The organism is Butyrivibrio sp. LB2008, assembly GCF_000621565.1.
Classification (GTDB): domain Bacteria; phylum Bacillota; class Clostridia; order Lachnospirales; family Lachnospiraceae; genus Butyrivibrio.
Genome location: NZ_JHXZ01000019.1, coordinates 57,672 through 99,451, shown reverse-complemented (window position 1 = coordinate 99,451; position 41,780 = coordinate 57,672). Strand labels below are relative to the sequence as shown.

Here is a 41,780-nt window from a genome sequence, read left to right as displayed (position 1 = left end):
AAGGAAGACATGAATTTCAGGCGTTACCTATATAGAGGAAGTGAGAATGTTCTGGCACAGAGTGCGCTCTTGGCAATAGCATTTGACATCAATAAGCTCCATCATAAGATCATGTCCAAGCGGACGGGAACACACCTTTTCGAACTGAAAAAAGCGTCATAAATTTAAAATTTCAAAATGAAATATCTAAAATAGTGCCGGTAAACCAATCGGCTTATTAAAGTACGCTTCATAATGGAGCGTATAAAAAAGCATGCTATAAAAGCCCTAATTATGGGCATGAAGAAGGGGCTTCGCCCAGATGATTAATCATCTAAAGCGACAGCCCCATTTTTTAATCTATTTTACTGTGGATATAATCCCCAGAAAGATTTAATTTTAAAATCTGTAGTGCTAAGGCTGAAATCCTGAAACCAGATATTTCCGCCATCAATGCAGGCTCCTTGGCTGTTAAACCATATTTCATCTACTGACCACTTTTCAAGTGAATCGAATAGTTCTTGTTCATAGTTTGCGCTTTCGGCATATTTTACAAAGTCTTCCTTTGTGTTACATACTTTACCATCGCTATCTGCAACAGGATAATTGATCATGTCGCCAATGGCGTTCCAATCCTTTGCAAGTGTCAGGTCTTTTATCTTTTGAGCATAATCACATACATCTGCATAACTGGCTTCTGTAAATACCGAACAATCAAAATCGGAAGCTTTACTGCCTGAAGAATCATCAGAGCCTTCATCTACTATATTATCAATATCTCCGGTATTGTCAGTCGGTGCTTCGTCGGATTCCGGAATGGCTTCCGGATCTTCACTTATTTCAACCGATTCCGAAGTAACAGGTTCTTCGGGAGTTGCAGGTGTTGATTTGTCACTGCATGCCATACAAAATGTTGATACTGAAAATGCTAAACAAAGTATCAATACTCTTTTTTTCATGAGTAAATCTCCTTTCCTTTAACAATTAAAAATATTAACACAAAAAGTAACAAATGTAAACGTTTTTTAAGTAAATGTACAAATGTGTGTAATATATAGGTGATATCATGGCTATTTTGAACGCGGGAGATGAGAATGACGTATATAAATTCTATAATTGATCAACTTGCACAAAGGCGTAAAAGGCGATGAAAACTGCGGCTGTGAAAAGATAAACGAAACCGTTTTAGTAAATATGTCGGTTTGAGAAAGGTTAAGTTTGTTAATAATTCCATTCACAATTGTAATAAAATATGCTAATGTATTTGTACGAGGCCGTTATAAATATATACATAACCAACAAAGAAAAGAAAAGGAGAGAACAGAAGAGGATGCAAATGAAAAAGATACTTAGATTGGTTGCATCATGCACATTTATTGCATGTCTGACCCTCTATGGCGACATCGGGACAACACCCGTAAATGCAAAAGAGCCTATCCGCGTTGGTTCGCAAGGGGCAAAAACTATTGAGGATGCGATTGAAAATGCGAATGAAGGGGATACAATCATAGTTCCGGCAGGAGTTTACAAGGAACAGATCAGTGTAGAGACTGACGGAATCACTATTATCGGAGAAGACGGAGCGGTACTGGAAGGATCAAAGATAACACCTAAATCAAGTGATGATTCGATGATCTATATATGCGCTTCGGATGTAACAATTGATAACCTTGAAATTAAAGGTTTCACTTTGAATAAACCTTCAGGAAGTGTTTGCCCTAAGGGTATATGTGTAGATGAAGGTTCGGAAAATATTACGATCCAGAATTGTGAAATTCACGATATGGGATGCATGTATTCCAAAAAATCAGATGACTACAACGCGCACGGTATTCTGGTAGACGGAAGTCTTAAGGAACCAACAAAGAACGTTACTATCACAAATTGTGAGGTGTACGGCCTGCGCCTTGGAAACAGTGAAGCGGTTGTAGTAAACGGAAACGTTGAAGGATTTGAGATCTCTGGCAACACAGTGCATGATTGCGATAACATTGGTATTGACGCAATCGGATTTGAGAAGACAACAAAAGATAACAGAGACAGAGCAAGAGCAGGAAAGATCTGCAATAACACAGTTTACAATATTTCCTCTAAAGATAACGTGACATATGATGAAGCTTGCGCAGACGGTATCTATATTGACGGAGGAACAGACATAGACGTATTTGATAACTATGTCGAGAATTGTGACCTTGGAATTGAAATCGCTACAGAGCACAAGGGTGTTATGGTTGAAGATATCAGAGTAAACAACAACGTAGTGATCAACGGCGGTTTGGCAGGAATCAGCATCGGTGGATATGATACAAAGAAGACCGGTGGAGCAAAGAACTGTGTAATAACAAACAATACAATATATAACACGAAGGGTGCATGCTTCCTTGTTCAGTATGCATGTGATTCTTCAAATAAATTTAAGAACAATCTCGTGATCGCAGAAGGCAGCGCAGATCCTTATGAAGAGGCATTTAAAGATAAGAGCCGCGGAAACGATGTTTCAGACAATCTTTCTAATATAGAATTTGATGGCGCTAAGAAAGGTGCTAAAAAGATTGATGTTGAATTTACTTCCGCAAATAGGAACGAAGGAACTGCAACAGTTAAGACTTACACGGATATTTCAGGTTACGGATCCACTAATACAGTACTAAAAAATAGATAAATCGTTTAATAAATACCCCCGCTTTTTTCAGCGGGGGTATTTTATGCAAAAATATATGGGGATTCCGATGTTTTAACCATATGAGGATTATGGTAAAATATAAGGCAATGGCTTTACAGGCTATGTAGCGGAGATTCCTATGGTGAGAATATACATATATGCGGCAATCGGAATTGCGATAATAGCGATTGCAGTTTTTATCGTCAGTTACATTAAGAAATACAGGAAGAAGCCACTTCCGATGGACGAAATGGAAGGGCATGATTTTGAGTATTATTGTGCGGATCTGCTCAAGGCCAATGGTTTTTCCGAAGCATCCGTAACAAAAGGAAGCGGAGATTTTGGCGCTGATATTCTTGCTGAGAAGGACGGGATAACTTACGCGGTTCAGTGTAAGTGCTATGACAAACCGATCGGTGTTAAGGCAATTCAGGAAATATATGCAGGCAGAGATTATTACAGCAGGATGGTCGGCGTGGTCATGACCAATCAGTATTTTACGCAACCTGCAGTTGAACTTGCACAGAAACTCAACATTATGTTGTGGGACAGAGGTTACCTCGACAGTATGGATAAGGCATAATGAAGATTGAAATATTTGATGATTTTGATTTAAAGAAAATTGCAGACAGCGGACAGTGCTTTAGATTTAATGAGTGTGGTGACGGTTTTGATGTCACGGCTTTAGCAAGACATCTTTTTATAAGAAAATGCGGAGAGTTCGAATACGAACTGGATTGTGCTCCTGATGAGTACGAGAATTTCTGGAAAGATTATTTTGACCTTGATCTTGATTATAGAAAGATACGAGGCAGGATAGACAAGGATAAAGACAATTATCTGTACTGCGCCGCAGAATTTGGTAAAGGCATCAGGATTTTAAGGCAGGATCCGTGGGAGATGCTGATATCTTTTATCATATCGCAGAGAAAAAATATCCCGGCGATAAAGGCTTCAATAGAAAAGCTTTGTGCCGCGGTTTCGAGAAATATAGGAACAGACAGGGAAGGAAGACCGATTTATGCTTTTCCGACGCCGCAGGAACTGGCAGAACTGTCTGATGAAAAACTTTCTTCCTGTAGCCTTGGTTACAGGGATAAATATGTGAAGCAGGCTGCGCTTGATGTTGCAAGCGGCGCGGTCTCGCTTGATGATTGGGGAAACGCCTCGGATGAGGAACTTATGACCGGACTATTGGGGTTGTTCGGTGTTGGGGTTAAGGTGGCAAACTGTGAGATTTTATTTGGGTATCACAGACTTGATGCCTTTCCGAAGGATGTTTGGATCAACAGAGTGCTTGAGCTTAAGTATCCAAACGGCTTTAGTTTTGATAAATATGCTCCTTACAATGGAATAATGCAGCAGTATCTGTTCTATTATTCCAGAAATAACGGGCTTATTTAATAAAGGGTTACAAATACAATAAAAGGAGAAGGAGTTATGAGTGACGCAAAAAAGGCAATTGCCGAAGGCAGTACATTTCTGGGAATAGAGTTCGGCTCTACCAGAATCAAGGCAGTTCTTACGGACAAAGAGTACAATTCTCTTGCATCGGGTTCGTTTAGCTGGGAGAACAAACTGGTTGACGGAATCTGGACGTATGGACTTGATGACATCAAAGAAGGTGTGAGAGCTTGCTACAAAGGTCTTAAAGAGGACGTAAAGAACAAATACGGCGAGGACCTTACCACAGTGGGAGCAATGGGTGTTTCCGCTATGATGCACGGATATATGGCTTTCGATAAGGATGGAAAGCTCCTTGTTCCTTTCAGAACGTGGAGAAATACCATTACGGAAGAAGCTTCGGACAAGCTTACAGAAGCTCTGGGATTCCACATTCCGCAGAGATGGAGCATTGCACATCTGTATCAGGCAATTCTTAATAAAGAAGAGCATGTGGGAAAAATTGATTTCTTTACAACATTGGCAGGTTATATCCATCTTTTGCTTACAGGTGAAAAAGTTCTGGGTATCGGCGATGCTTCGGGAATGTTCCCAATAGATTCCAAGACTTGTGATTACAACGCAGGAATGCTCGATACTTTTGATAATCTTTCTGAGGTAAAGAGTGCCGGAATAAAGATCCGCGATATTTTGCCCAAGGTGCTTTGTGCTGGCGAGCGTGCAGGAGTGCTTACCAAAGAGGGAGCTCTTTTCCTCGATCCCGAAGGAACTCTTAAAGAGGGCGTGTCTGTATGTCCTCCCGAAGGAGATGCGGGAACCGGTATGGTTGCTACTAATTCTGTTGCTAAGAGAACAGGAAATATTTCTGCAGGAACATCTGTATTTTCAATGGTTGTTCTCGAACACGATCTTTCCAAGGCATATCCTGAGCTTGATATAGTAACAACACCTTCGGGTGAGCAGGTTGCGATGGTTCATTGTAACAACTGTACTTCAGATCTGAACGCATGGGTATCACTTTTCAGAGAGTTTGCAAAAACATTCGGACAGGATATCAGCGATGACGAGCTCTACGGAGGGCTCTATAAAAAAGCTATGGAAGGAGATCCCGATTGCGGCGGACTTCTTGCATACAACTATTTTTCGGGAGAGAGCATTACGGGATTCAATGAAGGAAGACCTCTTTTCGTAAGAAAACCCGATGATGCATTCAATCTTTCGAACTTTATGAGGACACACCTCTATACAGCGCTTGGAGCGCTTAAGCTTGGAAATGATATTCTTATCAAAGAGGAGAAAGTAAAAGTTGATTTCTTCTTTGGGCAGGGAGGATTTTTCAAGGTAAGAGGAGCCGGAGACAAGGTTATGGCTGCGGCACTCGGAACAACAATAAAGCTTATGGAAACTGCGGGAGAAGGCGGCCCTTGGGGACAGGCTATTCTTGCGGGATACATGATGCAGAAAGAGGAAGGCGAGAGCCTTGAGAAGTACCTTAGTGATAAGGTGTTTACAAATGTGAGCGTGGAAACATGCGAGCCTGAGGAGAAGGACGTCAAAGGATTTGATGAGTTTATCAAGAACTATTCGGCGGGACTTGCTGTTGAGAAGGCAGCTGTCGAGTCACTCAGATAAAACATTTGGCAAAAAACATGATTATAAAATGATTACGGGGTACAGATATGTTAGAAGAACTTAAAAAGAAAGTATATGAAGCAAATATGCTTCTTCCTAAGTATGGACTTGTCTTGTTCACATGGGGAAACGTCAGTGAGATCGACAGGGAAAAAGGACTTTTTGTAATAAAGCCGAGCGGAGTTGAGTATGACAAGATGACACCGGACGATATGGTGGTAATGGATCTTGACGGAAACAAGGTTGAGGGAGATCTTTCTCCTTCTTCCGATACGCCCACACATCTTGAGCTCTATAAGGCGTTCAAGGAAATCGGTGGCGTTGTTCACACTCATTCATCCTATGCAACGAGCTGGGCACAGGCAGGAAGAGGAATTCCCTGCTACGGGACTACACATGCGGATTATTTCTACGGGGAGATCCCTTGTGTAAGAGCGCTTACAAAAGCTGAGATAGAGTCTGAATATGAGAAAAATACAGGACTTGCGATCGCGGCAGAGTTTAAGCGTCTTAATATAGATCCAATGGCGGTTCCTGGTACTTTGTGCCAGAACCATGGTGTCTTTACATGGGGAAAAGATGCGGCAGAAGCGGTTCACAATGCAGCCGTTGAAGAAGAAGTTGCAAAGATGGCGTTCAGGAGCGAGGTTCTTAATCCGGAGATCAGCGTGATTTCGTCAGACCTTCAAGATAAGCATTATTTTAGAAAACATGGCGCAAATGCCTATTATGGGCAGAAAAAGTGATAATGATAAAACTTAGACAAAGTGCGTGGTAGACGAAACAATGTGGCATGTGATACATTGAAAATGCAGTTTGTCTTTGAATATTACGGAAAGGAAATAATTCAATATGGCTATGACCAATCAGGAACTACAAAAGACGGCTAATGAAGTAAGAAAAAGCATAATAACGGCACTTCATGCAGCCGGAGCAGGACATCCGGGCGGATCTTTATCTTCAACAGATATTTTCACATATCTGTATTTTGAGGAGATGAATGTTGATCCCAAAAATGTTGCGGATCCCGACAGAGATCGTTTTGTTCTTTCAAAGGGACATTGCGCACCGGGACTTTATTCAGTAATGGCAGAGAAAGGTTATTTCCCTAAAGAGGAACTGACAACGCTTCGTAAGCTTGGTTCCAGACTTCAGGGACATCCAAGTATGCAGTATCTTCCGGGACTTGATATGTCCAGCGGATCACTCGGACAGGGAATCTCAGCAGCTTGTGGAATGGCACTTTCTGCAAAGCTCGATAAAAAAGATTTCAGAGTATATACGCTTCTTGGTGACGGAGAGCTTCAGGAAGGTCAGGTATGGGAAGCAGCTATGTTTGCAGGCTTCCGCAAACTTGATAATCTTGTTGTTATTGTTGATAACAACGGTCTTCAGATTGACGGACCTGTAGATAAGGTATGTTCACCTTATCCTATCGATAAGAAATTTGAAGCGTTCAATTTCCATGTTATTAATATAGACGGACATAACTTTGATGAGATCAAGGCAGCTTTCGAAGAGGCTAAGAATACAAAGGGTATGCCCACAGCGATCATAGCGCACACTGTTAAGGGCAAAGGTGTTTCCTTCATGGAGAACCAGGCAGGATGGCACGGAAAAGCTCCTAACGACGACGAGTACAAACAGGCTATGGAAGAATTGGAAAGGATAGGTGCGGCACTATGAGCGAAGTAAAGAAGATTGCAACAAGAGAAAGCTACGGTAATGCTCTTGCGGAGCTTGGTGATGAGTTCCCCAACCTCGTTGTTTTGGACGCGGATCTGGCAGCATCAACCAAGACAGCTGTTTTTCAGAAAAAATTTCCTGAGAGACATATAGATTGTGGTATTGCAGAGTGTAACATGATGGGAATCGCAGCAGGACTTGCGACAACAGGAAAGATTCCTTTTGTAAGTTCTTTTGCCATGTTCGCTGCAGGACGTGCATTTGAACAGGTACGTAACTCAGTTGGATATCCTCATCTTAATGTAAAGATTGGTGGAACACATGCCGGAATCACAGTAGGTGAAGACGGTGCCAGCCATCAGTGTAATGAGGATTTCGCTCTTATGAGCGTTATTCCAGGAATGGTTGTTATGTGCCCCGCAGATGATATTGAAGCAAAGGCATGCGTTCGCGCTGCTCTTGAGCACGAAGGACCTGTTTACATCAGATTCGGACGTGCTGCATGCAGTATCATTAACGACAGACCCGATTACAAGTTTGAAATCGGTAAAGGATCTGTGATCAAAGAAGGTACAGATGTAACTATCATTGCAACAGGTATCTGCGTTGATTCAGCAATCGGTGCAGCTGAGAAGCTTGCTGCTGACGGAATTTCAGCAGAGGTTATCAATATTTGTACTATCAAACCTCTTGATAAAGAGCTTGTTATCGCTTCAGCAAAGAAGACCGGCAAGGTTGTAACTGTTGAGGAGCACTCTGTTATCGGCGGACTTGGAAGCGCAGTAAGTGATGCTCTTTCAGAGAGCGCACCTACTCCTGTTAAGAAGCTTGGAATGCAGGATAAGTACGGTGAGTCCGGTACAGCAGGTGAGCTTGTTCATAAGTATGGTCTTGATGCAGATGGAGTATATGCTTCAGTAAAGGAATTTCTTAAATAATGAATATATTGAGTTCTTCAATTCTGTCAGCTGATTTTGCTCGACTGGGATCGCAGATCGAAGAAGTCGATAAGGCTGGCACCCACTACATACATATTGATGTCATGGATGGAATGTTTGTTCCTTCTATTTCGTACGGAATGCCGATAGTTAAGAGCATAAGGGGAATAACCGATAAGCTTTTTGATGTGCATTTGATGATAGTGGACCCGATACGTTACATAAAAAACTTTGTAGACGTGGGGGCAGACTCCGTGACCTTTCATCAGGAAGCTACAGATGATCCTATGGCGGTTATAGATGAGATACATAAATATGGCAAAAAAGCCGGTATAGCAATTAAACCGGCAACACCCATAGATGCGATCGTACCTTATTTGGAAAAGGTTGAGATGGTGCTCGTCATGACTGTTGAGCCGGGATTTGGCGGACAACAGTTGATACCGGAAAGCCTTGATAAGGTAAGGGAGCTGAGAAAGCTTATTGATAAGAAAGGGATTGATGTCGATATTCAGGTAGACGGAGGCATTTACATCGATAATGTAGAGGAAATATTGGAGGCTGGTGCGAATGTGATAGTATCCGGTTCAGGTATTTTTAAAGGCAATATTTCTGAAAACGTGAAGACATTCAGGAAGATATTATCGGAATAACAACCTACGCATTGACAAAAAAACATAAATAAAATACAATTTTTGTATAAGCTGCAAGTGGCTCATGTGCATAGCGCATGAGCCATTTTTTCCAAGATATACCATTTTTATGGGTGTTTTACTGGAGGGGCTATGAGGAGATTTACTTCGTCTGTCGTTGCTTTTTTGTTATGCATTGCTGTTTCAGTGGGATGCGGTTGTTCTTCTTCCTCCCAAAAAGTCGAGAAATCAGTTCCGAAACTTACAATTGGGTTTGTGAGATCTGTTGATGAAGAGGAAATAATAACTGCCACCGAACCACTCAAGGATCTTTTAAAAACTGAGATGATGAAGCAGGGCTACTATGTGAGAGAAGTCGAAATAGTAGTTGGAAATAAATACGAAGCAATTGGCCGAAAACTTGCTACCGGAAGTATAGAAATAGGATTTATTCCGGGAGCTACATATGTACTGTATGAAGGATATTGCGATATTATCCTGACAGCGCTTAGGAAGGGACTATCCATTGAAAGTTCCGAGCCGAGAGTGTGGAATGAGAACGCACCGACAAGTTCTGTAGATAAGACGGTAACTTTTTATCGTGCTCTCATTTTGGCGGGACCGTCGGATCTGGGTAAAGCCCTGGCGGCTAAGGTGAATGATGGTGAGGCTCTTACATGGGAAGAGTTGAATTCACTTAAATGGGGAGTGATGAACTCAACTTCGCCGGCCGGATATTTATATCCGTCTCTTTGGTTAAAAGAGAAATATGACAAGCGAATCAACAATCTTTCGCATGTAACAGAAGTAGATACCTACAGTACTGCATTTAAAGGACTGTCATCGGGCACTTTTGATGTAATATGCATTTACGCGGATGCAAGGCGCGATTTCGAGGGCAGATGGAAATCTGAATTCGGAAGGGACGACAGCATCTGGAGCGAGACGAATGTTATCGGCGTTACAAGCGGAATTTACAATGACACTGTGTGCGTGAGCAGAACATCAACTATAATGGATGAAGGATTGAAAGAAGCCATCAAGCAGGCTTTCATAAATATTGGCGATAGTGATGAAGGTAAAAAGATCATGTCTTTCTATAAACATGTCGGCTATGTTGAGGCCGATCCGGAAGATTATGAGCCAATGAGAGCTGCGCGAGAGATTAACAATATTAAATAATATAGGTGTTAGGTATATGACTTATGACGCCACAGACACAAAGGTAACAAGTGTCTGTGGCGTTAATTGACATTTGGGGGGCGAAAAGGCATACTATATTTGTTAAATTATAAAGGGGTAGAAGGCGGAGAATGTACAAGAGACTTGAAAGAAATGATCCGTGTTGGTGCGGAAGCGGTAAGAAATATAAGACATGTCATGCATCATTTGATGATAAGATTATTCAGCTTGAGCATAGCGGTTTTAGAGTACCGTCAAGAGAGCTGATAAAAACACCAAAAGATATTGAAGGAATAAAGAAGAGCGCGGTTATAAACATGGCAGTGCTCGATGAAATCGGTGAGAAGATTCATGCGGGAATGTCAACTCAGGAGATAGATGACATTGTTTATAATACAACCACGAAGATGGGAGGAATACCTGCAGATCTTAATTATGAAGGATTCCCCAAAAGCGTATGCACTTCGATAAATGAAGAAGTGTGTCATGGAATCCCTTCTGAAGATATTATTTTACAGGATGGAGACATCATAAACGTCGATTGTTCAACAATTCTTGACGGATATTACTCCGATTCTTCGCGAATGTTTTGCATAGGAAATGTTTCTCCGGAAAAGAAGAGACTTGTTGATGTTACTAAAGAGTGCCTTGAAGAGGGACTTAAAGCGGTGAAACCATGGACCCCCATCGGTGATATGGGACATGCAGTGCATCAGCATGCGCTTAAAAACGGATATACAGTTGTAAAAGAGATAGGCGGACACGGTTGCGGTAATGACTTCCATGAAGAGCCTTTTGTAAGTTTTGTCAGCAAACCCGGAACCGGAATGATCATGGTTCCCGGAATGGTATTTACTATTGAGCCTATGGTAAATATGGGAACTGATGAAATCTTTTGCGATGATGATAACGGTTGGACAGTTTACACGGCAGATATGAAACCTTCGGCACAGTGGGAAGTTGAGCTTGTTGTGACCGAGACGGGTTATGAACTGCTTTGTTGGTGATAAATTTTAGTTAGAAGGGACGAACAGTAAATGCAGAATAAAGGTAAATATTATATAACTACAGCGATAGCATACACATCAGGAAAGCCTCATATCGGAAACAGTTATGAGATTGTCCTTGCAGATGCTATTGCAAGATATAAGAGAAGAGATGGATACGATGTTCATTTTCAGACAGGATCTGATGAGCACGGCCAGAAGATAGAGACAAGAGCAATCGAGGCAGGATGCAGCTCACCCAAGGAGTTTGTTGACGGAGTTTCAGATACTATCAAGGGACTTTGGAATCTCATGGATACATCTTATGACAGATTCATCCGTACAACAGACGAGGATCATGTTAAGCAGGTCCAGAAGATCTTTAAGAGATTCTACGATCAGGGAGATATCTACAAGGGATCTTACAAGGGAATGTACTGTACAGAGTGTGAGGCGTTCTATACCGAGGGACAGCTTGTTGACGGTAAGTGTCCTGAATGTGGAGGCGATGTACATCCCGCAGAGGAGGAAGCATATTTCTTCAAGATGAGCAAATATGCCGACAGACTTATTGAGCATATCAATTCACATCCGGAATTTATACAGCCTGTTTCCAGAAAGAATGAGATGATGAACAACTTCCTTCTTCCCGGACTTCAGGATCTGTGCGTATCAAGAACATCATTTAAGTGGGGAATTCCTGTAGATTTCGATGATAAGCACGTTGTATATGTTTGGCTTGATGCACTTTCAAACTATATAACAGGTATCGGATATGACGCAGAGGGCAATAGCTCTGAAGAGTACAAGAAATGGTGGCCTGCGGACCTTCACCTTATCGGTAAAGATATTATCCGTTTCCATACAATTTATTGGCCTATTTTCCTTATGGCACTCGGCGAGCCTCTTCCTAAGCAGATTTTTGGTCATCCATGGCTTTTGCAGGGCGGCGAGAAGATGAGTAAGTCCAAAGGAAACGTTATCTATGCGGATGACCTTGTAAGCTTGTTTGGCGTAGATCCTGTAAGATATTTTGTTCTTCATGAGATGCCTTTTGAAAATGACGGTGTTATTACATGGGATCTTTTGGTTGAGAGATTTAACTCAGATCTTGCAAATACTCTCGGTAATCTTGTAAATCGTACTATCGCCATGAGCAACAAGTACCTTGGCGGAGTTATCGAAGACAAGGGTGTAAAAGAGGCTGTTGATGATGATCTCAAGGCTGTTGTAACAGGCTGCTACGACAAAGTAGAAGCAAAGATGGATGAGCTTAGAGTTGCAGATGCTCTTACAGAGATCTTTACACTCTTTAAGAGATGCAACAAGTATATAGATGAGACTGAGCCATGGGTTCTTGGAAAGGATGAGAGCAAGAAAGACAGACTTTCAACTGTTCTGTACAATCTTGTTGAATCGATTTCAATAGGAGCGGCTCTTCTTGACCCTTATATGCCCGAGACTGCCGCTAAGATCAAAGAGCAGATCGGTGCTGCAGACAGAGAATTTGATACACTTAACAAGTTCGGTCTGTACAAGAACGGAACAAAGGTTTCAGAAAATCCTGAAATGCTCTTTGCCCGCAAAGATCTCAAGGATGTGCTTGAGAAGGCTGCGGAGATTACAAAGAAACAGAAAGCAGAGTATGAAGCAGCACAGAAAAAGGCTGCAGAGAATCTTGCAAAGGCAGGACTTGCACCTCTTCCTGCAAAGACAGAAGAGTCTGAAAGTGCTGTTATAGATATTCCCGCAAAGGATGAGATCACTTATGAGCAGTTTGGAGCTATGCAGTTCCAGGTTGGAGAGATCATCAAGTGTGAAGCTGTTGCAAAATCAAAGAAGCTTCTTTGTTCACAGGTAAAGATCGGAAGCCAGGTAAAACAGATTGTTTCCGGAATAAGAAAGTACTACACACCTGAGGAGATGGTAGGCAAGAAGGTAATGGTTCTTGTGAACCTCAAGCCCGCAAAACTTGCAGGAGTTGTTTCCGAAGGAATGCTTCTTTGTGCAGAGGATGCAGAAGGCAATCTTGCACTTATGACACCTGAAAAAACAATGCCTTCAGGAGCTGAAATCTGTTGATAATTTAATGGCAATTCGTGGTATCATATAGATAGGATATAGGTGTTTTGAAAACGAAAATACGTACATATTTTATGTTGAGTGTAATGAGCTTTTGATACTTATATCTTTCCAAAAACCAAACATGTTGGGAGGGATTTCTTATGGTACGCAAAGAGGAACTGACTTACAAATCACGTGACAGGCAGACCATGCTTAATGCAGTAAGATGGATTCCCGATGGGCAGCCGATTGCAATTCTCCAGGTTATTCACGGGATGCAGGAGTATACCGACCGCTATGATGAGTATGCGCGTTTTATGGCAGAGAACGGCATAATGGTCATAGGAAATGATAATCTTGGACATGGTAAGTCGGTAAATCCGCCAAGCAGTACCTATGGATATTTTTGCAAGAACGATCCCGCGACGGTTTTGGTGCGCGATGCGCACAGGTTAAAGAAGATGACTCAGGAAGAGTTTCCCGGAGTGCCGGTTTTCATCCTGGGACACAGCTTTGGTTCTTTTATAGCAAGAGAATATATTACACGATACGGAACCGGAATAAAGGGTGCCATAATTCAGGGTACGGCGTACACTACCAGAGGTACGCTGGGAGCCATGAATTTCTGGATCTCACTTCTTCAGTTTTTCTTCGGTGATAAGCATCGCTCGAAGATGATAAATGACATGGCTTTTAAGGGCTATCTCAAGAAGATAGAGAAACCGAGAACTCCTTATGACTGGTTGTCACATAACACGGAGAGTATAGATAAGTATATTGCCGATCCCGCTTGTAACTTTGTTTTCACATTGAACGGGTTCAAGACAATGGCTGAGCTCCTAAAGAGAATACAGGATGAGGACAGGATGGAAGATATTCCAAAGAGTCTTCCGGTGCTCATAACGGGCGGAAGCGAGGATCCTGTAAGCTCATACGGAGATGCACTCAAGAGACTCTGTGATATATACAGACTCCAATTACAGATGAAGAATGTTGATATAAAGATTTATGACGGTTATCGTCATGAACTTCAACAGGAGACAGGAAGAGAAAAAGTATTTGCAGATCAGTTGGACTGGATCAAGAAAGTGATAAGCGGTGAAAATTGATACATCAAAAGTAGTCGTTAGATGTGCATATAATTCTGATTGGGACGGGGCAATGAAACTTGCGTGGAGAACATTCGCCAGGTTTGATGCCCCTGACTATTCGGAAGAAGGAATAATAAATTTTCGAAACTTTGTGAGAGATGATACTCTGCGCAAAATGTTTGTCGCGGGGCACTATCAGCTTTTTGTCGCAGTATGTGACGGAAAGTATCTTGGAATGATCTCACTTAGGGAAAAGATACATATATCGCTTTTGTTTGTTGATGGGGACTACCATTGCAATGGAATTGGTAGGGCCCTTATTAAATTTGTTGCTGAGTATGTGTTGACTGAAGAGGGCGTAGACAGGCTCACAGTTAATTCATCACCGTATGCGATTGATTTTTATCACAGGCTTGGGTTTAGAGATACACATAAAGAGACGGTCGCCGACGGAATAAAATTCACACCGATGGAATTGAGGTTATGACAAATGAGAAATTTTTTTAGTATGGACAGTCCCTTTGTGGCGGGGCTCACAAAACTTGCCGACATTATGTGGCTCAATGTATTGACACTTATTTTTGCGATTCCGCTGATCGCAGATGTGATCTTTGTTATGGGACCGGCGGTTTCTCCTCTTATGACGGAGGGCGGTCAGTTTAGCTATGATATTTTTGTGGCTGCCGTAATGTGGACATGGATAATCGGAATTCCCTGTTCGGCAATATTGGGGCCTGCATGTACTGCCATGCACTTTGTCTTACTTAAGATGGTAAGAGAAGAAGACAGCTATGTGACAAAGACATTCTTTAAGTCATTCAAGGATAACTTCAAGCAGGGAATCGTCCTTCAGGTTATCAAGTTTGTTGTGGGCGGAATGCTCATTCTTGACTTCCTTATTCTCAGAAGCAGAGGCGGATTCTACAGATATGTTGTTGTAGGAATGTTTGCAATCTTGTATATAGTGGGACTCTACATCTTTCCTCTTTTATCAAAGTTTGTGAATACCAATGTGAAGACAATCAAGAATGCATTTATTCTGGCGATAGTCGCACTTCCGAGATCAATAGCGATGGCTGTGGTTTCATTGATTCCGCTTGTTTTGGCATATTTCTTCGATCTTAAGATAGTTCCTGTTTATGTACTTGTGGGAATAGCCGGACCTTCATATCTTTCAGCAGTTCTTTATAATCCTACGTTCAAGAAGTTTGAGCCTAAGGAAGAGGTGCTTTCTGAGGAAGAAGAGATGAATGCGGCTATCGGTAAGCTGGACGAGATGAATGAAAAAGATTCAGAGGATGAAACTAACTGATTGGCAAGTTGCATATAGAGATTTGAAATTATTCGTCAACATTACGGAATTGGAAAAGAATTTTTATTTCAATTAGCACATTTGCTAATGAATAATAAAATATTTGTGGAATAAGTGAATAGTCAATAAAGTGAGTCAAAGTTATACTAAGTTCTATCATAAGCTATGTAATGAATTAGGAGGAATTTAAGGTTATGGCAAGTTTATCACTTGAGAATGTTTGCAAAGTATATCCCAACAAGTTTGAAGCTGTTAAGAACTTCAACCTTCAGATTGAGGATAAAGAATTTATTATTTTCGTAGGACCTTCAGGATGCGGAAAGTCAACAACTCTTCGTATGATTGCAGGACTTGAGGATATCACATCAGGTACTCTTAAGATCGGTGACAGAGTAGTTAATGATGTAGAGCCCAAGGACAGAGATATTGCGATGGTATTCCAGAACTACGCTCTGTATCCTCACATGACAGTATATGATAACATGGCATTCGGACTTAAGCTCAGAAAGGTTCCGAAGCCTGAAATAGATAAGATGGTTAAAGAGGCAGCTAAGATCCTCGACCTTGACAAGCTTCTTGATCGTAAGCCTAAGGCTCTTTCCGGTGGACAGAGACAGCGTGTTGCTATGGGACGTGCTATCGTTCGTAATCCTAAGGTATTCCTTATGGACGAGCCTCTTTCAAACCTTGATGCTAAGCTTCGTGTACAGATGAGAACAGAGATCGCTAAGCTTCACCAGAGACTTGGCACAACAATCATCTACGTTACACATGACCAGACAGAGGCTATGACTCTTGGAACAAGAATCGTAGTTATGAAGGACGGTCTTATTCAGCAGGTTGATACACCTCAGAACCTCTATGAGAAGCCCGCTAACCTCTTCGTTGCAGGATTCATGGGATCACCTCAGATGAACTTCATCGATGCAGAGGTTGTTGTATCAGGCGACAAGGCTAGCCTCAGAGTAGCAGATCAGCTCATCGAGCTTCCTCCTGCAAAGGCTAAGAAGGTTATCGAGGGTGGTTACGCTGGAAAGACTGTAACATTCGGTATCCGTCCTGAGGATGTTGATGATTCAGAAGTTGTTGTAAGCACATCAAAGGCTGTATTCGAGTCAACAATCAACGTATACGAGCTTCTCGGTGCAGAAGTTTACCTTTACTTTGATCTTGATCAGTTCCCTATTACTGCAAGAGTTGATTCTCGTACAACAGCAAGACCCGGCGATAAGGTTAAATTCGCATTTGATGTTGAGAAGATTCACATCTTCGACAAAGAGACAGAAGAGACTATCACAAACTAATATTGTGATTGAATTATTAAGGAGTCATGCGACGCATGGCTCCTTATTTGTTTGATAGGAAATTCCTGTGATATACTTAATATAGGTTCTTTTGAAAGGAGAAAGCATGATTTCAACACAGACCATAAAAGGAAGTATAAGCGAACTCGGAGCTATAACCAAAGTAGAATTATGTGTTATGGATCTGGGGGGAGAAGTTGTCGCTGCTACAAGCGAGATAGGTTTTTCCGATGTTTCCATAATAACAAGTTTCGCTTCGTCTCCGGTTGATTCACAGGTAATAGGTGATATTCATCTGTTTAAAGTTTTGGACGATGGAGAGCCTTTATACATTTTGCTTTCAAAAGGCGACAATGAGCAGGCGTATATGGTGGGAAAGATTGCGGTGAGTCAGCTTCAGGCGCTTGTTCTTGCGTACAAGGAAAGGTTTGACAGAAATAATTTTTTCCAGAATCTGCTTCTTGATAATATGCTCATGATCGACGTATATAACAGGGCAAGAAAACTCAAGATAGAGGTAACTGCGCCAAGGACGATAATGCTGGTTGAAACAGGACGTACAAAAGATAGCAGTGCCAGAGAACTTTTGACGAGTATGTTTGCGCCGAGCTCGGGAGATTATGTCACTGCGGTCGATGAGAACAGCATTATCATTGTAAAGTCGCTTGGTAAAGGCGAGAATTATGATGATATAAACAGAATCGCCACAACTATCGTAGATATGATGAGCACAGAAGCACTTTTGAACGTAAGAGTGTCTTACGGAACAATAGTTGAAGAAATAAGAGATCTCAGCAAGTCCTTTAAGGAAGCCAAGATGGCACTTGAAGTCGGAAGGATATTCAACGCTGAGTGCAGGGCAAACGGGTATAATACGCTCGGAATAGGAAGACTTATCTATCAGCTTCCGGAGAGCCTTTGCAAGATGTTTATAGATGAGATTTTTGAAGACAGAGAGATTCCGAGTAATCTTGATGAAGAGACTTTGAATACCATCGCGAAGTTTTTTGAGAATAATCTTAATGTATCCGAGACATCGAGACAGCTCTTTGTACATAGAAATACTCTTGTTTACAGGCTCGAGAAACTTGAAAAGAGTTGCGGACTTGATGTTAGGAAATTTGATGATGCGCTCACTTTCAAGATTGCGCTGATGGTACTTAATTACATGAAATATCTTAGGGATAGGGAATAAAAGAAGAGCGATCCTGTGAGGGATACATGCACGTTTGCTCCCGGCACTGCGCAGGCGACCTTACAACACATGAAAGGTTCTGCTTAGTGCTGCTTCGTTCCCGACCTGACACGGTTCGCAGATTTTCATTGCATAAGACCCACGCGTACACGGAAGGACTGCTACATGCACCCTTCACAAGACCGCTTTGATTACTATACTTTTTTTTGACCGTAATGTCAATTTGTTATTGTTGTATTAGATCCTTAAGGGTATAGCTGTCGATGTATTTATTTACGACTTCATCAAGCCCTTTCCAGAAATTTACTGAATTACACGTGTCGGTTCGCGGGCATGTTACCCCGTTTTCATAAGCGACACATTCGACAGGAGTGAGAGTCCCTTCGACAGTTCGGAGAACATTGCCGACATTATATTCCTCAGGGCTATGAGCAAGACGGTAACCGCCGTTACTTCCGCGCATGCTGTTCAGGTAACCAGCTTTGTTCAAGGTGGCAACAATCTGTTCCAGATATTTGATGGGGATGTTTTGTCTCTGGGAAATGTCTTTTAGCGCAATGAAATTGTCATTGCCGAAGCTGGCGAGATCAATCATTACCCTCAAGGCATATCTTCCCTTAGTGGATATTCGCATAAAAAACCTCTTTATACAGATAAATTGATATAATATAATAATTCGTATATCATATGATAACAGAATTACTACCATTTTGCTAGGAAAGAAGCAGATCTATGAAAATGCAGCCAAAGTCCAAAGGGGTGGATAAAGAAAAATGCACTGAGGACGAGCTTAAAGATATTAAATATATGAGAGCAGCCATTAACCAGGCTAAGAAAGCTTACGCTCTCGGAGAAGTTCCGATAGGATGTGTTATAGTATATGAAGACAAGATAATCGGACGCGGTTATAACAGGCGAAACACTGATAAGACGCCGCTTGCGCATGCTGAGATAACTGCAATACGCAAGGCCGGCAAAGTCATAAAGGATTGGCGACTGGAAGGGTGTAAGTTGTATGTTACTTTGGAACCGTGCCAGATGTGCGCGGGGGCGATAGTACAGGCAAGAATACCGGAAGTTATCATGGCAGCCGAGAATCCTAAGGCCGGATGTGCCGGATCGGTCATGGATATTTTGAACAATCCGGATTTTAATCATCAGGTCGTGGTGAAAAAAGGTGTACTGGAGAGTGAATGCAGTAAACTGCTTAAAGATTTTTTTATAGAGCTGAGAGCAAGAAATAAAGCTGAGAAAGAGCAGAAAGGGAAGCTTTAGTGAAAAGGAAGATAACTGCGCTGGTTATGACAGCAGTAATGACAATAAGTTCGATGGCATGCGGTAGTAGCAAGAAATCTGCATCGGATTTTCAATATCGCAATATAGATATTTCGGGACCTACGGTTACGATTACTTATTTGACCATAGGTGACAAGCCGATAAATGGAATGACTGAGAAGGTATTGGAAAAACTTAATGAGCTTCTTTTGAAAAAAGCAAATGCAAAGCTCGATATTTACTATATTGGATGGAATGATTATCTGGAAAACTACGACAAGACGCTTGATATGGGAAATGTTAATGTGGATCTTGTTGCTGCCGGAAGTGACTGGCTTGATGCATGGCCGAACGCGGTGAAGGGTAATTTTTTGCCGCTTACAGATGATATGCTTAAGACATATTGTCCTCAGACATACAGATATGTTTCCACAACAGACTGGAAGAGCTGTTCATATGACGGAAGAATATATTTCATTCCGGAAAATGAATATACACAGTGGATCAATGATGGTTTTGTATATAGATCTGATATTGCTAAGAATGCGGATATCGGCGAGATACAGGACTGGGATGATCTTACAAGATACTTTAAGTATATAAGGGATAAGAACCCTGAGATGATTCCATGGGATGCAGACGGAAAGGGAGCTGAACAGACTCTCGGATATATTATGTCTGAGACCAAGTACACTCCGATATACGAGCTGGGTGCTTACGGAGTGTGGGGAATTTACAAGGATATTCCCAATCTTATAGTTTCACCTTATTTATCAGGACCGACTCTTGAGAATTATGCCAATCTTATGAAGCAGTGGAATAAGATGGGCGTTTGGAGAGAGGATTTTAAGGATTACAAGGGAGAAAATACGGCGTTTTATAACGGAGACTCCGCAGTTGTACTGGCCAATACAGAGGATTTTTATACCAAGATAAAGCCGAATATGAATATATATCAGCCCGAATCCAATGTTAAATTTTTCTGGTTCGGAAAAAATGAAAATCTCGTAAAAAGAAGTATTCTTCACGGTGCAATAGCGGTTTATTCCAAGTCAAAGAACCCTGAAAGAGCGCTGATGGTATATGACATATTGAGAAACGACCGTGAATGTTATAATCTGATCCGCTACGGAATAGAAGGCGTGCAGTATCAGATAACTCCCAGAGGAACGCTTGAGAAGCCCAGTGGTTACAATGATGAAAGAGACGGCATAACAACCAACTTCTGGTGGGGAAGAAGAGATGCATATGAGATAAAAGATTCCAGTTATCAGTGGGATGATTACAATGAGCTTCTGTCAGAATATAACAAGATAGCAGTAGATTATCCTTGGGACAGGACGCCGTTTTCGACGACGACTATCAGTCAGAGGATACAGGACGTTACCAAAGTGTGCGACAAGTACATTCCCGAGATCGCGTACGGCAGATACGAGAATACGGCTAAACAGGAGGTTGAGGAATTCAGAAGAGAACTGAAGGAAGCCGGTATAGAGGAAGTAACGAAATATTTGCAGAGTATTTATGAAGCTAAATATATAAATAATTAAAAAATATCATACATATAACAGAAAAATTATGATAAAATAGCGGCTATGTAATTGTATACATGTATGACGCATTAACGCATTGATTTATCAGAGTAGGTAGGAGGAGTAGCAATGGTAACAACACTTGAACATGGATGTTATCTTATAAATGGAAACACAGTAGTACCGGATGATGCTGAAGCTACAGCGGTTCTTGCATCTAACGGAATATCAGAGGATGCAGCTAAGAGTGCAAAAGAGAACACAATAGCATATGGAATTCTCAAAGAGCACAATACTTCCGGAAATATGGAGAAGTTATGCGTTAAGTTTGATAAGCTTACTTCACACGATATAACATATGTCGGAATCATTCAGACAGCAAGGGCATCGGGACTTGAGAAATTCCCTATTCCCTATGTACTTACAAACTGCCACAATTCACTTTGTGCGGTTGGCGGAACAATTAATGAAGATGACCATGTATTCGGTCTTACAGCTGCTCAGAAGTATGGCGGAATCTATGTACCTCCTCATCAGGCGGTTATCCACCAGTTTGCCAGAGAGATGCTTGCAGCAGGCGGAAGCATGATCCTTGGATCTGATTCACATACAAGATACGGTGCTCTCGGAACAATGGCTATCGGAGAGGGCGGACCGGAGCTTGTTAAGCAGCTTCTCGGACAGACATATGATGTAGATATGCCCGGAGTTGTAGCTATTTATCTTGAGGGAGAGCCCAAGAAGGGTGTAGGTCCTCAGGACGTTGCACTTGCAATCATCGGAGAGGTGTTCGGAAGCGGCTATGTAAAGAATAAAGTAATGGAATTCGTTGGCCCCGGTGTAGAGAAGCTCAGTGCAGACTTCAGAATCGGTGTTGATGTAATGACAACAGAGACAACATGTCTTTCATCAATTTGGCAGACAGACGATACAATCAAGGAGTTCTATGAGATTCACGGAAGAGTAGGTGATTACAAAGAACTCAAGCCCGGAAAGGTTGCTTACTATGATGGTCTTGTTAAGGTTGACCTCAGCTCGATCAATCCTATGATCGCTATGCCTTTCCATCCAAGCAATGTATATGAGATCGCAGAAGTTAACCGCAACGCTGCTGATATTCTCGCAGATGTTGAGAAGAGAGCAAAGGTTAGCTTTGGTGACAGTATTGAATATTCACTTCAGGATAAGATCAAGAACGGCAAGTTTATTGTCGAGCAGGGAATAATCGCAGGTTGTGCAGGCGGTGGATTTGAGAACATCTGCGCTGCAGCGGATATTCTTAAAGGTCACTTTATCGGAAATGACAGATTTACACTCAGTGTATATCCTGCTTCAACACCTATCTTTATGGAAGTTGTTAAGAACGGCGCAGCTGCTGCAATTCTTGAGACAGGTGCAATACTTAAGACTGCATTCTGCGGACCTTGCTTCGGTGCAGGTGATACTCCCGCAAATAATGCATTCAGTATTAGACATTCAACAAGAAACTTCCCTAACCGTGAAGGATCTAAGGTTCAGAACGGTCAGGTTGCTTCGGTTGCACTTATGGATGCAAGATCTATTGCCGCAACTGCAGCTAATCAGGGTGTTCTTACACCTGCTACAGAGTTTGACGGAGAACTCAAGAAATACAAGTATCACTTTGACAGTGAGATCTACAAGAACCGTGTATTTGATTCACACGGAGTTGCAGATCCTTCGGTTGAACTTCAGCTCGGACCCAATATCAAGGATTGGCCTAAGATGTCAGAGCTTCCTGAGAACATGGTGCTCAGAGTTGTATCAGAGATCCATGATCCTGTAACAACAACAGATGAGCTCATTCCTTCAGGTGAGACATCATCTTACAGATCAAACCCTCTCGGACTTGCCGAGTTTACATTGTCAAGAAAAGATCCTGCATATGTAGGACTTGCAAAAGAGATGCGCGCAGCACAGGATGCTCTTGTAGAGGGCAAAGATCCTATAGCTGCATGGGGCGAACTTAAGGGCGTAATGGAAGTGATCGGCAAGAAGTTCGACGGAGTAAACAATGACAACGTTGGATTCGGATCGACAATCTTTGCGGTTAAGCCCGGTGACGGATCTGCGAGAGAGCAGGCTGCATCTTGCCAGAAGGTTCTCGGCGGATGGGCAAACATCGCCAATGAATATGCAACAAAGAGATATCGTTCAAACCTTATTAACTGGGGTATGCTTCCTTTTGTTATCAAAGAGGGCGAGCTTCCTTTCAAGAACAAAGACTACATCTTCCTTCCAGGAATCAGAGATGCGGTTAAGAATAAGGACGAAGTTATCAAGGCATATGCTGTTGCAGGCGATGCTATAACAGAGTTTGAATTAAAACTTGGTAATCTTACCGATGACGAAAGACAGATAATTCTTGACGGTTGCCTTATAAACTACAATCGAGTTAAGTAAAAAAGGGACTGGTAATTTATATGTTTTCTGTTATGAGGCGGAAAAACAGAATAACCGCGGCAGTACTGATACTGTCGATTATTGGAAGCGTCGCAGGCTGCGGCGCTTCTTCTGCTGAAAAACAGGAAGATAATACCGAGAAAGTCCAGGCAGGAGCAGAAAAGGAGACAGGCGCCGAATATGCGGTCCCCGAGCAGATTCCAAAAGCTCTTACCGATCAGATCGGTTATAAGACGGATTCTGTGAAAACAGTCATTCTGCATGGCAAAAGACTTCCTAAGACTTTCAGTATAAAAGAGATTGGGACAAAGGAAGAGAAATACACCGGAGATGTGGTAAAGACGGTCTATAATAATGAGACGGAAGAATTTACCGGAATCGGCTATTTTACAGATTTAAAGGAAGATGGGGATTATTATGTCAGTGCGGACATAATAGGAGAATCATATTCTTTTACCATATCGGAAGATGTATATGCAGACCTGTTTAACGAGGCTTGCAAAAAATATTACATCAATAGATGCGGTACCTCGTTGTCAGAGGAATATGCGGGGGAAAATGCACACAGTGCCTGCCATACGACATCTGCTCATATGCAGGAGCATCCTGAGACAGAGATAGATGTTACCGGAGGGTGGCATATGGATGAGCAGGCTGACAGGGATACGACGGTTGGATGCAATGTGGCGGAGAATCTGCTTCTTGCATATGAGATAAATGAGGCTTCATTTACAGATGATGCGGGAATTCCGGAGAGTGGAAACGGGATACCGGATATTCTGGATGAAGTCCGCTATGAAGTTGAGTGGCTGCTTAAAATGCAAGATGCAAAGACCGGAGGAGAGTATGGCGCAGCACTTACGGACAGTACAGGTGGCGGAGATGTGATGACTTATCCGGTATCAGTCACACCTGTATCTATGGAGGCTACCATTAATTTTGCATCTGTTCTTGCAAAGTTTAGTTATATTTATCAGAAGTATGACGGAGAGTTTGCGACAAATTGCCTTAGGGCTGCGGACAGGGCGTGGAGCTGTTTTTTCTATAATCAGAAAGCGCAGGACAATACAGCTGTATTCAAGGCTGCTGCGGAGTTGTACAGAGCAACGGGAAATGCTGCTTATGAAGCGGTTTTGGAGGATTATTACAACAGATCCGATTTCAGTCAGATATTTAATGCGGATGAGAACATTCTGATCGGCGCAGTGACTTATCTTTCGACGAGTCAGAAAGTTGATGTGTCAAGGTGTGAGTCACTCATGAAGCTTCTTATGGAGCGGGCCGAGGGAATTGCACAAAAAGCGGGACAGTCGGCATATCTTGTGACTGATCACGGTGAGAGCGACTTTGGAAGATTGCTGGAAGACATGAGGTGCCTGACCATAACCGACCACATCATATATAATCATGAGTATACGACTATTATTGAGAATCATGCGCATTTTTTGATGGGTGCCAATCCGAAAGCCGTTAATTATGTTTCGGATGAAACGGAGAGAACCTACACGGATGAAGCAACCGTCGGAATACTGAACGATCCTCAGGCAGATGCGCTTTTGGTATTCATGCTTAGTATGCTAGTGTGCTGACACGTTGACAATTTGATAAATTACTTGTGAAATAATTCATGTACTAGTGTGAGCACTAAATATATTTAGAGAGGAACAAAGCATTTTTTGCAATATATATGCAAGCTGTGGGATTTGCATGACCATTTGCATGGTGCTATAGTTAACCAAATGAATGTAAATATTAATGGACTAAATATAAACTACATAGATGAAGGAACGGGGCCTTTACTCGTAATGCTTCACGGATGGGGCTCCAATATAGACCTTTTTGCGGGTGTAATTAATTTTGCCAAAAAAGGTTATCATGTTGTGGCAATGGATATGCCGGGCTTTGGTAAGAGCGATGAACCCAAAGAACCCATGGGCGTAGAAGATTTCATGAATTTCGTGATCGACTTTGTAAAGACTCTTTATCCCGATGACAAAGAGATAATCTTCCTCGGACATTCCATGGGAGGAAGGATAATCATAAAGCTTGCTTCGGGAATAAATGAAGGAAAGCTTTCTCCCGGATTTACGATTCCCAAGATCATACTTACGGATTCAGCGGGAGTTATTCCTGTTAAGACCAAGGCACAGCAAAAGAAATCCAGAAGATACAAGTTCTATAAGAATCTTATTACAAAGAGCGGCCTTTTAAAACTTGATCCAAAGGCGCTCGATAAGCTTCAGAAGAAGTTTGGAAGCGCTGATTATGCTGCGGCTTCTCCTGTAATGAGAAAGAGTCTTGTAATGGCGGTAAACGAGGATATGGTTCCTTACATGCCTTCTGTTACACAGCCGGTTCTCTTGATCTGGGGAGACAAGGACACGGCGACACCGCTGTCAGACGGACAGAAGATGGAAGAGCTTATGCCTGAGGCAGGACTTGCGGTCATAGAGGGAGCGGGGCACTATTCATTTATTGATAACCTCTATGTTTACAACAAGATTCTCGGAAGTTTCCTTGGGTTAAAGAATTAAGGAGAGGGAGAGTAGAAAGTGATACTTATATTATTTACTGTAATATATCTTTGCGCTGCGGTGCTGGGGCTTCGCTATTATACACATATGCTTCAGTTATCGAGCTATCAGTTTCAGGGGTATTTTAGATTTTTAAAGACTACGGTGACTAAATACGGACTTCATGCCGGAGCTGCCGCTGCTATTTTCGGCGCGGGATTCTTTAAGTATGCCGAGGCAGTGGAAGAGACCGATATGAACAAGATCGCGGTTGTGCTCACTGTTCTTTCGTTTGTTTTTCTTGTGCTTATGGCAGTTATGTACATTCCGAGAAAAGCGAAGAAGAAGTTTGTTGTTACACAGAGAGTTCAGAGACTTTTTATTACCTACGCGGTCTTATTTGTACTTGTGGCAGTTATCGCCGCTGTATGTGTGACATTTGGCGCCGATTGGAGTGCGGGTAAGCGTGCTCTTGCAGCATTTTTCGTGGCTGCATATATAGGTTTTTTGCCTCTGGTTGTTGCTCTTGCCAATCTTATCAACAAACCCATAGAGAACAGGATAAATCAGTGGTTTATCGATGATGCCAAGAGAATTCTTAAAGAGCATCAGGGACTTCGCATAATCGGTGTAACGGGAAGTTACGGCAAGACAAGTGTGAAGTACTATCTGACAACACTTCTTTCAGAGAAATACAGAGTTCTGATGACTCCAGAGAGTTACAACACTCCGATGGGAATCGTAAGGACCATACGTGAGAAGATGGTTCCCACTCATGAGATATTCGTATGTGAGATGGGTGCGAGACATCTTCATGACATAAAAGAGATAACGGATATTGTTCATCCCGATGATGGGATACTTACATCAATAGGTTATCAGCATCTTGAGACCTTCCACTCTCTTGAAAATATAGTTAGCACCAAGTATGAACTTCTTGATGCGGTTGAAGAGAAAGAGAAGGCAGAGGGCGCTCAGAAGGGCAAGCACCTTAAGTTTGCAAACGGTGACAATGAGATTATCATGGCAAACATGAAATACAAGGATGCGATAACTTACGGTGTTTCAGAAGGATGCGATTACAGAGTTTCCGATATTTCCGTTACCGGAGCGGGAACAACATTTAATGTGACTACACCTGAGGGCGAGACTTCAGAATTTAGTACGAAGCTCGTCGGAAGACATAACGTTGAGAACATTGCGGGCGCGATAGCCGTTGCGGCAAGCTTTGGAGTTCCTATGAACAAGCTTCGCATGGCGGTCAGAAGAATACAGCCCGTTCCTCACAGACTTGAACTTGTAAGACACGGAGCGGTTGCAATCCTTGATGATGCGTATAACTCCAATCCGAACGGAGCGAAGGTTGCGCTTGAGACACTGGCTCTTTTTGAAAACTCGGTAAAGATACTCGTTACTCCCGGAATGGTAGAACTTGGGGCAAAAGAAGATGAGTACAACGAGGAGTTCGGAAAGCAGGCGGCAGCTGTTTGCGACTATATCATACTTGTCGGCGAGAAGCAGACACATGCAATCAAAAAGGGAGCGCTCGGTGCGGGATTTGCCGAGGACAAGCTCTTTGTAAAGAACAGTCTCACGGAAGCTACACAGCTTATGTACGAGCTTGAAGCGGGAAGAGAAAAAGTAATACTTCTTGAGAACGATCTTCCCGATAACTATACATGATAAAAAAAGAAATAAAATGAAAGAGGGTTATTATGAAGCTAAAAGTTGCGGTTTTATTTGGCGGAAAAAGTACAGAGCATGAGATTTCCATTATCTCTGCAATTCAGGCAATAGGACATATCAATAAGGAAAAATATGATGTAGTGCCTGTCTATATCACAAAGAACAACGATTTCTATGTCGGAGAGGACATCGACAAGATCGAGGAGTACACACATATTACTCAGCTTCTTGCCAAGAGCACACAGGTTGTATGGGTAAAAGAAAATGATAAGGTTAATCTTGTCAGATACCCCATGAAGAAGTTCGGAAACAACGTTATGACTCAGGTTGACGTTGCATTCCCTATCGTTCACGGAACAAACGTGGAAGACGGAACACTTCAGGGATTCCTTGCTACACTTGGACTTCCCGTTGTTGGATGTGATGTTCTTTCATCAGCTGTCGGAATGAACAAGTATGTTATGAAGACAGTTCTTAAGGACAACAATATTCCCGTTCTTGACTGCAAATGCTACACATGGAAGGACTACGAGGATGTTGACTCACTTGTAGAAAAGATTGAGAAGACATTTGAGTATCCCGTTATCATAAAGCCTCTTAACCTTGGTTCAAGTATAGGGATCAAGAAGGCTTCAGACAGAGCATCTCTTCTTGAAGCTCTTGACCTTGGATTTGAGTTCTCCAAGAAGATCCTTGTTGAGCATGCTATTTCCAAGCTTAAAGAGATCAACTGCTCGGTTCTCGGCGACTACGAGTCAGCAGAGGCATCTGAGTGTGAAGAGCCTATCAACTCTGACGAGATTCTCAGTTTCGAAGATAAGTACATCGGCGGTGGATCAAAGGGATCTGCAAAGGGTGCTAAATCAGGCGGAAGCAAGGGAATGGCTTCTCTTAAGAGAAAGATTCCTGCAGACATTTCCGACGAGATGCGCGATAAGATCAGAACAATGGCTGTTGACGCATTCATCGCACTCGGCTGTTCAGGTGTTTCAAGAATCGACTTCATGATTGACATGGAGACTAACGAAGTTTATTTCAACGAGATCAATACTATTCCGGGTTCACTTTCATTCTATCTCTGGGAGCCTCTCGGAATGAAGTATGAGCATCTTTTGGACAATATGATCGAGCTTGCACTCAAGGCTGACAGAGAGAACCACAAAGTGGTTTACTCTTTCGAGACAAACGTACTTGAAGGCGTTAAGCTTGGCGGAGGCTCCAAGGGAAGCAAAGGATAAGGCTTCATGGGGGATTCGCCTAAGGGCACAGCGGCATATATCTGAAAATGCTTGTGTTCGTCTGCGCGCTGATTTTTATCAATTTCAAAAACACAGGAATGCTTCCTTTCGACGTTGCTCAGAGAAGTCAGCATTCCTGTGTTTTTTCAATTTTTTACAGCGGTAGTTTTTCATTCTTTAAGTAAGTATCTTCGATAATTTTCTTTACGTAACCGTCTATATTTCTTTGATCCTCTTTGCTGAGTTCACTGATTACGATAGGTTTGCAATATTCTATAACTACGTGAGTTGCCTTGATGAAAGGTGGATGATTCTCAAATATATCACGTGAGTGATTGATTACCATAGGAACAATGGGGCATCCGGATTTCTGGGCAATCTTGAAGCTTCCTTTGTGGAAATCGAGCATTGGGGCGTCGGTGCTGTTTCTGGTTCCCTCGGGGAAGATGCACATTGAGATGCCGTTTTTAACCTTATCTATAGCTGCAAGAACCATCTCGAGACCTTTTCTGATATCAGATCTGTCGAGGAACAAGCAATCGAGGAAGATCATCCAGTAGCCGAGAACGGGAATCTTTTTGATAACGTCTTTTGAAATATAGCCCGTAGGTCTGGGAACACGTGGATAAGTAACTACGATATCGAAATAACTGCGGTGGTTTCCGACATACAAAACGGAGCGGTCCTTTGGAACATTTTCTTCACCGATAACGGTAACCTTTGTGCCGCTTAGTAGCATGACAACGTTAAATGCGAATCCGACAATCTTGAGAGAAGCTGTTTTTACAGCGTAGGGATTGAACTTCTTGATTATCAAAAGGACAAGCTGTATCGGGATACTCACGATGAGGAATATCACGATAAAAAGAATTACAGCGATAAATCTTATCATAAAATCTAAAACCTCGTTTCTATAAATAATTCTCTTATTCAAAACATATTTTACCATACAATTTAGTCCCATCATAAACTATTTTTGTCGTATAATAGGGCAAAGCGGTAAAGAACAAAACTACAAGGAGAAGCATGATGCTGATTTTAAAGAACGGATATCTTATCGAGCCTGAGTCAGGCTATGAAGGATATAAAGATATACTCATTGAAGGTGATAAAATTGTGGATATTGTGGATAAAGGTTGTGGAAAAGTGGAAAAACTTTCGCATGATTCCGCGAACGAAGTGATAGATGTGGCCGGAAAGATAGTAACGGCGGGGCTTGTGGACGGACATGTTCACTTTAGGGATCCCGGCTTTACATACAAGGAAGATATCGAGACGGGAGCGAGAGCTTCTGCAAGAGGCGGATTCACTTCTGTTGTCATGATGGGAAATACCAATCCTCATATGGATAATGTCGAGACAATAAAATATGTTCTTGAAAAGGGCAAAGAAACAGGGATTAACGTGTACACCTGCGCAAACGTGACCATGAATATGGAGGGAAAAGAGCAGGTTGATATGGAGAAACTCCTCGATGCGGGAGCAGTTCTTTTTACAGATGACGGAAAACCCATAACCGATGAGAAGATAATGGAGGCTGTCTGCAAGAAAGCGGCGGCACTTGATAAGGTCGTAAGTCTTCATGAGGAAGATCCTAAGTTTATAACAGACAACGGAATCAATGCGGGAGCAGTTGCAGAGAAGCTTGGAATCAAGGGCTCGCCCAGAGAAGCAGAGATTTCCATGGTGAAAAGAGATATCGAAATTGCTGAGAGGACAGGCGCAAAGATTACCGTTCAGCACATAAGTGCGGCAGAGTCGGTTGATCTTATCAGACAGGCCAAAAAGAGAGGCGTGAAGGTATACGCTGAGGCAACTCCGCACCACTTCACACTTACAGAGGATGCGGTTCTTAAACACGGAACATTGGCCAAAATGAATCCGCCGCTCAGACTTGAATCTGACAGGCTTGCCATAATCGAGGGCCTTAAAGACGGCACAATAGAGATGATAGCAACAGACCATGCGCCTCATTCCAAGGAAGAGAAAGAGAAGCCGATTAAAGAGGCTCCTAGCGGAATAACCGGGATTGAAACATCTCTTTTGCTCGGAATAAGGGAAATTGTGGATAAAGGGTACATGACACTTCCTGAGTTGCTAAAAAGAATGACAATCTGCCCTGCAAAGATCTACGGATTGGATGCGGGAAGTGTTAAAGTTGGAGGCAAGGCGGACCTTGTAATATTCGACAATAAGACGGAGTGGGTGTTTGATAAGACATATTCAAAGGCGACAAACACACCGTTTTTGGGAGAGAAATTCCCTGCACGTGTTCTTTATACGATATGCTCGGGAAAGATTGTTTATAAAGCATGATAAATGTTTAATAAAAAAGTTTTGAAAGGAGAGCGAAATGAAGAGAAAAGTAGTGGGAATCCTTATGTTATGCGCGGTGTTGACCGGATGTCATGCTATACCGGGCGCGGTTGATGATACGAACGATTCCCAGGTGACTGTAGATGACAGCGAAGAGAGCAGTGATACAGGCGCTGAGGAGAGTGTAACGGAAGATAGCGAGAGTGAAAGCGAGAATGCAGAAGCAGCAGGACAGGAAGGATCGTATGATGATCTTCTTGCTGAGATTAAAGCCGCTGTTGAAAAGGGCGATGTGAGTAGCGTTGATGTTTCTAAAAGCACTTGTATTAAAGCGCCCGAAATGATGGAGGATACTGATGCAAGATATGGCTATCTTATTAAGGACCTTGACGGTGACGGTACGGATGAACTTATTCTTGGTACAACATTTTATATTGTCGATACCGATCTTGAGGCGAGAGGAAGATATAATTCGGTTATCTACGATATCTTTACTTTGAGTGACGGTAAACCCAAGAATGTAGTAAGGTGTGAAGGCTATGATACGTACTATTTCGCAACAGACGGAACCATAGTCAAAGAAGTAGGAGAGACAAATTCGGATACAATAATATCTCTTGCTACCTTCAATAAATTCAACAAGGACAAGCTTGATGTTGCCGAAGGAATCAGATATGATATGGCAGGAGACGATTTGGTCTATTACCGCTCCGACAGTGATCCTTTGGGAGACGGCGCGGAGAAGATCACTTACGATGATTGGAGAGCTATTATTGATAAGCATGGCTATGACTTCGTTAAGTTTACACCGTTTGTAGAGCCGGCTGCACCTACGAAGAAAGCGACAGTTTACGTTAGGACTTATGAGGAAGGGTACATTGACGGTGCGCTCCAGGAAAAGTGGAGAGAGTACGTAAAGTACTATGACGATCACACAGGCTATAATAATGTCGGCGATGATTCTACGGGTGCGTTCTCAAGTTATGACGAGGAAGCTATAGACGATCTTGTAAGGAACGGATTCGTCGAAGAGAAATAATGTATTTTGCAATAAAGATATAAGGAGAGATCTGATGGCTAACAAGATGAAAAAAGAAGCGAAGGTACTAAGCTGCGGCCTTCTTGCAGAAGGCATATACGAGCTGTGGCTTGAGACACCTTTTGCAAAAGATGTTGTTCCGGGGCAGTTTGTGGGAGTATATCCCGCCAATAAGGCAACTCTTTTACCCAGACCTATAAGCGTATGCGAGGTAGATGCCGAGAGGTCGGCGCTAAGACTGGTATACAGAGTTGTCGGAAGCGGAACAGCTGAGTTTTCGCTTTACAGGCCGGATGATTTTATTATGTTACTTGGCCCTCTCGGCAACGGTTTTCCTCTTGATAAGGCAAAAGGAAAAAATGTTGTCGTAATGGGCGGAGGAATTGGAGTACCGCCTCTTATCGAGACAGCCAAAAAGCTTTCGGGAGAAAAAGTCAGCGCTGTAATGGGATACAGAAACAGTGAGACTTTCCTTTCCGAGGAGTTTAAGAAGTATTCGGATATGTACATCGCAACTGAAGACGGAAGCGTTGGAACAAAGGGAAATGTCATAGATGCAATGAGAGAAAACAACATTAAGTGTGATGTTATCTTTGCCTGCGGACCGATGCCGATGCTAAGGGCAATCAAGGCATATGCACAGGAGATTGGCGCTAAGGCATATCTTTCTCTTGAAGAGAGAATGGCGTGCGGAGTAGGCGCGTGCCTTGGATGCATAACCAAGACTAAAGAGATAGATGAGCATTCTCACGTTCATAATGCGAGAATTTGTACAGACGGCCCCGTATTTGATGCTGATGATTTGGAGATGTGATATATGAATACAAAAGTTAAGATAGCAGGCGTAGAATTCAAAAATCCCGTGATGACGGCTTCGGGAACATTCGGTTCGGGAATGGAATACTCGGACTTTGTAGATCTTAATAAACTTGGCGCGGTTGTGACTAAGGGTGTTGCAAATGTGCCGTGGCCGGGAAATCCCGTTCCGAGAGTTGCGGAAGTGTACGGTGGTATGCTCAATGCGATCGGACTTCAGAACCCCGGAATAGATGTTTTTGTTGAAAGAGATCTTGAGTTTTTGAAAAAATATGACACAAAAGTCATAGTAAATGTATGTGGAAAGTCTGTTGAGGACTATCTTGAAGTTGTAGAGAGACTTGGCGATGAAAAGCGCGTTGACATGCTTGAGATAAATGTCTCTTGTCCCAATGTAAAAGAGGGAGCGATCGCCTTCGGACAGAATAAGGATGCTCTCTATGACATAACCGAGAAGATCAAGAAAGTTGCTAAGCAGCCTATCATCATGAAGCTAAGTCCCAATGTCACCAGTATTTCTGAGATGGCTAAGGCTGCTGAGGCTGCAGGAGCAGATGCAATCTCGCTTATCAATACAATCACCGGAATGAAGATTGATATTTATAAGAGAAAGTTTGCACTTGCAAATAGGACCGGAGGAATGTCAGGCCCTGCGATCAAGCCTGTTGCCGTAAGAATGGTATATGAAGCATCTCACGCAGTTGATATCCCTGTTATAGGAATGGGCGGAATCGCAAATGCAGAGGATGCGATTGAGTTCATCATGGCAGGTGCAACAGCAATCGCAGTAGGAGCAATGAATTTCCATGATCCTTATACTACAGAGAAGGTGGTAGAGGGAATCGAAGAGTATATGAAGAAGTACAATGTTGAGGATATAAACGATATTCGCAAGATTGTTTGAGCAAAGAAAAAAGGAAGGGCGCGAAAGCTCTTCCTTTTTGTTACTAGCAACAAATTATTCCGTCGAAGTTTTGCCGGTTAATTCATCAAAGCCTTTCATGACTGCATCAAAGGTGTTTTTGGAAATCTCGGGAAGTTCGCCTCCCCAGGTTTTCTCTGCCTGAGCATATCCCTTTTCAAAAGCAGCTCTCATTTTTTCAAGCTTTTCAGGATCGTTTCCGGCTAGAGTCTGAGCAAAATCGAGGATACGCTCGGAGGTCTGTTTGACGCCCCAATATCCGTCTTCAGCAATGTCAGCCTCTGCCTGTGCTTTGGTCGCTGCATCCACAGTGAAGTCGCCTTTTGCAAGGAACTTCCACATTGAGTCTTCATCGTTGTCAGAATTGGCGATGCCGTAGGCCTTTGCCTGTTTGCCCATCATCTTCTGAACAATGCCCAAAAGTTGCTGTTGGCGCATTGCTACATCTGCCTGCATCTGCTTGATGATCTTGGTCCGGTCCGATTCTTTTGCGGAAGATGTGCTTTTGGCATCACTTTCTTCCGATTTCTCGTACACGGCTGCAGCCTGAGTCTTTTCCTTTACTTCTTCGTCTTTTTTCTTCTCGTCTACTGACGGAGTGACTGAGGAAGCATAGGTTGTTGCGATGTTGTTAGTAACCTCGGTAATTCCGTTTACGCCCATATCGAACTCCTTTTCTGCGACAGGGTACTAAATACCGCGCTGAAACGAAACTATGGTTTACCTAATCTCCATATCGGCATTTTTGGAAAAAACTTTAGCGAAATATCGAAAATTTTTAAATTTTTTATTTTTTCCTTGAGGTTGTTGTTTGGGAGTGAGAAAATGTAGGAAAATAACTACGGAGTGTTGATTGTATGAAGATTGAGAGAAAAGCATACGCAAAGATTAATCTCGGACTTGATGTAACGGGAGTTCGAGAGGACGGTTATCATATCGTTAAGATGATAATGCAGAATGTGGATCTGTATGATACGCTCACATTTGAAGATAATGACAGTGGAGAGATTGTTCTTACCGCGTCTACGGATAAGATCGCAACAGACGGAAGAAATCTTATCTGCAGGGTTGCGAAGCAGCTCAAGGATAAGTTTAATGTGAAAAAAGGTGTTTCCATGCATCTTATTAAGAGAATACCCGTTGCGGCGGGAATGGCCGGCGGAAGTACGGACGGCGCTGCGGCATATATTGCTCTTAATGAGTTATGGGGACTGGGACTTAGTAAAAAAGAGCTTTGTGAGATGGCGGTATCTCTGGGCGCCGATATTCCTTACTGCATAATGGGCGGAACCGTTCTGGCAGAGGGTATCGGAGAGGAGCTTACTCCCATAAAAGATGTGCCTGATTGCCATATAGTAATAGCAAAGCCTGGAATCGATGTTTCGACAGCCTGGGTATACAAAGAGCTTGATAACAAAGAGATAACAGTGCACCCTGATATTGACGGAATCAAGGCTGCAATAGAAGAAGGCAATCTTACTAAGATGTGCTCGCTTATCGGAAACGTTCTTGAGGATGTCACATCCGGGAAATATGAGGAAGTTGGCAGAATTGAAGAGGTCCTTAGAAAAGAGGGTGCTATCGGCGCGTTTATGACGGGAAGCGGTCCTACAGTTTTCGGAATCTTTGATAGCAGAGAGACTGCTGAGGCAGGATATAAGGCTGTAGTAGAAAGTAAGCTTGCTCCGGAAGTATTTGTATCGGCATCGATAAATCCGGCTAAGTTTGAAGAGTGATATATGAAGAAAAAAGTTGAGATAAATGTGGCAGGTATCCACATAAGAGACGGAAATGAAGAAGAACGCATAGACACAAGCTCAAGAGGTGTATATGAGGTCAGGGCCGATGGTTCTGTGATCATTGTATATGATGAAATACAGGACATGGGAGGCCAGAGAATAAAGATATCCAACACGGTCACTGTGCCTACAGATCTTAAGAGTGTTGAAGTTGTGCGGGCGGGAGCCATGAATTCCAAAATGATCTTCGGATCGGAAGAGTATATCATGGATTACAAAACGCCTTACGGATCCATGCAGATGGAAGTTGTCACAAAGAGCCTTGATTTTAAGAATGGAGACAGCGGGATTATCCGTGAGATTTCTGCAGAATATATAATAAAATCGGGGAATGAAGTTCTTTCTGATTCCAAGATGATAATAGAAATTAAGTGATAAGATTCAAAAATAGCTCTCGCCGATCGGATTATGAATCCTTTCGGGAGAGCTTTTGTTTTTAATAAATTATTTAACCATCTTGGCACCGGCTTTTTCCTGAGCTTTCGCAACAAGGTTCTTAAAGAAACCTTTCTTTTTCTCAGGAACAACGATCTTGCCGTGAAGTCCCTTAACTTCAGTTACATATATTCCGCTGACTGTAGCCTTAACTTCTTTTTTTACCGGAACAGAATCAAAGATCTTTTCATCACAGATAAGGCTCATAACTCTGTTGCTGACTCTTACCTTAAGGATGGGAAGTTTGGATCTGCGAAGAAGCTTGGGAGTCTGGTCAATAACTGCCTGAGGAAGACCTGCCTCAGTGATCTTCATTCTTTTTTTGTCAATTATCAGCATGGTCATGGTCTGCTTCATTGCGTCGAGCTGACCCTGCTGCTCTGCCTGTTTCTTCTGAGCTTTTCTGCCGATTATCATTAGTGCGACTATTAATGCAAGCAGAATTACTATTATTACAATTAATACAATTAAACCGGTACTCAATCTGTTATCCTCCGAAAATCAATATACTATATTATAGTAAAAAGTATTGTAGCATTCTTTAAGAAGATAGGCAAATAAAATACTTTAATCATTTGATGAGGTGTGGTAGTATAAGAAATATTGTTTTGATATGAAAATGCAAGTATTATATATTTTTTTAAAGGAGAAAGAATTATGAAAAAGAATCTTTCTGTATTGCTGGTTAGTGTTATGGCAATGGCTACAGTACTGACAGCATGCGGCTCAAAGTCAAAAGATGCAGCATCTGACTCTGCATCTGAGAATTCATCAGCAGACGCTGCTTCCGGAAGTTCCAATGACATAGCATTATTACAGAACTTGGACAAGCTTGAGGTGAAGACTCTTGCGGATATCAATCCTGAGGAGTATGTAACGCTCGGTGAGTACAAGGGAGTAACTGTTGAGGTACCTCCTGCATCTGTTACAGATGAGGATGTGGATGCTTATATCAATCAGCTTATTGAATCAAACCCTGCGAAAATTGAGATTACAGACAGACCAATACAGAATGGTGATATCGCAAATATAGATTACGAAGGAAAATATGCCGATACAGGCGTTGCTTTTGATGGCGGAACAGCACAGGGCTTCGATCTTGAAATCGGTTCAGGCATGTTTATTCCCGGATTTGAAGACGGTCTTGTAGGAGTTAAACTTGGAGAAACAGTAGATCTTGATCTTACATTTCCTGAAGAATACGGCTCAAAAGATCTTGCAGGCAAGAAAGTTGTATTTACCGTAAAGGTCAACAAGATAAGCGAGAAGTCAAAAGAGCTTACAGACGAGTGGGCAGCAGGCCTTGGAATGGAAGGCGTATCAACCGTCGATCAGCTCAAGGAAACATCTAAAAAGAACCTCACAGATGAGGCTGAAGAAACATATAAGACTCAGGTTGAAGCGGCAGTCATCGATAAAGTTACAGAAATTGCCGAGTTTAAAGAACTTCCTCAGGAAATAATCAACCGTTACCTTATTCAGCAGAATAAGCAGCTTGAAAATTATGCTCAGATGTATACTGCATACGGACAGCCTACAACAGCAAGCGACATTGTTCATATCATGATGCAGAATACTGCTCCTGATCAGCAGGATCCCGAAGCATATTTGAAGGACCTTGTAAACGAGATCAGCCAGCAGTTTGTTATGTTTGCTGCAATCGCAAAGAGCGAGAATATATCAGTTTCTGACGAAGATATAGAGAATTATCTCAAAGAAGCGTTTGATGCAGGAAATACAGGATACAGCTCACTTGATGAACTCAAGGGTGACGTTGATTCAGAAGATGTCAGAGAAGGCCTTATGACAGAAAAAGTTGTAGGATTCCTGGTTGATAATGCCAACGTGGTTGCACCTGCTGCAAATTGATCGGTTTTTATTTACATTAGGAAATGGGAGGATGTCATGGAACTTACAGATATAAAGTCACTATTTACAGAACAAGATAAGTATGTTGGACAGAAAGTTACAGTCGGAGGATGGATCAGAAGTATTCGTGATTCAAAGGCAATCGGATTTATCGTATTGAATGACGGAACATTTTTTAAACCTCTTCAGATTGTTTATTCGGATGCACTTTCAAACTTTGCACAGATCAGTAAGCTCAACGTAGGAGCTGCTGTTATCGCAACAGGAACAATCGTTGCAACACCGGGAGCAAAGCAGCCTTTCGAGATGCAGGCTGAGGAAGTTGAGATTGAGGGAACTTCTACATCTGATTATCCTCTTCAGAAGAAGAGACATACTCTTGAGTTCCTTAGAACAATTCCTCATCTTCGTGCAAGAACAAATACTTTTGAGGCAGTTTTCAAGGTTCGTTCAGTTGCTGCATATGCAATTCATTCTTTCTTCCAGGAGAGAAATTTCGTATATGTTCACACTCCTCTTATTACAGGAAGTGACTGTGAAGGTGCCGGAGAGATGTTCCAGGTAACAACTCTCGATCTTAACAACGTTCCCAAGACTGAGGACGGAGCTGTTGATTTTTCAAAGGATTTCTTTGGAAAGCCTGTTAACCTCACTGTTAGCGGACAGCTTAATGTTGAGACTTATGCTTTTGCATTTAAGAACGTATATACATTCGGACCTACATTCCGTGCAGAGAACTCCAACACAACAAGACATGCTGCAGAGTTCTGGATGATCGAGCCTGAGATGTGTTTTGCAGATCTTAAGGATGACTGTGACACAGCAGAAGCTATGCTTAAGTATGTTATCAACTATGTTCTTGAGCATTGTCCCGAAGAGATGGCATTCTTTAACGAGTTCATCGACAAAGGACTTATCGACAGACTTAACAACGTTGTAGGTAACGAGTTTGGTCGTATCACATACACAGAAGCTATTGATATTCTTTCAAAGAACAATGATAAGTTTGATTACAAGGTATCATGGGGATGCGATCTTCAGACAGAGCATGAGAGATATCTCACTGAAGAAGTATTCAAGAAGCCTGTATTTGTAACAGATTATCCTAAGGATATCAAGGCATTCTACATGAAGCTCAATCCCGATGGAAAGACTGTTGCGGCAGCAGATTGTCTTGTTCCCGGAATCGGTGAGATCATCGGCGGAAGCCAGAGAGAAGATGATCTTGAGATCCTCGAGAAGCGTATGGATGAGCTTGGAATGAAGAAGGACGATTATCAGTTCTATCTTGATCTCAGAAAGTACGGAAGTGTAAGACATGCAGGCTTTGGTCTTGGATTTGAGCGCTGCGTAATGTATCTCACAGGTATGGGAAATATCAGAGACGTTGAGTCATTCCCCAGAACTGTAGGAAATTGTGATCTTTAATGTCGTAAGAAACGAGGCATTTCTTAATATCACGTGTTATAATATATAGAGACATGAATAATGAAGGACAAGGAGGATGAAATGAAAAAAGGGTATTCTTTTTCTGCTGTAGCTCTTTCCTTAGTCCTTAGTATGCTGGTGGTGGACCCTGTCTGGGCTACCACCAGTACTGATTTACAGGAAAAGCAAAATAAGCTGGAGCAGGAAGAACAAGCGCTAAAGAATCAGAAAAAAGATCTGGAAAAGCAAAAGAAAGAGAGTCAGAAGAATCTCAACAATGCCAACGGCAAAGTAAACTCAATCGCTGAAGCTCAGGGACAGACAAAGGAAGCAATCGATGAGACATCGAATACGATCGTGGATATGATCGCGGATATAGATCTTATCAAAGAGCAAATTGAGAAAGCAGAAGCGCAGATAGAAGTAAAAAAGGCTGAATATGAGGCTGCCAAGGAAAAAGAAGACACCTTATATGAAGCGATGAAGCAGAGAGTAAAGTATATGTATGAGCAGGGAGAGACATCTTATTTACAGATTCTTTTGACTGCGTCGAATTATTCGGATGTACTTAGCAAGGCACAGTATGCCGAGCAAATTTATGAATATGACAGAAATAAGCTTGAAGAATATATAGAGGCAAAGAAAGCGGCCGATACAGCCAAGAAACAGCTCGAAGAGGAAAAGGCTGAGCTTGAAACAGCCAAGTATGAGCTGGAAGAAGAGCAGAAAGCTATGGAAGAGGTTCTTGCTCAGTATAAGGCCAAGTATTCAGATTATGAGGTAAAGCTTGCCAAAGCAAAGCAGGACGCCGCTATATATACGGCACAGATAAAGAGCCAGCAATCAAGCATGGCGGCTCTTCAGAAGCAGATAGAATCCAAGCAGAATGAGGTTAATGAAACCAAGAAAGCTGCACAGGCTGCACGTGAAGCAGAGGAAGCGGAGAGAAAACGCCAGGCTGAAGAAGCTGCTGAGAAATCAAAATCAGAGAGCGGTGGTGGCGGAGGAGACTCGGGAGAGTCCTCGCAATCAGGTGGTTCAAAAAATTCTTCGCCTCCACCGGCACCTTCGGGAGGCGGATCGGGATCTAATATTGCGAGTTATGCCTGTCAGTTTGTCGGTAATCCATATGTTTCCGGCGGAACAAGTCTTACAAACGGTGCGGATTGTTCGGGATTTGTATTTTCCGTTTACAAGGCGTTTGGAATATCTGTTCCCAGAACATCATGGGAGCAGGGCAATTATGGAAGAGAAGTCTCATATTCCGAGGCACAGCCGGGAGATGTTATCTACTATGGTGGACATGTGGGAATATATATAGGCGGCGGACAGATTGTTCACGCAAGTACGCAGAAGACAGGAATCAAGTACAGTTCGGCGATGTACAGACCAATCATCTGTGTCAGAAGATTTGTGTGATGTGCCAATTGTTAGCCTTTATACCATAGTGTATAATCGTGCATAATTATTGTTGTAAAATTTTTTTCGGGAGGAACCATGACTGCAGAAGAGAAAGTAATAGTTCTTGATTTCGGCGGACAGTACAACCAGCTTGTAGCGCGCCGTGTCAGAGAATGTAACGTCTATTGTGAGATTTATTCATATCGCACTCCGATAGAGCAGATAAAGGCGATGGCGCCTAAGGGAATTATTTTGACGGGAGGCCCCAACTCTTGTTATGAGGACGGAGCACCTACATACACCAAGGAATTGTTCGAGCTTGGTATTCCTGTTTTGGGACTTTGCTACGGAGCACAGCTCATGATGCACGTGCTCGGAGGAAAGGTAGAGAAAGCTCCTGTCAGAGAGTATGGAAAGACACAGACATTTATTGACGGTTCAAAAGACAAGTTATTTGCAGGTGTTGAGGATGACACTATCGTATGGATGAGTCACTTCGACTATATCAGCAAAGTTGCACCGGGCTTTGATATCATTGCACATACAGCAGATTGCCCCGTTGCTGCAGCAGCTTGTGAAGATAAGAAACTGTATGCTATTCAGTTCCACCCCGAAGTATTACATACAGTCAAAGGCAAAGAGATTCTCCACAACTTCGTAAGAAATATCTGCGAGACAGCAGGTACATGGAGAATGGATTCTTTCGTTGAGAATACTATTAAAGATATTAAAGCTAAAGTCGGAGACGGCAAAGTCCTTCTTGCTCTTTCAGGCGGTGTTGATTCATCCGTTCTTGCGGCTCTCCTTGCTAAGGCAATCGGAAAGCAGCTTACATGCGTGTTCGTAGATCACGGACTTCTTCGTAAGAATGAAGGTGACGAGGTTGAAGGCGTATTCGGAGAGAAGGGTAACTTCGACATTAACTTTATCCGTGTGAATGCGGCAGACAGATATTATGCTAAGCTTGCTGGCGTGGAAGAGCCTGAGCGCAAGCGTAAGATTATTGGTGAAGAGTTTATCCGT

Annotated in this window: 38 protein-coding genes and 1 other RNA gene (1 of these 39 only partly in view); 33 read left to right on the top strand and 6 right to left on the bottom strand. The window is 42.4% G+C overall.

Annotation, left to right across the window (positions count from 1 at the left end):
* Window positions 1-344: 344 nt before the first annotated feature.
* The gene (locus T356_RS0107660) at window positions 345-938 is read right to left on the bottom strand and encodes a hypothetical protein (protein ID WP_026513999.1); all 594 of its coding nucleotides are present in this window, start codon (window positions 936-938) and stop codon (window positions 345-347) included.
* 377 nt (window positions 939-1,315) lie between these two features.
* On the opposite strand from T356_RS0107660, the gene T356_RS18755 reads away from it, so the two are divergent.
* From T356_RS18755 to T356_RS0107580, 16 genes are all read left to right on the top strand, one after another.
* Window positions 1,316-2,641 (top strand): right-handed parallel beta-helix repeat-containing protein, encoded by a 1,326-nt coding sequence (locus tag T356_RS18755; protein WP_051563258.1) that lies wholly within the window; start codon window positions 1,316-1,318, stop codon window positions 2,639-2,641.
* Between the two features lie 139 nt (window positions 2,642-2,780).
* Complete coding sequence (locus T356_RS0107650) at window positions 2,781-3,224, top strand: restriction endonuclease (RefSeq protein WP_035780676.1); 444 nt, start codon at window positions 2,781-2,783, stop codon at window positions 3,222-3,224.
* Entirely contained in the window at window positions 3,224-4,045 is an 822-nt protein-coding gene (locus T356_RS0107645; protein WP_242846574.1) for a DNA-3-methyladenine glycosylase family protein, read from the top strand. The genes T356_RS0107650 and T356_RS0107645 overlap by 1 nt, the downstream gene beginning before the upstream one ends.
* A gap of 36 nt (window positions 4,046-4,081) precedes the next feature.
* Entirely contained in the window at window positions 4,082-5,677 is a 1,596-nt protein-coding gene (locus tag T356_RS0107640) for a xylulokinase (protein ID WP_026513996.1), read from the top strand.
* Window positions 5,678-5,724: 47 nt separating this feature from the next.
* On the top strand, window positions 5,725-6,423 hold the full coding sequence (locus tag T356_RS0107635) for an L-ribulose-5-phosphate 4-epimerase (protein ID WP_026513995.1): 699 nt from the start codon (window positions 5,725-5,727) through the stop codon (window positions 6,421-6,423).
* A gap of 112 nt (window positions 6,424-6,535) precedes the next feature.
* The gene (locus T356_RS0107630) at window positions 6,536-7,363 is read left to right on the top strand and encodes a transketolase (protein WP_026513994.1); all 828 of its coding nucleotides are present in this window, start codon (window positions 6,536-6,538) and stop codon (window positions 7,361-7,363) included.
* Window positions 7,360-8,301, top strand: coding sequence for a transketolase family protein (locus T356_RS0107625; RefSeq protein WP_026513993.1), 942 nt, complete (start codon window positions 7,360-7,362; stop codon window positions 8,299-8,301). Before T356_RS0107630 ends, T356_RS0107625 begins: the two co-directional genes overlap by 4 nt.
* The gene (gene rpe / locus T356_RS0107620; protein ID WP_026513992.1) at window positions 8,298-8,954 is read left to right on the top strand and encodes a ribulose-phosphate 3-epimerase; all 657 of its coding nucleotides are present in this window, start codon (window positions 8,298-8,300) and stop codon (window positions 8,952-8,954) included. Before T356_RS0107625 ends, rpe begins: the two co-directional genes overlap by 4 nt.
* Window positions 8,955-9,086: 132 nt before the next feature.
* Window positions 9,087-10,115 (top strand): PhnD/SsuA/transferrin family substrate-binding protein, encoded by a 1,029-nt coding sequence (locus tag T356_RS0107615; protein WP_026513991.1) that lies wholly within the window; start codon window positions 9,087-9,089, stop codon window positions 10,113-10,115.
* 131 nt (window positions 10,116-10,246) lie between these two features.
* Window positions 10,247-11,122, top strand: coding sequence for a methionyl aminopeptidase (locus T356_RS0107610; RefSeq protein WP_026513990.1), 876 nt, complete (start codon window positions 10,247-10,249; stop codon window positions 11,120-11,122).
* A 30-nt stretch (window positions 11,123-11,152) separates the two neighbouring features.
* Complete coding sequence (gene metG / locus T356_RS0107605; RefSeq protein WP_026513989.1) at window positions 11,153-13,183, top strand: methionine--tRNA ligase; 2,031 nt, start codon at window positions 11,153-11,155, stop codon at window positions 13,181-13,183.
* Between the two features lie 143 nt (window positions 13,184-13,326).
* Window positions 13,327-14,274: an alpha/beta fold hydrolase gene (locus T356_RS0107600; RefSeq protein ID WP_026513988.1), complete on the top strand. Its 948-nt coding sequence runs from the start codon at window positions 13,327-13,329 to the stop codon at window positions 14,272-14,274.
* Window positions 14,264-14,743, top strand: a complete 480-nt coding sequence (locus tag T356_RS0107595; RefSeq protein ID WP_026513987.1) for a GNAT family N-acetyltransferase — start codon at window positions 14,264-14,266, stop codon at window positions 14,741-14,743. The genes T356_RS0107600 and T356_RS0107595 overlap by 11 nt, the downstream gene beginning before the upstream one ends.
* Window positions 14,744-14,746: 3 nt before the next feature.
* On the top strand, window positions 14,747-15,568 hold the full coding sequence (locus tag T356_RS0107590) for a YesL family protein (RefSeq protein ID WP_026513986.1): 822 nt from the start codon (window positions 14,747-14,749) through the stop codon (window positions 15,566-15,568).
* A gap of 194 nt (window positions 15,569-15,762) precedes the next feature.
* Window positions 15,763-16,872: an ABC transporter ATP-binding protein gene (locus T356_RS0107585; RefSeq protein WP_026513985.1), complete on the top strand. Its 1,110-nt coding sequence runs from the start codon at window positions 15,763-15,765 to the stop codon at window positions 16,870-16,872.
* A gap of 106 nt (window positions 16,873-16,978) precedes the next feature.
* The gene (locus T356_RS0107580; RefSeq protein WP_026513984.1) at window positions 16,979-18,067 is read left to right on the top strand and encodes a PucR family transcriptional regulator; all 1,089 of its coding nucleotides are present in this window, start codon (window positions 16,979-16,981) and stop codon (window positions 18,065-18,067) included.
* A 45-nt stretch (window positions 18,068-18,112) separates the two neighbouring features.
* Here T356_RS0107580 and ffs read toward each other — a convergent pair.
* Window positions 18,113-18,212: signal recognition particle sRNA small type (gene ffs / locus T356_RS21835), an RNA gene on the bottom strand.
* A gap of 81 nt (window positions 18,213-18,293) precedes the next feature.
* Window positions 18,294-18,701, bottom strand: a complete 408-nt coding sequence (locus T356_RS0107575) for an RrF2 family transcriptional regulator (RefSeq protein ID WP_026513983.1) — start codon at window positions 18,699-18,701, stop codon at window positions 18,294-18,296.
* 104 nt (window positions 18,702-18,805) lie between these two features.
* On the opposite strand from T356_RS0107575, the gene tadA reads away from it, so the two are divergent.
* From tadA to T356_RS0107540, 7 genes are all read left to right on the top strand, one after another.
* Window positions 18,806-19,342 (top strand): tRNA adenosine(34) deaminase TadA, encoded by a 537-nt coding sequence (gene tadA, locus T356_RS0107570; RefSeq protein WP_026513982.1) that lies wholly within the window; start codon window positions 18,806-18,808, stop codon window positions 19,340-19,342.
* Complete coding sequence (locus T356_RS0107565) at window positions 19,342-20,892, top strand: DUF3502 domain-containing protein (RefSeq protein ID WP_026513981.1); 1,551 nt, start codon at window positions 19,342-19,344, stop codon at window positions 20,890-20,892. The genes tadA and T356_RS0107565 overlap by 1 nt, the downstream gene beginning before the upstream one ends.
* Before the next feature lie 111 nt (window positions 20,893-21,003).
* Complete coding sequence (locus T356_RS0107560; protein ID WP_026513980.1) at window positions 21,004-23,295, top strand: hydratase; 2,292 nt, start codon at window positions 21,004-21,006, stop codon at window positions 23,293-23,295.
* A gap of 20 nt (window positions 23,296-23,315) precedes the next feature.
* Window positions 23,316-24,884, top strand: coding sequence for a glycoside hydrolase family 9 protein (locus tag T356_RS0107555; protein WP_026513979.1), 1,569 nt, complete (start codon window positions 23,316-23,318; stop codon window positions 24,882-24,884).
* 150 nt (window positions 24,885-25,034) lie between these two features.
* A complete protein-coding gene (locus tag T356_RS0107550) occupies window positions 25,035-25,829 on the top strand; it encodes an alpha/beta fold hydrolase (RefSeq protein ID WP_026513978.1) in 795 nt (264 codons plus the stop codon).
* A gap of 18 nt (window positions 25,830-25,847) precedes the next feature.
* Window positions 25,848-27,491: a Mur ligase family protein gene (locus tag T356_RS0107545; RefSeq protein ID WP_051563256.1), complete on the top strand. Its 1,644-nt coding sequence runs from the start codon at window positions 25,848-25,850 to the stop codon at window positions 27,489-27,491.
* Window positions 27,492-27,523: 32 nt separating this feature from the next.
* Complete coding sequence (locus tag T356_RS0107540) at window positions 27,524-28,732, top strand: D-alanine--D-alanine ligase family protein (RefSeq protein ID WP_026513976.1); 1,209 nt, start codon at window positions 27,524-27,526, stop codon at window positions 28,730-28,732.
* A gap of 154 nt (window positions 28,733-28,886) precedes the next feature.
* Here T356_RS0107540 and T356_RS0107535 read toward each other — a convergent pair whose 3' ends face one another.
* Complete coding sequence (locus T356_RS0107535; protein ID WP_026513975.1) at window positions 28,887-29,624, bottom strand: lysophospholipid acyltransferase family protein; 738 nt, start codon at window positions 29,622-29,624, stop codon at window positions 28,887-28,889.
* A gap of 137 nt (window positions 29,625-29,761) precedes the next feature.
* Here T356_RS0107535 and T356_RS0107530 point away from each other — a divergent pair, with 137 nt between their 5' ends.
* Genes T356_RS0107530 through T356_RS0107515 form a run of 4 tightly spaced genes read left to right on the top strand, consistent with a single transcriptional unit; the run spans window position 29,762 to window position 33,807 of the window.
* Window positions 29,762-31,048, top strand: coding sequence for a dihydroorotase (locus T356_RS0107530; RefSeq protein WP_026513974.1), 1,287 nt, complete (start codon window positions 29,762-29,764; stop codon window positions 31,046-31,048).
* A 37-nt stretch (window positions 31,049-31,085) separates the two neighbouring features.
* On the top strand, window positions 31,086-32,087 hold the full coding sequence (locus T356_RS0107525; protein WP_026513973.1) for a hypothetical protein: 1,002 nt from the start codon (window positions 31,086-31,088) through the stop codon (window positions 32,085-32,087).
* A 34-nt stretch (window positions 32,088-32,121) separates the two neighbouring features.
* Complete coding sequence (locus T356_RS0107520; protein ID WP_026513972.1) at window positions 32,122-32,901, top strand: dihydroorotate dehydrogenase electron transfer subunit; 780 nt, start codon at window positions 32,122-32,124, stop codon at window positions 32,899-32,901.
* Window positions 32,902-32,904: 3 nt separating this feature from the next.
* On the top strand, window positions 32,905-33,807 hold the full coding sequence (locus tag T356_RS0107515; protein WP_026513971.1) for a dihydroorotate dehydrogenase: 903 nt from the start codon (window positions 32,905-32,907) through the stop codon (window positions 33,805-33,807).
* 54 nt (window positions 33,808-33,861) lie between these two features.
* On the opposite strand, the gene T356_RS0107510 is transcribed toward T356_RS0107515, so the two are convergent.
* Window positions 33,862-34,488, bottom strand: a complete 627-nt coding sequence (locus T356_RS0107510; RefSeq protein ID WP_026513970.1) for a hypothetical protein — start codon at window positions 34,486-34,488, stop codon at window positions 33,862-33,864.
* Window positions 34,489-34,682: 194 nt separating this feature from the next.
* Here T356_RS0107510 and ispE point away from each other — a divergent pair, with 194 nt between their 5' ends.
* Together ispE and T356_RS18750 are read left to right on the top strand one after the other, a co-directional pair.
* Window positions 34,683-35,561, top strand: a complete 879-nt coding sequence (gene ispE, locus T356_RS0107505) for a 4-(cytidine 5'-diphospho)-2-C-methyl-D-erythritol kinase (RefSeq protein ID WP_026513969.1) — start codon at window positions 34,683-34,685, stop codon at window positions 35,559-35,561.
* Between the two features lie 3 nt (window positions 35,562-35,564).
* Entirely contained in the window at window positions 35,565-35,999 is a 435-nt protein-coding gene (locus tag T356_RS18750) for a DUF1934 domain-containing protein (RefSeq protein WP_035780671.1), read from the top strand.
* Between the two features lie 69 nt (window positions 36,000-36,068).
* Here the strand turns inward: T356_RS18750 and T356_RS0107495 are convergent, their stop codons facing one another.
* A complete protein-coding gene (locus tag T356_RS0107495; protein WP_026513968.1) occupies window positions 36,069-36,542 on the bottom strand; it encodes a hypothetical protein in 474 nt (157 codons plus the stop codon).
* A 174-nt stretch (window positions 36,543-36,716) separates the two neighbouring features.
* On the opposite strand from T356_RS0107495, the gene tig reads away from it, so the two are divergent.
* The 4 genes from tig to guaA all read left to right on the top strand — a co-directional run.
* Window positions 36,717-37,928 (top strand): trigger factor, encoded by a 1,212-nt coding sequence (tig, locus tag T356_RS18745; RefSeq protein ID WP_051563254.1) that lies wholly within the window; start codon window positions 36,717-36,719, stop codon window positions 37,926-37,928.
* A gap of 36 nt (window positions 37,929-37,964) precedes the next feature.
* Window positions 37,965-39,356 carry an asparagine--tRNA ligase gene (asnS, locus tag T356_RS0107485; protein WP_026513967.1) on the top strand — a complete coding sequence of 464 codons (1,392 nt, stop codon included), beginning with the start codon at window positions 37,965-37,967 and terminating at the stop codon, window positions 39,354-39,356.
* 81 nt (window positions 39,357-39,437) lie between these two features.
* A complete protein-coding gene (locus tag T356_RS0107480; RefSeq protein WP_026513966.1) occupies window positions 39,438-40,775 on the top strand; it encodes a C40 family peptidase in 1,338 nt (445 codons plus the stop codon).
* Window positions 40,776-40,853: 78 nt separating this feature from the next.
* Window positions 40,854-41,780 carry the 5' portion of a glutamine-hydrolyzing GMP synthase gene (gene guaA, locus T356_RS0107475; protein WP_026513965.1) on the top strand. Its footprint extends 624 nt past the window's final position, so 927 of the gene's 1,551 nt are visible here — the first part of the coding sequence; the start codon lies at window positions 40,854-40,856; its stop codon lies beyond the right edge, outside the window.

Coding starts and splice junctions, on each gene's coding strand:
- T356_RS0107660 (WP_026513999.1), bottom strand. CDS start 938: ATGAAAAAAAGAGTATTGATACTTTGTTTAGCATTTTCAGTATCAACA.
- T356_RS18755 (WP_051563258.1), top strand. CDS start 1,316: ATGAAAAAGATACTTAGATTGGTTGCATCATGCACATTTATTGCATGT.
- T356_RS0107650 (WP_035780676.1), top strand. CDS start 2,781: ATGGTGAGAATATACATATATGCGGCAATCGGAATTGCGATAATAGCG.
- T356_RS0107645 (WP_242846574.1), top strand. CDS start 3,224: ATGAAGATTGAAATATTTGATGATTTTGATTTAAAGAAAATTGCAGAC.
- T356_RS0107640 (WP_026513996.1), top strand. CDS start 4,082: ATGAGTGACGCAAAAAAGGCAATTGCCGAAGGCAGTACATTTCTGGGA.
- T356_RS0107635 (WP_026513995.1), top strand. CDS start 5,725: ATGTTAGAAGAACTTAAAAAGAAAGTATATGAAGCAAATATGCTTCTT.
- T356_RS0107630 (WP_026513994.1), top strand. CDS start 6,536: ATGACCAATCAGGAACTACAAAAGACGGCTAATGAAGTAAGAAAAAGC.
- T356_RS0107625 (WP_026513993.1), top strand. CDS start 7,360: ATGAGCGAAGTAAAGAAGATTGCAACAAGAGAAAGCTACGGTAATGCT.
- T356_RS0107615 (WP_026513991.1), top strand. CDS start 9,087: ATGAGGAGATTTACTTCGTCTGTCGTTGCTTTTTTGTTATGCATTGCT.
- T356_RS0107610 (WP_026513990.1), top strand. CDS start 10,247: ATGTACAAGAGACTTGAAAGAAATGATCCGTGTTGGTGCGGAAGCGGT.
- metG (WP_026513989.1), top strand. CDS start 11,153: ATGCAGAATAAAGGTAAATATTATATAACTACAGCGATAGCATACACA.
- T356_RS0107600 (WP_026513988.1), top strand. CDS start 13,327: ATGGTACGCAAAGAGGAACTGACTTACAAATCACGTGACAGGCAGACC.
- T356_RS0107590 (WP_026513986.1), top strand. CDS start 14,747: ATGAGAAATTTTTTTAGTATGGACAGTCCCTTTGTGGCGGGGCTCACA.
- T356_RS0107585 (WP_026513985.1), top strand. CDS start 15,763: ATGGCAAGTTTATCACTTGAGAATGTTTGCAAAGTATATCCCAACAAG.
- T356_RS0107580 (WP_026513984.1), top strand. CDS start 16,979: ATGATTTCAACACAGACCATAAAAGGAAGTATAAGCGAACTCGGAGCT.
- T356_RS0107575 (WP_026513983.1), bottom strand. CDS start 18,701: ATGCGAATATCCACTAAGGGAAGATATGCCTTGAGGGTAATGATTGAT.
- tadA (WP_026513982.1), top strand. CDS start 18,806: ATGCAGCCAAAGTCCAAAGGGGTGGATAAAGAAAAATGCACTGAGGAC.
- T356_RS0107560 (WP_026513980.1), top strand. CDS start 21,004: ATGGTAACAACACTTGAACATGGATGTTATCTTATAAATGGAAACACA.
- T356_RS0107555 (WP_026513979.1), top strand. CDS start 23,316: ATGTTTTCTGTTATGAGGCGGAAAAACAGAATAACCGCGGCAGTACTG.
- T356_RS0107550 (WP_026513978.1), top strand. CDS start 25,035: ATGAATGTAAATATTAATGGACTAAATATAAACTACATAGATGAAGGA.
- T356_RS0107540 (WP_026513976.1), top strand. CDS start 27,524: ATGAAGCTAAAAGTTGCGGTTTTATTTGGCGGAAAAAGTACAGAGCAT.
- T356_RS0107535 (WP_026513975.1), bottom strand. CDS start 29,624: ATGATAAGATTTATCGCTGTAATTCTTTTTATCGTGATATTCCTCATC.
- T356_RS0107530 (WP_026513974.1), top strand. CDS start 29,762: ATGCTGATTTTAAAGAACGGATATCTTATCGAGCCTGAGTCAGGCTAT.
- T356_RS0107525 (WP_026513973.1), top strand. CDS start 31,086: ATGAAGAGAAAAGTAGTGGGAATCCTTATGTTATGCGCGGTGTTGACC.
- T356_RS0107520 (WP_026513972.1), top strand. CDS start 32,122: ATGGCTAACAAGATGAAAAAAGAAGCGAAGGTACTAAGCTGCGGCCTT.
- T356_RS0107515 (WP_026513971.1), top strand. CDS start 32,905: ATGAATACAAAAGTTAAGATAGCAGGCGTAGAATTCAAAAATCCCGTG.
- T356_RS0107510 (WP_026513970.1), bottom strand. CDS start 34,488: ATGGGCGTAAACGGAATTACCGAGGTTACTAACAACATCGCAACAACC.
- ispE (WP_026513969.1), top strand. CDS start 34,683: ATGAAGATTGAGAGAAAAGCATACGCAAAGATTAATCTCGGACTTGAT.
- T356_RS18750 (WP_035780671.1), top strand. CDS start 35,565: ATGAAGAAAAAAGTTGAGATAAATGTGGCAGGTATCCACATAAGAGAC.
- tig (WP_051563254.1), top strand. CDS start 36,717: ATGAAAAAGAATCTTTCTGTATTGCTGGTTAGTGTTATGGCAATGGCT.
- asnS (WP_026513967.1), top strand. CDS start 37,965: ATGGAACTTACAGATATAAAGTCACTATTTACAGAACAAGATAAGTAT.
- T356_RS0107480 (WP_026513966.1), top strand. CDS start 39,438: ATGAAAAAAGGGTATTCTTTTTCTGCTGTAGCTCTTTCCTTAGTCCTT.